At 63.8% G+C, this 56,723-nt stretch carries 49 protein-coding genes and 1 pseudogene (1 of these 50 running past the window's edge); 26 read left to right on the top strand and 24 right to left on the bottom strand.

Features of this window, described 5'->3' with window-relative positions; genetic code table 11:
* From ACIOJF_RS17275 to ACIOJF_RS17265, 3 genes are all read left to right on the top strand, one after another.
* A protein-coding gene (locus ACIOJF_RS17275) for an MFS transporter (protein ID WP_105658858.1) crosses the window boundary here: on the top strand, positions 1-831 show its 3' portion. The gene continues 687 nt to the left of window position 1, outside the view; the window shows 831 of its 1,518 coding nt (coding positions 688-1,518); its start codon lies off the left edge, out of view; the stop codon is at positions 829-831.
* 294 nt (positions 832-1,125) lie between these two features.
* On the top strand, positions 1,126-1,329 hold the full coding sequence (locus tag ACIOJF_RS17270; RefSeq protein ID WP_013349999.1) for a cold-shock protein: 204 nt from the start codon (positions 1,126-1,128) through the stop codon (positions 1,327-1,329).
* Positions 1,330-1,455: 126 nt separating this feature from the next.
* Positions 1,456-2,448, top strand: coding sequence for an LLM class flavin-dependent oxidoreductase (locus tag ACIOJF_RS17265; protein ID WP_105658859.1), 993 nt, complete (start codon positions 1,456-1,458; stop codon positions 2,446-2,448).
* Here ACIOJF_RS17265 and ACIOJF_RS17260 read toward each other — a convergent pair.
* Positions 2,435-2,917 (bottom strand): hypothetical protein, encoded by a 483-nt coding sequence (locus tag ACIOJF_RS17260; RefSeq protein WP_105658860.1) that lies wholly within the window; start codon positions 2,915-2,917, stop codon positions 2,435-2,437. The genes ACIOJF_RS17265 and ACIOJF_RS17260 overlap by 14 nt on opposite strands.
* Before the next feature lie 21 nt (positions 2,918-2,938).
* Complete coding sequence (locus ACIOJF_RS17255; protein ID WP_286134382.1) at positions 2,939-4,183, bottom strand: MFS transporter; 1,245 nt, start codon at positions 4,181-4,183, stop codon at positions 2,939-2,941.
* A gap of 240 nt (positions 4,184-4,423) precedes the next feature.
* Here ACIOJF_RS17255 and ACIOJF_RS17250 point away from each other — a divergent pair, with 240 nt between their 5' ends.
* The 4 genes from ACIOJF_RS17250 (at position 4,424) to ACIOJF_RS17235 (ending at position 7,372) form a co-directional block, all read left to right on the top strand.
* Positions 4,424-4,897 carry an Lrp/AsnC family transcriptional regulator gene (locus ACIOJF_RS17250; protein ID WP_181148946.1) on the top strand — a complete coding sequence of 158 codons (474 nt, stop codon included), beginning with the start codon at positions 4,424-4,426 and terminating at the stop codon, positions 4,895-4,897.
* 135 nt (positions 4,898-5,032) lie between these two features.
* Complete coding sequence (locus ACIOJF_RS17245) at positions 5,033-5,296, top strand: hypothetical protein (protein WP_105658861.1); 264 nt, start codon at positions 5,033-5,035, stop codon at positions 5,294-5,296.
* A 46-nt stretch (positions 5,297-5,342) separates the two neighbouring features.
* The gene (locus ACIOJF_RS17240; RefSeq protein WP_105658862.1) at positions 5,343-6,248 is read left to right on the top strand and encodes a LysR family transcriptional regulator; all 906 of its coding nucleotides are present in this window, start codon (positions 5,343-5,345) and stop codon (positions 6,246-6,248) included.
* 59 nt (positions 6,249-6,307) lie between these two features.
* On the top strand, positions 6,308-7,372 hold the full coding sequence (locus ACIOJF_RS17235) for an enoyl-CoA hydratase/isomerase family protein (RefSeq protein ID WP_105658863.1): 1,065 nt from the start codon (positions 6,308-6,310) through the stop codon (positions 7,370-7,372).
* On the opposite strand, the gene ACIOJF_RS17230 is transcribed toward ACIOJF_RS17235, so the two are convergent.
* Genes ACIOJF_RS17230 through ACIOJF_RS17220 form a run of 3 tightly spaced genes read right to left on the bottom strand, consistent with a single transcriptional unit; the run spans position 7,369 to position 12,695 of the window.
* Positions 7,369-9,135 carry an FMN-binding glutamate synthase family protein gene (locus ACIOJF_RS17230; protein ID WP_105658864.1) on the bottom strand — a complete coding sequence of 589 codons (1,767 nt, stop codon included), beginning with the start codon at positions 9,133-9,135 and terminating at the stop codon, positions 7,369-7,371. The genes ACIOJF_RS17235 and ACIOJF_RS17230 overlap by 4 nt on opposite strands.
* 60 nt (positions 9,136-9,195) lie before the next feature.
* Positions 9,196-10,956 carry an amino acid ABC transporter ATP-binding/permease protein gene (locus ACIOJF_RS17225; protein WP_105658865.1) on the bottom strand — a complete coding sequence of 587 codons (1,761 nt, stop codon included), beginning with the start codon at positions 10,954-10,956 and terminating at the stop codon, positions 9,196-9,198.
* Complete coding sequence (locus ACIOJF_RS17220; RefSeq protein ID WP_402741970.1) at positions 10,956-12,695, bottom strand: ABC transporter ATP-binding protein/permease; 1,740 nt, start codon at positions 12,693-12,695, stop codon at positions 10,956-10,958. The genes ACIOJF_RS17225 and ACIOJF_RS17220 overlap by 1 nt, the downstream gene beginning before the upstream one ends.
* 118 nt (positions 12,696-12,813) lie before the next feature.
* Here ACIOJF_RS17220 and ACIOJF_RS17215 point away from each other — a divergent pair, with 118 nt between their 5' ends.
* The gene (locus ACIOJF_RS17215) at positions 12,814-13,800 is read left to right on the top strand and encodes an acyl-CoA thioesterase (protein WP_359192568.1); all 987 of its coding nucleotides are present in this window, start codon (positions 12,814-12,816) and stop codon (positions 13,798-13,800) included.
* Positions 13,797-14,423 carry a phosphoribosylanthranilate isomerase gene (locus ACIOJF_RS17210; protein WP_105658868.1) on the top strand — a complete coding sequence of 209 codons (627 nt, stop codon included), beginning with the start codon at positions 13,797-13,799 and terminating at the stop codon, positions 14,421-14,423. The genes ACIOJF_RS17215 and ACIOJF_RS17210 overlap by 4 nt, the downstream gene beginning before the upstream one ends.
* 44 nt (positions 14,424-14,467) lie before the next feature.
* Here the strand turns inward: ACIOJF_RS17210 and ACIOJF_RS17205 are convergent, their stop codons facing one another.
* Entirely contained in the window at positions 14,468-15,019 is a 552-nt protein-coding gene (locus tag ACIOJF_RS17205) for a thioesterase family protein (RefSeq protein ID WP_105658869.1), read from the bottom strand.
* Between the two features lie 149 nt (positions 15,020-15,168).
* Here ACIOJF_RS17205 and ACIOJF_RS17200 point away from each other — a divergent pair, with 149 nt between their 5' ends.
* The 5 genes from ACIOJF_RS17200 to ACIOJF_RS17180 all read left to right on the top strand — a co-directional run bounded on the left by ACIOJF_RS17200 (position 15,169) and on the right by ACIOJF_RS17180 (position 19,990).
* Positions 15,169-16,539 carry a sensor histidine kinase gene (locus tag ACIOJF_RS17200; RefSeq protein ID WP_402741969.1) on the top strand — a complete coding sequence of 457 codons (1,371 nt, stop codon included), beginning with the start codon at positions 15,169-15,171 and terminating at the stop codon, positions 16,537-16,539.
* Positions 16,536-17,201, top strand: a complete 666-nt coding sequence (locus ACIOJF_RS17195) for a response regulator transcription factor (RefSeq protein WP_105658871.1) — start codon at positions 16,536-16,538, stop codon at positions 17,199-17,201. Before ACIOJF_RS17200 ends, ACIOJF_RS17195 begins: the two co-directional genes overlap by 4 nt.
* Positions 17,202-17,280: 79 nt before the next feature.
* Positions 17,281-18,162 (top strand): ABC transporter ATP-binding protein, encoded by an 882-nt coding sequence (locus ACIOJF_RS17190; protein ID WP_105658872.1) that lies wholly within the window; start codon positions 17,281-17,283, stop codon positions 18,160-18,162.
* Entirely contained in the window at positions 18,159-19,331 is a 1,173-nt protein-coding gene (locus tag ACIOJF_RS17185) for an ABC transporter permease (RefSeq protein WP_105658873.1), read from the top strand. The genes ACIOJF_RS17190 and ACIOJF_RS17185 overlap by 4 nt, the downstream gene beginning before the upstream one ends.
* Before the next feature lie 59 nt (positions 19,332-19,390).
* Positions 19,391-19,990 carry a hypothetical protein gene (locus ACIOJF_RS17180; RefSeq protein WP_146112339.1) on the top strand — a complete coding sequence of 200 codons (600 nt, stop codon included), beginning with the start codon at positions 19,391-19,393 and terminating at the stop codon, positions 19,988-19,990.
* A 73-nt stretch (positions 19,991-20,063) separates the two neighbouring features.
* Here the strand turns inward: ACIOJF_RS17180 and ACIOJF_RS17175 are convergent, their stop codons facing one another.
* Positions 20,064-23,582, bottom strand: coding sequence for a proline dehydrogenase family protein (locus ACIOJF_RS17175; protein WP_402741968.1), 3,519 nt, complete (start codon positions 23,580-23,582; stop codon positions 20,064-20,066).
* Positions 23,583-23,815: 233 nt separating this feature from the next.
* On the opposite strand from ACIOJF_RS17175, the gene ACIOJF_RS17170 reads away from it, so the two are divergent.
* The 5 genes from ACIOJF_RS17170 to ACIOJF_RS17150 all read left to right on the top strand — a co-directional run bounded on the left by ACIOJF_RS17170 (position 23,816) and on the right by ACIOJF_RS17150 (position 31,081).
* Positions 23,816-24,778, top strand: coding sequence for a LysR family transcriptional regulator (locus ACIOJF_RS17170; RefSeq protein WP_105658876.1), 963 nt, complete (start codon positions 23,816-23,818; stop codon positions 24,776-24,778).
* A 136-nt stretch (positions 24,779-24,914) separates the two neighbouring features.
* Positions 24,915-26,420, top strand: a complete 1,506-nt coding sequence (putP, locus tag ACIOJF_RS17165; RefSeq protein ID WP_402735193.1) for a sodium/proline symporter PutP — start codon at positions 24,915-24,917, stop codon at positions 26,418-26,420.
* Between the two features lie 174 nt (positions 26,421-26,594).
* On the top strand, positions 26,595-27,998 hold the full coding sequence (locus ACIOJF_RS17160; protein WP_402741967.1) for an NAD-dependent epimerase/dehydratase family protein: 1,404 nt from the start codon (positions 26,595-26,597) through the stop codon (positions 27,996-27,998).
* A 226-nt stretch (positions 27,999-28,224) separates the two neighbouring features.
* Positions 28,225-29,850 (top strand): biotin carboxylase, encoded by a 1,626-nt coding sequence (locus tag ACIOJF_RS17155; protein WP_133834894.1) that lies wholly within the window; start codon positions 28,225-28,227, stop codon positions 29,848-29,850.
* Complete coding sequence (locus ACIOJF_RS17150) at positions 29,840-31,081, top strand: serine hydrolase domain-containing protein (protein WP_402735191.1); 1,242 nt, start codon at positions 29,840-29,842, stop codon at positions 31,079-31,081. Before ACIOJF_RS17155 ends, ACIOJF_RS17150 begins: the two co-directional genes overlap by 11 nt.
* A 172-nt stretch (positions 31,082-31,253) precedes the next feature.
* Here the strand turns inward: ACIOJF_RS17150 and ACIOJF_RS17145 are convergent, their stop codons facing one another.
* Both ACIOJF_RS17145 and ACIOJF_RS17140 read right to left on the bottom strand, forming a co-directional pair.
* Positions 31,254-33,989 (bottom strand): aminotransferase class I/II-fold pyridoxal phosphate-dependent enzyme, encoded by a 2,736-nt coding sequence (locus ACIOJF_RS17145; protein ID WP_402741966.1) that lies wholly within the window; start codon positions 33,987-33,989, stop codon positions 31,254-31,256.
* A gap of 245 nt (positions 33,990-34,234) precedes the next feature.
* Entirely contained in the window at positions 34,235-35,188 is a 954-nt protein-coding gene (locus tag ACIOJF_RS17140; protein WP_402741965.1) for an Lrp/AsnC family transcriptional regulator, read from the bottom strand.
* 242 nt (positions 35,189-35,430) lie between these two features.
* On the opposite strand from ACIOJF_RS17140, the gene ACIOJF_RS17135 reads away from it, so the two are divergent.
* Genes ACIOJF_RS17135 through ACIOJF_RS17125 form a run of 3 tightly spaced genes read left to right on the top strand, consistent with a single transcriptional unit; the run spans position 35,431 to position 38,126 of the window.
* Positions 35,431-36,177, top strand: a complete 747-nt coding sequence (locus ACIOJF_RS17135; protein WP_402741964.1) for a DUF5058 family protein — start codon at positions 35,431-35,433, stop codon at positions 36,175-36,177.
* 9 nt (positions 36,178-36,186) lie between these two features.
* A complete protein-coding gene (locus ACIOJF_RS17130; RefSeq protein WP_402741963.1) occupies positions 36,187-36,906 on the top strand; it encodes a hypothetical protein in 720 nt (239 codons plus the stop codon).
* Positions 36,907-36,917: 11 nt separating this feature from the next.
* A complete protein-coding gene (locus ACIOJF_RS17125) occupies positions 36,918-38,126 on the top strand; it encodes an amidohydrolase (RefSeq protein WP_402735186.1) in 1,209 nt (402 codons plus the stop codon).
* A 276-nt stretch (positions 38,127-38,402) separates the two neighbouring features.
* Here the strand turns inward: ACIOJF_RS17125 and ACIOJF_RS17120 are convergent, their stop codons facing one another.
* The 5 genes from ACIOJF_RS17120 to mmsB all read right to left on the bottom strand — a co-directional run bounded on the left by ACIOJF_RS17120 (position 38,403) and on the right by mmsB (position 43,245).
* Positions 38,403-39,218, bottom strand: a complete 816-nt coding sequence (locus ACIOJF_RS17120) for a Cof-type HAD-IIB family hydrolase (protein ID WP_105658886.1) — start codon at positions 39,216-39,218, stop codon at positions 38,403-38,405.
* 6 nt (positions 39,219-39,224) lie between these two features.
* On the bottom strand, positions 39,225-40,034 hold the full coding sequence (gene ppgK / locus ACIOJF_RS17115; protein ID WP_105658887.1) for a polyphosphate--glucose phosphotransferase: 810 nt from the start codon (positions 40,032-40,034) through the stop codon (positions 39,225-39,227).
* 70 nt (positions 40,035-40,104) lie between these two features.
* The gene (locus ACIOJF_RS17110; protein ID WP_402741962.1) at positions 40,105-41,169 is read right to left on the bottom strand and encodes an ROK family transcriptional regulator; all 1,065 of its coding nucleotides are present in this window, start codon (positions 41,167-41,169) and stop codon (positions 40,105-40,107) included.
* Positions 41,170-41,200: 31 nt separating this feature from the next.
* Complete coding sequence (locus ACIOJF_RS17105) at positions 41,201-42,298, bottom strand: alcohol dehydrogenase catalytic domain-containing protein (RefSeq protein ID WP_402741972.1); 1,098 nt, start codon at positions 42,296-42,298, stop codon at positions 41,201-41,203.
* 2 nt (positions 42,299-42,300) lie between these two features.
* Positions 42,301-43,245, bottom strand: a complete 945-nt coding sequence (gene mmsB / locus ACIOJF_RS17100; RefSeq protein WP_402741961.1) for a 3-hydroxyisobutyrate dehydrogenase — start codon at positions 43,243-43,245, stop codon at positions 42,301-42,303.
* Positions 43,246-43,386: 141 nt separating this feature from the next.
* On the opposite strand from mmsB, the gene ACIOJF_RS17095 reads away from it, so the two are divergent.
* Positions 43,387-44,316: a LysR family transcriptional regulator gene (locus ACIOJF_RS17095; protein WP_105662687.1), complete on the top strand. Its 930-nt coding sequence runs from the start codon at positions 43,387-43,389 to the stop codon at positions 44,314-44,316.
* 7 nt (positions 44,317-44,323) lie between these two features.
* Here ACIOJF_RS17095 and ACIOJF_RS17090 read toward each other — a convergent pair whose 3' ends face one another.
* The gene (locus ACIOJF_RS17090) at positions 44,324-44,866 is read right to left on the bottom strand and encodes a hypothetical protein (RefSeq protein ID WP_402741960.1); all 543 of its coding nucleotides are present in this window, start codon (positions 44,864-44,866) and stop codon (positions 44,324-44,326) included.
* Between the two features lie 321 nt (positions 44,867-45,187).
* A complete protein-coding gene (locus tag ACIOJF_RS17085; protein ID WP_105662689.1) occupies positions 45,188-46,567 on the bottom strand; it encodes an MFS transporter in 1,380 nt (459 codons plus the stop codon).
* A gap of 171 nt (positions 46,568-46,738) precedes the next feature.
* Here ACIOJF_RS17085 and ACIOJF_RS17080 point away from each other — a divergent pair, with 171 nt between their 5' ends.
* Positions 46,739-47,092 (top strand): CHY zinc finger protein, encoded by a 354-nt coding sequence (locus ACIOJF_RS17080; RefSeq protein ID WP_402735182.1) that lies wholly within the window; start codon positions 46,739-46,741, stop codon positions 47,090-47,092.
* Here ACIOJF_RS17080 and ACIOJF_RS17075 read toward each other — a convergent pair.
* Both ACIOJF_RS17075 and ACIOJF_RS17070 read right to left on the bottom strand, forming a co-directional pair.
* Positions 47,089-47,538, bottom strand: coding sequence for a universal stress protein (locus ACIOJF_RS17075; RefSeq protein WP_402735181.1), 450 nt, complete (start codon positions 47,536-47,538; stop codon positions 47,089-47,091). The two genes, ACIOJF_RS17080 and ACIOJF_RS17075, sit on opposite strands and share 4 nt — an antisense overlap.
* A 50-nt stretch (positions 47,539-47,588) precedes the next feature.
* Complete coding sequence (locus tag ACIOJF_RS17070; RefSeq protein ID WP_402735180.1) at positions 47,589-48,794, bottom strand: NAD(P)/FAD-dependent oxidoreductase; 1,206 nt, start codon at positions 48,792-48,794, stop codon at positions 47,589-47,591.
* Positions 48,795-48,980: 186 nt separating this feature from the next.
* Here ACIOJF_RS17070 and ACIOJF_RS17065 point away from each other — a divergent pair, with 186 nt between their 5' ends.
* Both ACIOJF_RS17065 and ACIOJF_RS17060 read left to right on the top strand, forming a co-directional pair.
* Positions 48,981-50,171 carry a S8 family serine peptidase gene (locus ACIOJF_RS17065; protein WP_332488045.1) on the top strand — a complete coding sequence of 397 codons (1,191 nt, stop codon included), beginning with the start codon at positions 48,981-48,983 and terminating at the stop codon, positions 50,169-50,171.
* 1 nt (position 50,172) lies between these two features.
* Positions 50,173-50,406 carry a hypothetical protein gene (locus ACIOJF_RS17060; protein WP_332488047.1) on the top strand — a complete coding sequence of 78 codons (234 nt, stop codon included), beginning with the start codon at positions 50,173-50,175 and terminating at the stop codon, positions 50,404-50,406.
* Between the two features lie 16 nt (positions 50,407-50,422).
* On the opposite strand, the gene purU is transcribed toward ACIOJF_RS17060, so the two are convergent.
* The 6 genes and pseudogenes from purU to ACIOJF_RS17030 form a co-directional block, all read right to left on the bottom strand.
* Positions 50,423-51,283, bottom strand: a complete 861-nt coding sequence (gene purU / locus ACIOJF_RS17055; protein WP_402735178.1) for a formyltetrahydrofolate deformylase — start codon at positions 51,281-51,283, stop codon at positions 50,423-50,425.
* Positions 51,284-51,457: 174 nt separating this feature from the next.
* Entirely contained in the window at positions 51,458-52,066 is a 609-nt protein-coding gene (locus tag ACIOJF_RS17050; protein ID WP_402741959.1) for a sarcosine oxidase subunit gamma, read from the bottom strand.
* Entirely contained in the window at positions 52,059-54,956 is a 2,898-nt protein-coding gene (locus ACIOJF_RS17045) for a sarcosine oxidase subunit alpha family protein (protein ID WP_402741958.1), read from the bottom strand. Before ACIOJF_RS17045 ends, ACIOJF_RS17050 begins: the two co-directional genes overlap by 8 nt.
* The gene (locus ACIOJF_RS17040) at positions 54,953-55,252 is read right to left on the bottom strand and encodes a sarcosine oxidase subunit delta (protein WP_073707877.1); all 300 of its coding nucleotides are present in this window, start codon (positions 55,250-55,252) and stop codon (positions 54,953-54,955) included. The genes ACIOJF_RS17045 and ACIOJF_RS17040 overlap by 4 nt, the downstream gene beginning before the upstream one ends.
* Positions 55,253-55,263: 11 nt before the next feature.
* Complete coding sequence (locus ACIOJF_RS17035; RefSeq protein ID WP_105658901.1) at positions 55,264-56,481, bottom strand: sarcosine oxidase subunit beta family protein; 1,218 nt, start codon at positions 56,479-56,481, stop codon at positions 55,264-55,266.
* A 2-nt stretch (positions 56,482-56,483) separates the two neighbouring features.
* A pseudogene (locus ACIOJF_RS17030) lies at positions 56,484-56,723 on the bottom strand (serine hydroxymethyltransferase); the annotation flags it as partial.

Below are 56,723 nucleotides of genomic sequence, written 5' to 3'. Positions count from 1 at the left end.
ACTGCCCCGTGGTACTTCTCGGCCGCGGCCATCGTCCTGGCCATTGTCTGCGGTGCAGCTTTCGTACGCCGGCAGCTCAAGGCCGAACAGCCGATGCTCGATGTCCGCTTGTTCAGCAACGCACTGTTCTCTGGCGCGTTGATGGTCAACCTGATTGGCATCTTCTCGCTGGTGGGCTTCATCTACTTCGTCTCCCAGCATCTGCAGCTCATTGCAGGATTCTCCCCGCTGGTGGCGGGACTGTGGATGACCCCGGGCCTGGTGCTGACCATGGGCTTCGGATTGCTCTCGGTGGCGCTCTCGCGCCGTTTCGGCACGCCGAACATCATGGCCATCGGCCTGATCCTCTCCGCGGTCGCCTACCTGCTGGTGATCTTGGCCGGGGAGGGATCCAATTCCTTCCTGCTCATGACCGCGTTTGCTGTCTTGGGTACGGGAATCGGCATGACCGAGACCTTGTCCAATGACATGGTGCTCTCCGCAGTACCCGCTTCCAAGGCCGGCGCGGCATCGGCGATCTCGGAAACCGCCTACGAAGTGGGCTCGGTACTGGGCATTGCAGTGCTGGGTACCATCCTGAATACGGTCTACACCTCGCGGTTGCTCGCGCCCGGCTCGCTGACCGATGCCCAGCTGCAAACTGCCGGCGAGACTTTGGGCGGAGCGCACCAGGTCGCCGCCGATTTGAGCGCCGCCGATGCGCAAGCTCTGCTGGGCTCCGCAGCCATGGCCTTCGACCACGGAGTCCTGCTGACATCCGGCATCGCCGCGGCGTTGTCCCTGATCGCTGCCGTGGTCGTATTCCGCGTCATCAAACCGGCATTTCGGTGAACTCGGCTCACCGCTTAACCAAATTTCTGATTAATTGGTTCAAAGTTATTCATTTGTCGTCACCAAACACGTAGGCTAGGCAATGTAGTTCCAAAGTAATTCGCGAAGTACCCGTTAGAAGTTTGTGAATGTCGTACCACCTCGGTTGACGCGAGCCCCCTTCTAGACGTGAAGTGAATGACTTGGCTGCTTCGCATTATCCGTTCTCCATCCTGGAATTCGGAGGATGCGCAGATTACAACCAAGCTCGCCAACTAAACCGGCGAGAAACGTCTGAAAGGACCAAATAAGAAAATGGCAACCGGAATCGTCAAGTGGTTCAACGCTGAAAAGGGCTTCGGCTTCATCGCTCCAGACAGCGGCGATCCAGACGTCTTTGCACACTTCTCTGCAATCCAGACCCAGGGTTTCCGCACCCTGGACGAGGGCCAGAAGGTGGAGTTCGAAGTTGTTGAGGGTCCAAAGGGTCTGCAGGCTGCAGACATTCGCGCTCTCTAAAGAAGGTCTTTGGCGCTAACGCCAGACTTAGCCAAGGAACGGCTATCCGCACTGCGGATAGCCGTTCCTTGCGTTTGAGGCCGAAATTACTGGAATACTTCCCGTACGCCACCGGTTGTACCCAGTGTGAAGCTATCTATTCTGGATCTTGCTCCGGTTGAACCCGGAACAACTATTTCCGACTCTTTCAAGTCCTCCGTCCGCTTGGCGCAAACTGCAGAACGCCATGGGTATGAACGCGTCTGGTACGCGGAACACCACAATATGCCCACCATTGCTTCCAGCGCGACCTCGTTGCTGATCAGCCACATAGCCCACCACACCGAGAAGATTCGCCTCGGCTCGGGCGGCATCATGCTTCCGAACCACTCCCCTCTGGTGATCGCCGAGCAGTTCGGCACGTTGGCCGAAATCTACGGCGACCGCATCGATTTGGGCTTGGGCCGTGCACCGGGTACCGACATGACCACCCTGCGTGCCTTGCGCCGCGACCCGTCGGCCGCCGATTCCTTCCCGCACGATGTGCTGGAGCTGCAGGCCTATCTCGCCGGCGAATCCAGGGTTCCTACCGTTCAGGCGACCCCGGGAGCAGGAACCAACGTTCCGCTGTACATCCTGGGCTCATCGCTCTTCGGTGCCAAGCTCGCCGCCCAGCTGGGACTGCCGTATTCCTTCGCCTCGCATTTCGCACCGGCTGCGCTGCATGAAGCGATCCGCATCTACCGCGAGGAGTTCACCCCCTCAGAGCAACTGGCTGAGCCGTATGTCATTGCCGGCGTAGGCGTGCTGGCTGCGGAAACGGCTGAACGAGCGCATGAACTGCTGGACGTTGCCAAGCGCCATCGCGTGGCAAGCTTCATCGGCCGTTCCGCGAAGAAGGAATTCACCGAAGCTGAGATCGATATGCTCATGGATACTCCGCAGGCGCAGCAGATTCTGGACATGATGCGCTACACCGCGGTGGGCACCGGAGAACAGGTTGCCGAATACCTGCGCCACTTCGCTTCGGCAGCGCAGGCAGATGAACTGATCACCATCCATTACCCCACCGAGGAGCACGCTCGACTCGAATCGGTGATGATTACCGCCGAGGCCTGCCAGCTGGCTAGCGCCCGGTAATTCTGATCCAGCGCTTGGCTGCCATCAGCAGCAGCGCAACCAGAGCGAGGGTCAAGCAGAATTCCACGCCAATATAGGCGTAATGCCATAGCGATCCGCCATCGGAGACTCCTGCAAGCACCGCATCGGTACGCGCAGAGAGGCCCGGGCGGATCGCTGCGGTTTTAATCAGCAGCAATAGGCCGACCAGCCCTACGCCCCAGCCCCAGGCCTTGCCGGCAGCGCGCTTGGCCGACCCGGCCACCAGGGCAATGAAGAAGATGATCTCGACCATGTTCATTGCGAAGAAGACGCGGCGTCCAATGCCCAGACCCAAGGGAATGGTGATTCCGGGTGCGGTGAATTTCAGTGGTGCCTCGATGAATGAAATGCCGATGATCAGGCCGAGCCACAGTGCAGGAATGTAGATGCGTGCAGCCACGGCCCACTGAGCGCCGCGGCTAGCAGGCGCTGGAAGGGGACTAGTCATGCCTCCACAGTTCGCCCGGTTCTAGCGTGCTTTGCGCAGTCCTGCCAGTGCCCAGACGGCTAGCACTGCCGCCACCACGGCGCAGCCGATGGAGAAGACCAGGATGCTCTGCTGCTGCCCGAAGACCCCGACGGCCCAGCCCAGCGCGATGACTGGAACAGCACTGCCCAGGTAGGTCACCAGGTATATGGTGGACACGGTTTGGGCGTGCTGCTTGTCGTTGACCGCGTCCACCGCTTGAGCGAAGGCAGTGCGGAAGGCCATGCCCTGGCCCAGCCCCACGAATACCAATGCCGCGATGGCCCATGGCAGCTGGCGATGCTCGGCAGCTACGGCCAGCACTACGGTGGAGGCCGCCATCAATCCCAGACCGATAGGCAGCAAGGCCTTGCCGCCGCGCACGACCAGCTGCGACAGGGCGGATATGCCCAATGGCAGGCCGGCAATCAGGCCAATGACCAGCACCGAATCCAGGCCAAAGGCTTGGGCGAAGTACCCAGGTGCCAAGGACAGCACGAAGCCGAAGATGGCGAAGCTCAAGAAGCCGACGAGGGCAGCGAGCCAGAACGGTGCCCGGGCCGAGCTGGGGACGCCCAAGCGGCGTGGGGCCAGTGCCTTGCTTCGCTGGCCGCGCTCAGCCAGCGCAATGGCCGGACGGGCCTGCAGTGTGCTCAACGGGACCAGGACCAGCAGCAGCAAGAACGCCTGCACCATGAACACGGTAGTGCGCCCGCCAGGCAGATGAGCCAGCAGCCCGCCCAAGACCGGTCCGAAGGCGACACCGCCCGATGAGGCCAAGAGGGTGAAGCGCGAAGCCCACTCAGGCCGCGCAGGAAGAAGTTCACGCAGGGCCGCGGCGCTAGCACCGGTAGCCAGCGCGACACCGGCGCCCTGCAAACCACGGCCAAGGCACAGTTCCAGAAGGTTGCCGGCCGATCCGAAGACCAGGGTTCCAGCGAAGGAAACAACGACCGCGATCACCAGCGCCGCACGGCGTCCGATATGATCCGACCAATGCCCCACGGTGGAAAGGAAGAGCATCAGCGAACAGACGTAGCTGGCAAAGGCCACGGTGGTTCCCATGGCGCCAAGGTGCAATTCGGATTGGAGTGCCGGATACAGCGGGGTGGCCAGGTTGGCTCCGACCAGCAGCAGGAAGCTGACGGACACGGTGATCACCAGTCGAGCGGTCAGCCCGGGGTTCCAGGAGAGTACGCGATGGTTCATTGGCTGCATGCGCAGCTCGCTGATAACCGACAAATTCACTCCCGGGATCAAAGTAGTCCAGACCAGCTGGGCACGAAGAATGCCCAGAAAGAGTTTTTACCGGTGGGGCCACTCGCTGCCCCACCGGTTAGTTGAGCGTTCTGCTTGCGTTTGTCTACTACAACAGAGCGTTCACTCACTAATATCCGCCTGCTGAAAGCAACGAGAGAGATTTCTTGCTAGCATTTGAGCAGATTGTTCAAAATTTTGTCCCCGCAGATAACCCGGAGTGAGCATATAGTGCGATTAGACGATGTAGACCTGAAAGTGCTGCTCGCACTGATCAAGGATCCCCGCATCCAAATCTCTGAACTCGCAGATGAGGTCGGTGTTGCGCGCAACACAGCGCAGTCGCGATTGCGCCGTTTGCAGCGCGCCGAAATCCTCCGCGACGGCGGCCGCGACATCGATCTGAGCAAGCTCGGCTACGACGTCCTGGCCTTCGTGACGTTGGAAGTGAACCACCGCGATCTGGATACCGTGGTCACCGCGCTGCGCCAGATCCCCAGCGTGCTGGAAATCCACGAGACCTCCGGACGTGGAGATCTCTGGGTGCGGCTCATCGCCACCGACACCCACCAGCTGCAATCAGCACTGCGCCAGATCCTGCGCGTCAAGGGCGTCACCCGTTCGGAAACAACCTTCGCGCTCCATACGCACCTGGCCTACCGTGCCGCTCCCCTGCTGGAGCACTATGTCGAACATGACCACTGAGAAGTCATTCACTGTCAGCTGCAGAAAACAAGTCTTTCGTTTCCCGAAGCAGCGTCCTACTCTGGTGATACGAGAAGTCACGAGGTAAATCCCCGGCTTCCGGCGGATCCCTCGTATTCGACGAAGGAGTACGCAATGACGAAGGATTTCGACACCACAGAATTTGCGCCGGAGTTCGGCAACGACATCTACGAACCGGATGACGGACGCGATTCCCAGGCTTATGAGGGCTCAAGCGACATGCCGGAAACCATGCGCAACCTCGACCCGCTGGCACAGCGCAATTACCTCTACGACGATGACCTGGAAACCGAAGACCAGCTCGACAACGAATTCGCCGCAGACGATGACGACGACGAGGAAAGCACAGAGCTTGTTGACCTTGAGGACGAACTCTAGGCCGTGGGCTAAGCAAATCTTTGGCTAAAGGCCATAGACTTTAGAAGTGATTAATCCAGTTCATCTGCGCACATTGCTCGAAGTGGTGGCGCATCGTTCCTTTGCCACGGCCGCAACCCGCTTGGGCTACACGGCCAGCGCTGTCTCCCAGCAGATGACAGCGTTGGAGCGAAGCACCGGTACCACGCTGTTCCTGCGCGGCGCACGCTCCATCACCCCGACGCCAGGCGCCCTGCGCATGGTGCGCCATGCCAAACGGGTGCTCACCGACCTCGACGCCCTCATGGCAGACGTCGCCACCATCTCCACCGAAGCTACCGACCTTGAGGAAATCAAGCTTGGCATCTTCCCCTCGCTGGCGACCTACGCGCTGCCGCAAATCCTCAAGGCACCGGATTGGTCCTCCTTGGGCATCAACCTGCGCCTGTGGATCGGCGAACCCCAGCAAACTGTCGCAGGCCTTGGCACCGGCGGCGACCTCGACCTCGCACTGATCTTCCAGGTGGGACCCGGCGGACTGTCGTGGCCAGCGTCCCTGGAGCGCACCTGGTTGGGCGATGACCAGTTCCGGGTAGTGATCCCGGCGTCCTGGCCCATCGCTGAAGACGCCCAGCTGACCGTGGACCAGTTGGCCGAATGGCCATGGATCTTCCACCACCCGGGCACCTCGGATGCCACCTTAATTTCGCGCTTGTTCTCTTCCTACAACATCCACCCGCAGGTGGCTGCCTACTGCGACGACTTCAATGCGTCGCTGAGCCTGGTTTCCTCGGGACTGGGCGCCGCCCTGGTTCCCGATCTGGCCATGGCCAACGCTCCGGAAGGCATCCGCATAGTTGATGCCCCCGAGATTCGCCTGGCCCGCTCCATCTTCGCGTTGAAACCGGAGAATTCCAAGAAGCCGAAGGCCGCGCTGGTATTGGACCGGCTCGCCCAGGTGCTCTCCCGCTGATTCGTTGCGCCGCGGCGCCACTGGTGCCTGCATCCGTCCCAAGAAAGAGGAATGTCCCGGTGGAGAACCAGACCCCTGCATCTTCCAGCGATGGCGTAGTCATCTCGGCCGTGCATGGACCAATCGGCCACATCGAGCTGAACCGTGCCAGCAAGCTCAATGCGTTGACCCTGGAGATGCTCATTGAGCTGGGCCGGGTGCTGCGTGCGTGGGCCGTGGACCCGTCGATTTCGCTGGTGCTGCTCACCGGCCGCGGCGAACGCGCCTTCTGTGCCGGAGGAGATATCGCCGATTTCCACGCAGCAGTCACCACCGGACGCCATCAGGACTTCGTCGATCTGCTCGCGAGAGAATTCGAACTGGATTACCTGATCTCCACCTATCCCAAGCCCCTGATCAGCTTGGCCCATGGCATCACCATGGGTGGGGGCATCGGCCTGGCCTCGCACGCACCGGTGCGCCTGGTGACCGCGAACGCCACCATGGGAATGCCCGAAGCGAAGATCGGCTACACCCCGGATGTGGGAGGCAGCCACCTGCTGGCCAGCGCGCCGGGCCACTTCGGCGAGTTCTTTGCAATGAGTGCGCAGTCCTTCACCGGTGCCGATGCCGTACTTCTCGGTTTTGCCGATGCCGTTGTCACCGAGGACTTCGCCCAGAACATCCTCGATGAGCTCGATGAGTTCGCGGGGCTGAATGCCGGAGAGATCGCGGCTGCTATCGAGGTCATGCACGGTGCGCCCGAGTCCTTCGCCTTGGAACTGGACCGCGGCTGGATCGATCATGCTTTCAGTGCCGCCACCCCGCAGGAAGTCTTGGCACGCTTGGAGCAGATGGTCCATCCTTCGGCGCAGCGTGCCGCGCAGATGCTGGCAGCGAATTCCCCGACCAGCGTGGCCAGCGCGTTCTACAACGTGCGGGCTGCACGTGAGGAGGAGGACCTGCGTTCGGCCTTGGACCGCGAACTGCGCCTGGCTCGCTACCTGATGCACCGTGCCGATCTTGCCGAGGGCATCCGTGCCCAGGTCATCGACAAAGACCGCAACCCCACGTGGATTCCGGCTTCGCTGGAGGAAGTGGACCACGAGGCGTTGCGGTCTCTGGCTGCTGATTCGGAAGGCTAGCTGTCAGCTCCCGGCTTGCCTTCTGGCCGGGTGACATCTGCATGCACCGGGCGCACCTTGGCTGAATCCCTGGGCTCGATGCGCGGTGCGTTCACTGCATCGGCTGGTTCGCGAACCACCGATGGGGTGATATCCACGCTCTTGGGCGCGGTGTAGGCCAGCGGTGCATGCTCGCCGAAGTGGTCCGCGTCTGCTTCATCCCAGTCTTCCATCCAGGAACCTGGAATATCCTCGAGCAGTTCGCCGGGACGCAACCACTGGAACAGCGAAGCGTAGGAGCGAGTGGACTGCAGGTTCACCCGGCGGCGCAGCATCCGGGTGTTCAGCTGCTCCGGGCTGGTCAGTCCCATCGATGCCATGATCTGCGCGCATTCGGTGACGGTCAAGCGATGGTAGTTGTAGACGCGGTGGCCCTTGTCCTCCACATCCAGGGCACGCATCAGGCGCTTGTTCTGCGTGGCTACGCCTACGGGGCAGTGGTTGGTGTGGCACTGCTGGGCCTGGATGCAGCCGGTGGCCATCATCATGGAACGCGCCGAGAAGGTGAAATCCGCTCCCTGGATCAGCCGCTTGATGATGTCGGAGCCGTTGGCGACCTTGCCTGCCGCGGCGAGGCGGATTTCGTCGCGCAGTCCGGCACCCACCAAGGTGTTGTGCACCAGCATCAAGCCTTCGGTCAGCGGGGCGCCAACATGGTCCTCGTATTCCAGCGGCGCAGCTCCGGTGCCGCCTTCAGCGCCATCAATGGTGATGAAGTCCACCAGGATGCCGGTTTCCAGCATGCCCTTGCACAGGGCCATGACGTCGGTGCGGGAACCAACGCAGAACTTGATGCCCACTGGCTTGCCACCGGAGAGGTCGCGAAGCTTCGCTACGAAGTGCATCAATTCGCGCGGGGTGGAGAATTCTGCGTGGCTGGCCGGTGAAATGCAGTCCACGCCCATCGGGACATCGCGGGCCTCGGAGATTTCCGCGGTGACCTTGGCAGCCGGCAGCACGCCGCCGAGCCCGGGCTTGGCGCCCTGGGAGAGCTTGATGGTGATGCCCTTGACTCTTTCATGGTTCGCCTTGGCAGCGAAGGTTTCGGGGTTGAAGCGGCCCTGCTCGGTACGGCAGCCGAAGTAGCCTGAACCGATTTCCCAGAACAAGTCGGCCCCGTATTCCAGGTGGTACTTGGTCAGCCCGCCCTCACCGGTTTCATGGACGAATTCTCCCATCGCGGCGCCCTTGTTCATCGCCAGCACCGCGTTGGCAGAAAGCGAGCCGAAGCTCATCGAGGAGATATTCATCAGCGAAATCTCATAGGGCTGCGAGCACTGGCTGGACCCCACCCGTACGCGGTGCTGCGATGCCACCGGGGCTACCGGAGCTGCCGAATGCAGCAGGTATTCGTGGCCGACTTCATTGACATTCAGCTCCGTGCCGAAAGCCTTATGGCTATCGGCGCCCTTGGCCCGCGCGTAGATCAGCGAGCGGGTGTCGCGGTTGAAAGGACGGCCATCGGTATTGCGCTCAATGAAATACTGCTGGATCTCGGGGCGGATGAATTCGAAGAGGTAGCGGGCGTGCCCGACAATCGGGAAATTGCGCAGGATCGCATGCTTCTTTTGCAGCAGGTCCCTGATGCCCAGAAGCACCAGCAAACCGGTGAGCACGACGAGGATCCACCACACCCATTCCCCGGAGGTGCCGGCAAGGATTGCGGTCACCACGAAGCCAGTGAATAGGACAGCCAGGAACAGGAGAACCACTATTCGCATCATGATGCGAGCCTAGTACCTCCCCGCTGACTTGTCAGTTCCATCCATTGGGCGGGGCGTGGATCAGCTTGGCAAAATCCGGTCCGCTTCGCGCACGGCCATGCGGGAGAACAAGGATTGCCCATCGGCCAATAGCGCTGGCGCCGCACCGCGTTCCAGCACCACTCCTTCATGGAGCACCAGCACGTTCTGCGCCCGGGCCAGGATCGATAGCCGGTGGCTGATCATCAGCACCGCCATCCCTTCACCGCGGCGGCGTTCCACTGCTTCCAGGACCAGCTGTTCGCTGCGTGCATCCAGGGCGCTAGTGGATTCATCGAGGATCAATACCGCGGGGTTGCGCAGCAGCGTCCGGGCCAGGGCCACGCGTTGGCGCTGGCCACCGGAAAGCCGGGCAAAGCGATCCCCCAACCGGGTCTGCAATCCGGCCTTCTGCTGGCGCAGCCAGGGGCCCATGCCCAGCTCGTCGAGGACCTGCTCCATCTCGGCGTCGCTGATCCCTTCCGCACCCAGCAAGAGATTCTCGCGCAGCGTTCCACGGATCATCACCGCCTCTTGTGAGACCAGGATGATCCGGGTGCGCAGCTGCGCCAAGCTGGCGGCCTCCAGCGGCACATCGCCGAAGCTGGCGGTGCCGGCAGCTTCCACCGAGCGCACCAGGGCTGCCGCGACCGACGATTTGCCGGAGCCGCTTTCGCCCACCAATGCGAGCAGGGAGCCTGGTTCCAGCTCGAAATCCACGCCGCGAACTACCCGATGGCGCTCGAAGGCAACCGACAGATCCGCCACGCGCAAGGTGCCGGAAGCAGGAAGGGGAACCGGGTTGGCGGGTTCGGAAACCGGATGGCTGGTTATCGCGGTGGCGTACAGCCGGCGAGCGCTGGCCAGCGAATCCTGCAGGCCCAGGATGAACCCGTCTACCGCGCGCACCGCTTCATAGGAAGGGACCAGGGCACAGCACAGCACGATCAGCGTGCCGAACTGCCCGGCGGTTCCCAGCAGGACAAAGAGCGCGAGCAGGCTGCCCCAGACCACCAGCTGGGTCAGCGTGGCCCGTACCGCGCCCAGGGTTCCGGCCGATCGCGCCGCTTGCCGGCTTTCGTGCAGGCTTTCGCGCATCCGCGCCATGACGGGTTTGCCGGCATTGAATCCGTGAATCACGTCGATGCCGGCAAGCGTGTCGGCCAGCAACTGGTTCTGGGTGCCGCGAGCACTGGCGGTGGCCCGCGCGCTACGGCGCAGGGCGCCGACGCCAATGGCCGGGATGGCCAGCCCGATCAGCACATAGCCGGCGAGCAGCACGAGGGCCGGTTGCATGCCGAATACCGCCCAGGCTCCCCAGGTTGCCAGGCCGCTGACTGCCACTGCCGCCACGGCCGGGGGCAGGGTGTGGGCGAAGAACACTTCGACCTTGTCGATGTCGCTGGTGGCCTTGGCGAGCATGCCGCCGGAATTCTTGCTGTCCGCGGCGAAGGGCGCTTGGCGTTCAAATGCCTGGTACATGCGGTTGCGCAGCCGCGCCAGGGACAGGAAGGCCACCCGGTGCCCTACATACTGCTCCAGGTAGCGCACCGCGCCCTTGACCAGCCCCAGCAGGATGACCACAGCGATCAGCGGTCCCCAGCCAAGGTCCATAGGCAGCTGCGCACCGCCCAGGTGCAGGGCCTTGGCCAGGCCGAACCCGGCCACGGCGTAGATCCCCAGCGAAGCCAGGCGAGTGGCGCAGGCCAGCACGCAGGCCAGCAGCAGCGGCGGGAGCAGGTCCTTGGTGCTGCCAATCAGCCAGGCGACGGTTTTGATAGTGGAGATTTTCTGCGTGCGCATTAGTTCCCCTCCCCCAGCTGGCTCCGGCCACTGGCATGCAGCGCATCAGCGCGTTGGCGGAAACCGTCCATGGCTTCCTTGAGATAGCCGTCAGCGGCCAGCAGCTCGTCACGGCGTCCGGCCTGGATGAGCTGTCCGTGGTCCATGACCAGAACATAGTCGTAGTCGGCCAGCAACCCCAGCCGGTGGGTGACGGTGATGACCGTGGTGCTGCGGTCCAAGGAGCGCAGGGTCCCCAGCACGTCCGCTTCGGTCTGGACGTCCAAGGCGCTGGTGGGCTCATCGAGCAGCAGCACGGGACGCTGTGCCAGCAGGGCGCGGGCCAGCGACAGGCGCTGGGCCTGGCCGCCAGAAAGCCGTGCCCCTGACTCGCCCAGGCGTTGCGCCAATCCCCCGGGTTGCGCCTCGAACCACGCTCCCATGCCGACCTGGCGCAGCGCCAGGAGCAGTTCGCCGACGGCAGCCCGGGGCGCACCGAGCAGGAGGTTTTCGCGCAGGCTCATGCCGAAGAGCGTGGCGTGCTGTTCCACTACGGCGGTATTGGCCTTCAAGGTTGCCGGGCCCATGGCTTGCCGGGCATCGCGGATGGTGCCGGAGGAAGCTTCGAGCTGGCCCTGGAGCACGCGCAGCAGCGTCGTCTTGCCGCTGCCCGAGGGGCCGATGATGGCAGTACGCGAACCGGCCGGGAAATGCCAGGAAATTTTGTCCAGCGCGTGGTGCCCACTATCGTAGCTGGCGCTGACTTCTTCCAGGATCAGATCGCGGTGGCGCAGGTCCACGTGCAGCGGATTGGCCATGGAACGGTGCATGGGGATGTCGGCGACTTCGGCCAGTTTCTTCTCGGCGGCCTTGCCGGTCATCCCGATGTAGAAGAAGCTGCCGACGTAGTTGACCGGGGCGAGCATCAGGAAGCTCAGGATCACCAGTGACAGGGCAGAACCCGGGGTGATGGCCCCGGAACTGGCGCGCCACCAGGCCAGCAGGGCGGCACTGGCGAGCAGCAGCACGGCGAAGCTGGAATCGATGACCAGCAGGATCAGCTGGTTGCGGGCCAGCAGCTTCATCACTTGCTGGCGTACGCGTTCGGTGGCCTGCTCGATGCGCGATCCCATCCACCGGCTGGCGCCGTTGAGCTTGAGCATGCCCAGCGAGCGCAGTGCGTCCAGGAAGGTCGCCGAGAGGATGCCCTGGGCTCGGCGGTACTCGCCGTTCGAGGAGCCGAAGCGTCGCTGGAAGCCCAGGACGATGACCGGGACCAGCGCGGTGGGAACCAGCAGTACCAGTGCGCTGAGCGGGTCGATGGCAAAGGCGATGAAGCACAGGATCAATACCGGGGTGGCTACCGCGGAGATTGCCGGGCCGATGAAGCTGGAACGGTATTTCACGGACCGCTCCACCGAGTCCATCGCCGCATGCAGCAGCTCCCCATCGCCAGAGGCGCGCACCGCCAGCGGGCCGATGGACAGATAGTGCTTGAGCAGCTTCATGCGGTGGTACTCGGTCAGGTCGAGGCTGTTGCGCGAGATCACGACCGGGATCAAGAAGGTGGCAACCGCCATGATCAGCAGTTCGCCGAAGGCGCTGGCATACCATTGGGTGCCCAGCGGGCGATGGGCCATGAGTTCATCCAGGCCTTGGCCCACGACGATCACCAAGCCGGCGGTTCCGGCCGCGGCACTGAGGCTCAGTGCCACCACGATGGCTGTTGCAGCCGAAAATATTCCAAAGACCCTACGCACCCTCCTATCCTAGGGCAGAGCCCACCGGCAATTCCGCGCCGTGGGGCTTGCCGGCAAGGCTGGGCCGTGAAGCGTCATACATTGCCCGTGATGCGCGATGTGCGCGAAACTGGAGTGCATGAGCACCCCGGAGCTGAAACAACGTCCGCATTCTGTCACCTTGCGATTCCTCGCGGCACCGACCGACGTCGATGTCACCGGGATTGTTCCTGCGGGCACCGTTCTGGAATGGGTCGACAAGGCCGCCTACGCTGCGGCGGTGGGATGGTCCTCCAGCTATTGCGTCACCGCCTATGTAGGCAATATCCACTTCGCCGACCCGATCCACTCCGGAGATCTGGTGGAAGTGACCGCTTCGGTGGTGTACACCGGAACCAGCTCCATGCACATCCATACCGAGGTGTCCTTCAGCGATCCGCGCGAATTGCGGCCGGTGAAGTCCAGCAGCTGCCTGGTGATCTTCGTAGCCGTCGGCGAGAATGGGAAGCCAACCCCGGTTCCGGCGTTCACTCCGGGTACGGCCCGGGAAATCGCAATGCGCGAGAATGCGCTGGCGCGCATTGAGATCCGCGAGCAGATCGTCGCGTCCATGAACGATCAGGTATACACCGATGAGGGAACCGCCGAACGCGTGACGCTGCGCTTCCTGGCGGCGCCCACCGATGTGAACTGGGGCGGCAAGGTCCACGGCGGCATCGTGATGAAGTGGATTGACGATGCCGCTGAGCTGTGCGCGGCCCGCTACTGCCAGCAGGAAACCGTTGCGGTGTTCTCCGGCGGCGTGCGTTTCTACCGCCCGCTGCTGATCGGCCACCTGGTGGAGGTCGAGGCCCGACTGGTCTACACCGGGAACAAGGGGATGCACGTTGCGGTGCATGTGCGCTCTGGCGATCCGAAGACCCGGGAAATGCAGCTGACGACCTACTGCCTGACCGTGATGGTGACCCGCGATGAAACCGGCACCGCTGTTCCGGTCAAGCCCTGGGTGCCCGTCACCGGGGAGGACAAGCGGCTGTGGAATCACGCCCGCGACTTGTTGGCCATCCGCGCCAACGCGCCTGGCGGTTACACCCCAATCCATATGGCCAAGGAGAACGCGAAGTGAGTGCAGCAAAGCCCTTCGTCAAAGTGTGCGGCTTGTCCACGGCCCAGGACGTGCAAACCGCTGCGGCCCATGGTGCTGATGCCATCGGGTTCGTGCTCACGCCCAGTGCCCGGGAAATTTCCGCGCAGCGCGCCGCCGCATTGGTGAAGGCGGTTCCCGCAGGCATTGCCACCGTGGCGGTATTCCGCGGCGAAGAGATCCAGACGGTGCTTCAGCTTGCGGCGCAAGCCGGCGTGAGTTGGGTGCAGCTGCACGGGCAGCGCACGGCAAAGGATGTGAGCACCGCCCATGAGGCCGGGTTCAAGGTCATCCGCGCGGTGCGGCGCGATGACCCGGAGGAGCAGTTTGCCGATTGGGGCGAAGATCTGCTGCTCATTGACGCCTCGGTCCCCGGCAGCGGCGAAAGCTGGGATTATGCGGCAGTGAAGGATCTGGCCGCTGGTCGGCGCTGGCTGGTGGCCGGCGGACTGTCCCCGCAGAATGTCGCTGATGCCTTGGCTGCGTCCAGCGCTTTCGGCGCCGATGTCTCCTCCGGCGTCGAATCATCGCGCGGAGTCAAGGATCCCGAAATGATCGCCATGTTCATTGATGCGGCCAAGGCTTCGCCGAATCCCGCACATTGAGTCCCCCCGGCACGGTCCAGCAGGAATTGCGCGAGTGAATTGATTCAGCGGATCCAATTGTGCGGGGCCGGCTTGCGGGTGCTGGGCAGCGCTCCGTCCTGGCGCCACTGGTGCAGCCACTCGGGCAGCACCATGTCTGCTGGCAGTTCCAAGCCGACTGCTGCCAGGATTTCCTCGTTGGAAACCGCACCCTTTTTCGAGGTCATCCGGGTGGCGACATAGGCGCGAGCGTAGATTTCGCCCTTCACGACGATGCGCTGTTCGAAGAAGATGCACTTGTCGTCCATGCCGATCAGCCGGGTTTCCTGGGAGAACTTGGTTCCCAGGCGCACCGACTTGCGGAAGGTGATGGTCTCGGTCTGCACGACCGGAACCCATTTATTCCTGGACATGATGTCCCAGACACCGGAACGGAACATCAAGTCGAAGCGTCCGAGATCGAAGATCGAGAAGTACATGCCGTTGTTGATGTGGCCGGCAAAGTCGATATCGGTCAGCGTGGCACGCATGCCCACTGAGCTGGTGTCGAACATCGACAGCTTGGAAGCCTTCTTGCTGTTCAGGTAAACCATGAGGATTCGGAAAATCATGTGCATACCATCACATTACTGCCTAGTAACCTTTCTGCCTAGCGCATTTCCTCCCGGGTCAACGCCAGGGGTAAGCCTCCAGGCTCATGCCCGGAAAACCGCAGACCGGTAAAGTCGTTTCCAATGCCTGGCCAACGAGATGATCAAGGAACACCATGTACCGACTCCCCGAGCTAGTACACCGGAGGCTCCCGACGCTGCCTCCGGTGGATTGGGAACGTCCGTCTCCGGATAAGAAGAGCTTGCGCCGCGACATTATCGTCGCTTCGGGCTTCCTCCTGCTGGCGCTGGCCATGCACGAACTGCTGCTCTCCCTGACCGAGCAAGAGAACGCGCCCGATCCTCTTCTCGCCTATCTCGTGCTTGTGTCCCTGATCGTGCCGCTGATGTTCCGCCGGCGCTGGCCCATCACCATGATGCTCATCGGTTCGGCTGCCTTCGTGGGCGCCGGAAGCGAAAATACCTACCAAGTCGGCATGGAGCTCTGCGCGCAGCTGGCCTATTTCATCGGCATCTACACCGCGGTCACGTGGTCGAAGAACCGCCGGGGACTGTGGATAGCGATGAGCGTGGTGCTGCTGTTCATGGCCACCTGGGTGATCGTCACCTTCTTCACCTCCGACTTGCTCACGGCCACCGGAACTTCCATGGTCGAGGATCCAGCAGGCGTGCTGCCGACGTCAACGGCCTTCATCTTCTACAACCTGCTGATGAACCTGCTGTACTTCGGCGGCGCGATCTTCCTGGGCATGGTCAGCTGGACCAATGCCTACGCCAGCCAAATAGTGGAAACCCAGGCCCAGCGCATTGCCGACCAGTCCCAGCAGCTGGCAGACCGTGCGGTCAACGAGGAACGGCTGCGCATCGCCCGCGAGCTGCACGATGTCATTGCCCACCACATCGCCTCGGTGGGAATCCAGGCTTCGGCCGCCCGCATGGTGCATGAGCGCGATCCCCAGCAGTCCATCGAACTGATGCGCGGCATCGAGTCCTCGGCACGCAGTGCAGTCAGCGAAACGCGGGCACTGCTGGGCGTATTGCGCGAACATGGCGGACCGGAGGATTCGCCGAGCTCCGCGGAGGGGGCACGGAACCCCGAACCCTCCATGGCGCAGCTCGATGAGCTGATCGCAGCCAATGAACGCCAGGGACTGAGCATCCAGATCTCCCGCGATGAACACCAGCCCGGCTTCATTTCTGACCTGCCGGCAGGCCTGTCGCTCGCGCTCTACCGCATCAGCGGCGAAGCCTTGGCCAATGTCCGTGCGCATTCCACGGCCCGCACAGCTACCTTGTCGCTGCGTTCGGGAACCGATGCCGATGGCGCATGGATAGAAGTCGAGGTCACCGACAGCGGCCGTCCACGGCCGGACTCCGCCGGTGGCGGCTACGGCCTGCGTGGCATTCGCGAACGCGCCAAGCTGCATCATGGGCTAGTGGAAATCGGCCCGCGCATTCCGCACGGCTGGCGTACCCGGGCCCGGTTGCGCGTGGTTTCCGACGCGGCAACTAGACTGGCAACATGAGCAAAATTACCGTGGTGATCTGCGATGACCAGTCGCTGATCCTCTCGTCGCTGAAACTGATCTTGCAAACCGATCCGCAGATCCAGGTCATCGGCACGGCAGGCAACGGCCAAGCGGGCCTGGAAATGGTTCGCGAGCTGAACCCCACGGTGGCGCTGATGGATATCCAAATGCCGCAGATGGACGGCATCGAAGCCACGAAGCTCATCGCCAGCACCACCCAGACCAAAGTCATTGTGCTGACCACCTTCAACCGCGACGACTACCTCTTCGAGGCCATGGATGCCGGGGCCAGCGGGTTCCTGCTGAAGAATGCAGAGCCTGAAATGCTGGTGGCCGCCGTGCACCAGGTGGCCGCCGGCCACGGGCTGCTCTCCCCCGAAGTCACGCTCAAGCTCATCCAGCGTGGCACCGGCGCGGTCCCTGCCGCGGATTCGGCAGCGGCAACTACCGAGGCCCAGCAGCTGGAAAAACTCACCGAACGCGAACGCCAGGTACTCTGCGAACTGGCCCAGGGCAAGAACAACCAGGAAATCGCCGCAGTGCTCTCCTTGTCGGAAGCCACGGTGAAAACCCACCTGTCGAACCTGTTGGCGAAGCTGCACCTGCGCGACCGGGTGCAGGGCGTGCTATTCGCCCACCGCGCCGGACTCATCCAATAGTTTCATTCTCCAGACGGAGCGCAAATGCTGCTTAGTTTCCTAAGCTGATGAGTAGAAACAATACTTGGCAGAGGAAAACATGCTTGAGCTAAACCATGTGTCACGGTCATTTGCACAGAATTTGGTGCTCGATGACATCAGCTTCACCGTACCTGGCGGCGCGCTCACCGGATTCGTCGGTGCCAACGGTGCCGGCAAGACCACCACCATGCGCATCATCATGGGATTGCTCAGCGCCGATTCCGGTTCTGTTTCGCTCAACGGCCAACCACTCAATGGAGCCACCCGCCCCAACTTCGGCTACATGCCCGAGGAACGCGGCCTGTATCCCAAGCAGCCGGTCATAGACCAGCTGGTCTACCTCGGACAGCTCCATGGCCTGTCCCGCTCCGGAGCACGCAAACGGGCCATGGAACTGCTGGCCCGTTTCGGATTGGCTGACCGCGCCAAGTCGAAACTCGAATCCCTGTCCCTGGGCAACCAGCAACGCGTTCAAGTCACCGCAGCACTGCTGCACGAACCCGACGTGCTCATCCTCGACGAACCTTTCAGCGGACTTGACCCGATCGCGGTGGACGCAATGAGCTCCATCCTGCGCGACTATGCAGCGCGTGGCGTACCGGTGCTCTTCTCTTCGCATCAGCTGGATCTGCTCGATGTGCTGGTGGACCACCTGGTGATCATCCAGGACGGCAGGATCCTGGCCAATTCATCGGCAGCCGGGCTCCGTGCGACGCAGGCATCCCGGCACCGGTTGTCCCTGGGCTCCGACACGGGCTGGCTGCGCAATGAACCGGGGGTCACCGTTATCGATATTTCAGGCCATGACGCATTGGTGAATTTCGACTCCGAATCCGATGCCCAACGCGTGCTCGCCACCGCCATGAGCCGCGGGCCCGTCGCAGAGTTCGCAATCCATCGCCCTTCGCTGGCCGACATCTACCGGGAGATCATCAAGTGAACACCACCACGGCTCCATGGCTCATTGTCGCCTTGCGCGAAGTCGAAACCAAGCTGCGCGACAAAGCTTTCATCATCAGCACCATCGTGACCTTGCTATTCATCATCGGATCGGTCGCCCTTACCGGTTTCCTCGCCAATCGCACGTCGAATTTCGCCGTGGCGGCCACCGACGATGCCAGTTTCCGGGTGCTGGAGCAGGTGATCCAGGATCGCCCCGAAGACGTGGAATTGAGCATTTCCAGGCTCGCTCCTGAACAGGCGGAGCAGCAGCTATCCGCTGAGCGGCTGAACGCGACCTTGTCCGGTTCGGCCGATGCGCAGGAATTCACACTGACCGGTTTCAACGCGGTCGACCAAGAGCTCAGTTCTCTGGTCCGCGAAGCAATGAAAACCGTGAAGACCGATCAGCTGCTGGCCGAGGCCGGACTGGAATCAGCTGGCCTGCCCGATAACGAGGACCTCATTCTCGATCAGCTCCATGGCGATTCCGAACGGGCCGCGATGGCCAGTGCCATGGCGCTGGTCTTCTCATTCCTCTTCTACATGGCCGCATTCCTCTTCGGCATGCCCATCGCCAATTCGGTCATCGAGGAGAAGCAGAACCGCGTGGTCGAGATCCTGGCCAGCACCATCCGGCTGCGCCAGCTGCTGGCAGGAAAAATCATCGGGAATGTCGTTCTCGCAATGATCCAGCTCCTGGCCTTCCTCAGCATTGGCTTGCTGGCTGCCTACATTTCCCCGATCCAGATCCCGTTCCTCGGAGTTGTCACCCAGGTGGCCGGGTGGTTCGTGGTGTTCTTCTTCGGCGGTTTCCTGCTTCTGGCCGGGATCTGGGCAGCGTTGGGCTCCTTGGCTACCCGTACCGAGGATCTGCAGCAATCCAGCGGGCCCGTGGTGGGCCTCCTGATGGCGGTGCTGTTTATCGGGTTGTATGCCAAGGGCAGCTTCCTGGTGGTCGCTTCGTACATTCCCATCGTCTCCTCGGCGGCGATGCCTAGCCGCCTGCTCTCCGGCGAGGTAGCTTTCTGGGAGCCGATTCTTTCGCTTGCAATTCTCCTGGCTGCCTGCTGGCTCGTGCTGCTGTTTGCCGAGAAGATCTACGGCAGGGCAGTGATGCACACCGGTGGCGCGCTGACCTTGCGCAAGGCACTGAAACTCGAGGTCTGAGCCCGCCTGCCAAGAACAGGAAAAGGGATTGCACAGCCAGTTTCATTAGACTTGGCTAAGTGAGCGAAGAAAAACCACTGTTGCATCTGCCGGCCCGCCTGATCATTGTTTGGCTGGTGCTGATCGCCGGCATCACCGGATCCACGCTGCTGTCCACCGCCGACTATGTCACCGGCGGCAGCCTGCTCTCCCTGATCGCGTTATGGGTGATCAGGCTCGTGGCCATCGGCAGCTTCTGGTTGCTCGAAGCGCGCAAGGACACCAAGGTCTTCGCGATGCTGCTGGTCCTGCTGTCGCTGGTCCTGGACATCTTGCTGAAGCTGCCGGTTCTGGACACCGTGGAATATGGCGATTGGTTCCTGGTCTCCGCGCTGGATCTGCAAGGAATGTACACCGGCTACTTCACCGTCTGGGGCCTGCTCCTGCCGGTGCTTTCGCTAGTTGGCTGGTTCGTCCTGCGTCCCCGCAAGCTCGCTGGCTGGATCGTCGGCCTGCTCTCCGCGGTGGGCCTGGGATTTGCGGCCCTGTCCGTGGCTGGTTCGGCCAGCGGATCCGTACTCGCCTTTACCCTGGTGACCTTGGCGCGCTACATTCTTCCGGCGATCCTCTCCGCCACCGCGGATATTCTGGTCGCCAAGTACAAGGTACGCAAGAAGTAAAGAGCATCCGGCATAAAGCAGTGGCCAGCATCCAAATAAATGGATGCTGGCCACTGCTTTATGCGCTTGCCTGCTAGATCAGCGAATCACTGAGGTGATTCGGGGTGCCGAAGCGGTGAGCGGTGATGGATACCGCCTGCTCATGCAGGAACGGAAGCATCTCCACCCGTCCGGCAGCGGTCACCGGCGATGCGTAGATGGCCACATCCGGCTTGCCATTGGCTGCCTCGGCGACAGCCTTCATCGAGCCGCCGATCAGGCGGATGCGGGCAGCGGACTCCGGACCGGTCTTCGCAGCCAGCTTTGCAGCACGGGCGGCGAAAGCAGCAGCGTCTTCGCGCACCACGGTGACCGAGTTCTCGGCCAACAGGTTGCGCACGCCCAACGGCAGCTGCACGTCAGCGGAGAAGATCACGCGGGAACCAGCGGTGACACCGGCGGCAACTACGCGCAGCGCCTCGGCCAGGCCGTGGCCGCTGGTGGCTTCTTCGAAGCGCACGGTCACATCAACGGCGCGGTACCGGAAGATGTTGCGTTCGGCGACCAGACCCGAGCGGTCTTTGGCCTGGTTGAATTCGTTGTTCCACCACAGCTTGTCGCTGGCCAGTGCCGAGCCCAGCCACTGCGCCTGCTCCGAATCCAGTTCTGCGGTGTTCAGCAGGCGCTCGTCGAATGCCGAGAGCGCTGCGCCCTGCTTGGCTGGGGCATCCACCCAGGAGCCCATGCCGATCAGGTAGTTCGGGCCGCCGGCCTTGGTGCCTGCGCCGATGGCCGACTTCTTCCAGCCGCCAAACGGCTGTCGCTGCACGATGGCACCGGTGATGCCGCGGTTGGCGTAGATGTTGCCGGCCTGGATGTTCTCCAGCCAGTAGCCCATCTCCTCGGAATCCAGCGAATGCAGGCCCGAGGTCAGGCCGTAGTCCACCTCGTTGACGATCTCTACCGCTTCTTCCAGGGTCTGCGCGGTCATCACGCCGAGGATCGGGCCGAAGTATTCGGTCTTGTGGTACTCGCTGCCGCGGGCCACATCGTAGCGCACGCCCGGCGAGTAGAGCTTGCCCGAGTCATCGAGCTGCTTCGGCTCGATGGCCCAACGCTCGCCGGCTCCCAGGGTGGTCAGGCCCCGCTTGAGCTTTTCGCCCGGCTCGCCGATCAATGGGCCCATCTGGGATTCGGGGTTCCACGGGTAGCCGACCTTCAGCGACTTCACCGCATCGATCAGCTGGTTGTTGAAGCGGCGGGATTCAGCCACCGAGCCCACCAGCACCACCAGCGAGGCTGCCGAGCATTTCTGGCCGGCGTGGCCGAAGGCCGACTGCACGACGTCGCGCGCAGCCAGATCCAGGTCGGCGTTCGGGGTGACGATGATGGCATTCTTGCCGGAGGTCTCGGCCAGCAGCGGCAGGTCCTTGCGGAATGAGCGGAACAGTTCCGCGGTCTCGTAGCCGCCGGTGAGGATCAGGCGGTCCACGCGCTCATCGGAGACCAGCTGCTGGCCCAGGGAGCGATCGCCCACGAAGACCAGCTGCAGCACGTCCTTGGGCACGCCGGCATCCCACAGGCACTGCACCATGACAGCGCCCACGCGGGCGGCCTGGCTGGCAGGCTTGATGATCACCGAGGAACCGGCGGCCAGCGCCGAGAGGGTGGAACCAGCTGGGATCGCCATCGGGAAGTTCCATGGCGGGGTGACCACGGTCAGCTTCGACGGGACGAACTTCGCGCCATCCACGGCATCCAGTTCGCGGCCCAGTTCCGCGTAGTAGTGCGCGAAGTCGATGGCCTCGGAAATTTCCACATCGCCCTGGTCAATGGTCTTGCCGCATTCGGAGCCCAGGACCTCGAGCAAGGTGGCGCGGCGCTCCTCGAAGAGCAGGCCGGCACGGTGCAGGATCTGCGCGCGCTGGGCCGAGCCCAGCTGCTGCCAGCCGGCGGCGGCATCCACGCCCATGGCGATGGACTCGTCGAGTTCGCCGGCGCTGTTCAGGGTGTTGTTCTTGACCAGTTCCTTGCCCAGCGGCGATTCCTGCATCTTGGCCAGGATCTCGCGTCCCCAGGCACGGTTCTGGTTCAGGTCCGGGTCGGTATCGGGGGTGTTGAAGAATTCGGTGGAGCCGTCGGCGAAACCGGCCACGCGGGTGCTCAGCGACGGATCCTGGACCTGGCGGTTCTGCACGCGATGCGGGGCAGGGACCACATTGGACATGGCTTCCAGGGATGCGAGGAAGCGGTTCTTCTCGCGTTCGAACAAGGCCTCGTTCTTGGCCAGCTCGAAGACTGCGGACATGAAGTTTTCCTGGCTGGCGCCCTCTTCGAGGCGGCGGATCAGGTAGGCGATGGCCACGTCGAATTCCTGCGGGTGCACCACCGGGGTGTAGAGCAGCAGCGAGCCGACGTCCTTGCGCACCGCTTCGGCCTGGCCGGTGGCCATGCCCAGCAGCATTTCGAATTCGATGCCGTCGGTGGCGTTGCGCGACTTGGCCAGCAGCCAAGCCAGCGCGACATCAAAGAGGTTATGCCCGGCGATGCCGATGCGGATGTTCTTCACGTGTTCCGGACGCAGCGCGTATTCCAGCACGGATTTGTAGCTGGTGTCGGAGTCCTGCTTGGTGTGCCAGGTGGCCAGCGGCCAGCCGTGGATGTCAGCTTCCATGGTTTCCATTGGCAAGTTGGCGCCCTTGACCACGCGGACCTTGATCGGTGCGCCGCCTTCGGCCACGCGGGCCGCGGAGAATTCCTGGAGCTGGATCATCGCGCCCAGGGCATCTGGCAGGTAGGCCTGCAGCACGATGCCGGCGGGCAGGTCCTTGAATTCGGGCTTGGACAGGATCTTGGTGAAGACCGCGATGGTCAGCTCCAGGTCCTTGTACTCTTCCATGTCCAGGTTGATGAATTTCTTCTTCGGGCTGTTGGCAGCCAGCTTATACAGCGGCTGCAGCTTATCCACGATGTGCTCCACGGCTTCATCGAACGCCCAGTGGTTATGCGGGGCGACGGTGGAGGAGACCTTGATCGACACGTAGTCCACGTCATCGCGTTCCAGCAGCTTGGTGGTGCCGTCAAGACGGCGGGCCGCTTCGCCTTCGCCGAGGATGGCTTCGCCGAGCAGGTTGACGTTCAGATCCACACCCTCGCGCTTGATCTTGGAGATCGCGCCGCCCAGCTTGGCATCCGAGGCGTCAATGATCAGGTGGCCCACCATCTCGCGCAAGACCTTGCGGGCGATCGGAACTACTACCTGCGGCACGACTGGGGCCATGGCGCCGCCTACTGCGACGGCCTTGCGCATGTACCAGGGCAGGAAGCCTGGCACCATGGGAGCCAGCTGCTTGAGGTTGGCGGCTGCGACCTTCAGGTCTTCGGGGCGGATCACGCCATCGACGAAGCCTACGGTGAAGTCCAGGCCCTTGGGGTCCTTGAGCACACCGGCCAGGCGGGCAGCGGCAGCATCTACAGGGTATTCGGAAGCTTCGGTGAGCCAGCGGCGCACCAGCTTGATGACGTCGTCAGCGAGTTCGGCCGGCGAGGTGAGCGGGTTGCCGTCGGCATCTAGTGCGGCTGGCACTACGTGCTGGGTGGAGGTGAAAGACACTGGTGGTCCCTTCGATGCAATTCGTACTTGTGGTTCGGCACCGAACGCTGATGTCGTTATGGCTAATCCGGTGGTCTGCTGTTGCCAGAGAACCGCCAAGAAAAGCTGTGTGCAAGATCGAGTATGAACCTATATTGTCTTAAGCAAAAGTGAACAAAACCGAAGATGTTCGTTCGGTTTTGCCGAAGTGTCTAGACTCCGAGAGTCCCCACTAGCTGAATGGCCGGAAATCCATGCTTGAACTGAGAAGATTGCGCTTGCTTCGCGAATTGCATATCCGCGGAACCATTGCCGAGGTGGCCGATGCACTGAGCTACTCCCCCTCCTCCGTATCGCAGCAACTGAGCCAGCTGGAATCCGAAACCGGAGTGGAGCTGCTGCGGCGCACCGGGCGCACCCTCAAGCTCACCCCTCAGGCCCAGATCCTGGTGGCCCATACCGAAGAACTGCTCGATTCCATGGAACGCGCCGAAGCGGATTTGTCCGCGGCCATGTCCACGGTGTCCGGAACCGTCCGACTAGCGGTTTTCCAGACGGCCATGCTCCGCCTCATGCCACCGGTACTGCGCGAGCTGCGCACCAAGCACCCCAATCTGCGGGTGGAAATGAGCCAGCAGGAACCAGCCGACGCGCTGAATGAAACCAGCAGCCGAAGTTTCGATTTGGTGGTCGCGGAGCAGTACTCGGGACATTCCGCGCCGCACTACGACAACCTCGATCGGCGTGTTCTGACTCACGATCCGATCCGCCTGGCCCTGCCGGCACGAGGCGCGGCCGGAAATGCAGAATTCGACCGGGTGCACACCTTGGAGCATGCCAACTCCCTGCCCTGGGTGGTGGAACCCGCGGGTGCCGCCAGCCGGCACTGGGCCCTGCAGGCTTGCCGGCTTGCAGGGTTCGAGCCGGACCTGCGCTACGAAACCGCTGATTTGCAGGCTCACGTGCAGTTAGTCGCTTCGGGCAACGCCGTGGCGATGCTCCCAGAGCTGGTCCTGCGCGACCAGCGCAGCAGCCTGCGCACGGTGGATCTTCCCGGCTCTCCGGAGCGCACCATCTTCACCGCCATGCGGCATTCCTCCACCCAGTCCCCGGCCATCCGCGCGGTGCGCAAATCGCTGCACGCGCAGCCCGGAATGAGTGATGCAAGCAACTCCGCGATTTTGGCTACCCCTGCAGACTTCGATACGGTCGACTAGATAACAGAATGATCACAGACCAAATGGCACCCGGCGACAAACCGGAGAATTAGTGCCATAGTGGTGACTCGCACCACAGAAATCCGCGCCTATGGCGGCTGAGAAAAGCCCCAGGCACAAACGGTAATGAGGAAAAATGTCCGACCAGACTTTCCAGATGATTGCGATCGCAATTTACATGGCCGCCATGCTTGGCATCGGCTATATTGCATATCGCCGCACCAACAACATTGACGACTACATGCTGGCCGACCGCGGCCTGAAGCCGTGGGTCGCAGCCCTTTCCGCAGGCGCATCCGACATGTCCGGCTGGCTGCTCATGGGCCTGCCCGGCGCCATCTACCTCGGCGGCCTGCACGAAGCATGGATCGGCATCGGCCTGCTCATCGGCGCGTGGCTGAACTGGAAGTTCGTCGCTCCGCGGCTGCGTTCCTACACCGCGATCTCGCAGAACGCCATCACCATCCCGAGCTTCTTCGAAAAGCGCCTGAAGGACAACAGCCACCTGCTGCGCATCGGCGCATCGGTGATCATCCTGGTGTTCTTCACCTTCTACGTATCCTCCGGAATGGTGGCTGCAGGCAAGTTCTTCGAGGCTTCCTTCGGCTGGCAGTACCTTGCGGGCATGTTCTTCGTGGCAGGAATCACCCTGCTCTACACCCTGTTCGGCGGCTTCCTCGGGGCGTCCCTGACCGACATGGTCCAGGGCTTGCTGATGTTCGCCGCGCTGATTGCAGTGCCGATTGTGGCAGTCATCAGCATGGGAAATATCGAGGCCCTGGGATCGCGCATCACCGCGGTGAACCCGGAAGCCTTCAACCTGTTCTCCTCCTTCAGCGACAACAGCGCGATCCTGGCCGCCGTGGCCATCTTCTCCACCGCCGCGTGGGGACTGGGCTACTTCGGCCAGCCGCACATCATCGTGCGCTTCATGGCGCTGCGCACCCCGGGCGAGGCGAAGACCGCACGCCGTATCGGCATCGGCTGGATGTTCCTGACCACCTTGGGCGCCGTCGCCACCGCTTTGATCGGCGTCGCGTACTTCGCCGATCAGCCACTGGACAAGTCCAGCAGCGAGACCGTCTTCCTGCTGCTGAGCCAGATCTTCTTCCATCCGCTGATTGCCGGCCTGGTGCTGGCCGCGGTGCTGGCGGCCATCATGTCCACCATGTCCTCGCAGCTGATTGTCTGCTCCTCCGCACTGGTGGAAGACCTGTACAACATCACCGGCCGCAAGGCTTCGCCCAAGGCCCTGGTCATGCTGGGCCGCTCGGGCGTGCTGCTGGTGGCCGTTGTCGCCGCCCTGCTGGCGCTGAACCCGAACTCCTCCATCCTTGAGCTGGTTTCCTTCGCGTGGGCGGGCTTCGGCGCCGCCTTCGGCCCGGTTGTCCTGCTGGCCCTGTACTGGCGCAAGCTGACCGCCGTGGGCGGTTTCGCCGGCATGGTCACCGGCGCCGTCGTGGTATTCATCTGGGGCAACGTCAAGCCGCTGTCCGCGGCCATGTACGAGATCGTCCCGGGCTTCATCGCCGCACTGGTTGTCGCATGGCTGGTTTCCCGGGCAACCTACCGCCCGAACCCGACCATCGATGCCGAGTTCACCGAAATGGAACAGGAAGTCGGTTCGAAGGTTACCGCCTAGCCAACGCCCCGATCCGAAGCTCCCTTGGTCCGCATGGACCAAGGGAGCTTTTCCCGTTCCAGGACCCTGGTGTAACAGTTCAGGCAGGCTTCGATGTCTATCCTGCCGAAGTGCACCGGGCACAGTAGCCTAGAGCTATGCCCGAGAAACCGAGCTGGAAGGAACTATTCCAAGATGAGCACCACGAGTAAATTCACGCACTGGCAGCGCACCGAGTCGCAGTTCCTGGCCGCTGACCCGCAGGCCGTCTATTCGATCGTGGGCAACCTGTCGCAGACCGGCCAGTGGATGAAGAGCTTCGACGGCTTCATCGTGCATGACGACCAGCGCGGCGTGGGCACCAAGGTGGATCTGTTGCCGCCGGGCAAGTTCTTCGGCCCGTTGCACCGCAGCACCGCGCCTTCGGGCTCCATCACCCGGCGCAACCAGGACACCCTCATGGTGGAGTTCACCCAGCCGCAGCCGGCCGGTGAAATGGTCTTGCGCTGGCAGGTAGAGCCCCATGAGCACGGATCCGTGCTGCACTTCACCGCTGAGCTCAACGGCCCGGGCACCACCGCTTTCAAATTCACCGTGGCCAACGCCCTGTGCAAGGACTTCGCCATCGCGGCGGCCCGCCTGTACCGGATCATCGCCCCGGGTGCGCACCGCAAGCGCGATGCCCATGTGGTGATCTCCGGCGGTCGCGGATTCCTTGGCCGCAACCTCGTCGCCGATCTGGTCTGTCGCGGCATTTCCGTATCGGTGCTGACCCGCAACCCGGAAAATGATTTCCCTGCCGAGCAGTACAGCTGGGATGGCGTGCACCAGGGGCCCTGGGCCCGTGCGCTGTCCAGCAAGAACCCGGTGCACCTGGTCAATCTGGCCGGCGAGCGCGTCGATAAGCGCAACACCCCGGAGAACATCGCAGCGCTCACCGACTCGCGCGTGGCCTCCACTAAGACCCTGGCCGAAGCCGCAGCCTCGGCGCCCCGGCTGGCCACCTGGATCCAGGCCAGCACCACCGCCATCTTCGGCGACGCCGGCGAGGAAGAGCTGACCGAGTCCAGCCCCGTGCCCAGCGACCAGCGCGCCCTGCCGGAAATGACCGGGGTCGCTTCGGCATGGGAGCAGGCCTTCGCCGAGGCCGCGGTCAACGCCGAGCAGCGCTATCTCTTGCGCACCTCGCTGGTGATGCACCCCGACGCTCCCCTGCTTGGCCCGCTGAACCTGCTGGTGAATACCGGCATGGGCGGTCCGCTGGGGGACGGCAAGCAGTGGTTCAGCTGGATTGGGCTGGAAGACTGGCTGCGCTTGATCCGCTGCCTGCTCGGATTCGAAGAGCCTTCCATCCCTGCCGGCCTGGTGCATGCCGCCAGCCCGAAACCGCTGCGCAATGCCGAGGTAATGGCCGCCTTGCGATCCATCGCGGGGTTGCCTGGCCTGCCCACCGGGTCGGTGCTGCCCAAGATCGGCGCCGCGGTCATGGGATCCAATGCCCGGGTCGCGTTGACCGGCCGCAAGGTCACCAGCGAAGTCCTGCAGCAGGCCGGATTCGAATTCCAGCAGCTGGATTTCGCCTCGACGGTCTCTGGCTAGCAGCCGCCAGTTGCCGCAATAAGGAGTAACCTTTACCTAGCTTTGAGCCCGAACCTGCCGTTGCATGCCAAGTCACAGGCCGCATCGGCGGGGGCGGGCTCAATGTTCACCACGCGTTAAGCAGAACGTGTGCCGGTGCTTACGATGAGCGCTGAGCATGAAACTGTCACGCATTGTGCCGTGCAACCGCCCTTCTTCGGACAGTTTCAAAGGACATCTCCACATCATGGCCAACATTCTTGAAGCCCACGCCCCGGCTTCTCGCCACCGCATGCCCAAACCCAGCGATCTGGACAAGCTGCGCCACAAGGCGCGCGTTGTTACCGATCAGCTCAGCGCCAACGTCGCCGTCGACGCGGCCTACAACGAGTCCGAACCCGCGAATCCCCCGGCCAAGGTCCTGCGCATGGACCGCAAGCTGAAGAACATGAGCGAAGTTCGCCATTTCTTCCGCACCAATACCACTCCGATCTTCTTCCTCGGCGCCACCCCGGTCAATCTGCTGGGCCTTGACCGATGGGTCCGCAAATTCAGCTACATCACCTACTACGACGGCTGGGACGGCCACCACCCGCGGGTCTTCACCCCCGCCGAGAAGCCCTATGTCGATTTCCAGAGCGCCGAAGAGATCAACAACTGGCTGCTGGAGAACTCCGAGGTCCGCGAATACATCGATTCCCAGTGCACCCCGGGCGGTCCCCGGCCGAAGATCGCGATGGTCTTCTTCGACGAGGAAACCGAATCAATCTGCGAGGAACTGGGCTACGACCTGATCCTGCCCTCGGCCGCCTTGCGCACCGAACTGGACTCGAAGATCGTTACCACCAAGCTGGGCAATGCCGCCGGCGCGCCATCGGTGCCCAATGTGCTGGGCACCGCCGATAACTACGACGAGCTCATGGAACTGGCCGGGGAAGCCGGCCTGGGCAAGGACCTGGTGGTCCAGACCCCCTACGGGGATTCGGGCAAGACGACCTTCTTCATCGACTCGAAGGCGCAGTTCAAGGCGCATGCCAAGAACATCATCGGCGAACAGCTCAAGATCATGAAGCGCATCAACAACCAGCCGGTAGCCGTTGAGGCAGTGCTGACCGAATGCGGCACGGTGGTGGGGCCGATCCTGACCGAACTGGCCGGCTACAAGGAACTGACTCCGTACAAGGGCGGCTGGTGCGGCAATGAGATGCACCCGGATGTGGTCACCGACTCGCAGCGTTCGCGCGCCATCGATCTGGTCCGCAAGGTGGGCAACGGTCTGAAGGACACCGGCTACCGCGGCTTCTTCGAGGTGGACGTGCTGGTGGACACCGACACCGACGAGGTGTACCTGGGCGAACTGAATCCGCGCATCTCCGGGGCCAGCGCCATCACCAACGTCACCGCCGGAGCCTATGCCGACGTGCCGCTGTTCCTCTTCCACCTGCTTGAATTCCTTGATGTGGAATTCGAGCTGGACGTTGACGAGATCAATGCCCGCTGGGAAGAGATGAGCGGGGCTGATGTCTGGAGCCACATGATCATCAAGGAAACCGATGACATCCTGCAGTACATCACCCATGCCCCACGCACCGGAAACTATTACCTAGATTCGCGCGGCAAGCTGCAATTTTCCCGTTCCGCATTGGACTGGCACCAGCTGCAGACCCATAAGGAAGCATTCTTCCTGCGCATCTACGGCGTAGAGGATTACCGATGGAAGGGAGCCGATCTTGGGGTCCTGGTCACCAAGGCCAAGCTGCAGTACGAAGGCAAGAAGAAAACCAAGCTCAGCATCGATGCCAAGCACTTCATCTCCTGCATCCGATCCCAATACAAGGGAATTGACGTTCCGCCATCAGAGCATGGCAACTGAAGCGACTGATGCCGCCGGGCACATGGCGGCCAACTTGGCAGGTCCTCCCAGCAAGGCGCTGAACATCGCCACCTGGCAGTACCCGCAGAACATCAAGCGCTCATTCCAGAACATCGCCAGGATCCATCCCACCGTGAAGGTTTCGCGCGGCGATGGCCCGATCGTCAGGCTGCACCTGGCCGAGGAGAAGCTGGGCAAACTGGAAGTGGCCAAGGCGAGCATTACCGACCCGGCGCTGACCGTGCGCGGGGTAATGCACGCGACCAATACCGACGCCGTGCTGGTCATGCACAATGGACGGATCCTCTGGGAGAAGTACTACAACACCATGACGTCGCTGACCGATCATCTGCTGATGTCGGTCAGCAAGACCCTGGTGGGTTCCCTGGCCGGGGCGCTGGTGGACGCCGGAATGCTTGATGCCGAGCAGGCGGTAGCCACCTACGTGCCGGTGTTGGAACGCAGCGGCTATGCCGGCGCCCGGGTGCGCGACCTGCTGGATATGCGCTCCGGGATCAAATTCTCCGAAGAGTATCTGGATCCCAATGCCGAGGTGCGCCAGCTGGAGGAGGCCATCGGCTGGGCCCCGTCGCGTGGCGGCATCGGGCCTATCGGGATGTACGAGTTCTTGCTGACCCTGCAGGCCAAGGGACCGCACGGCGGGGTCTTCGAATACCGTTCCTGCGAGACCGACGCCTTGGGCTGGGTGCTGGAAGCCGCCGGCGGCGCCCCGCTGCAGGAACTGCTTTCGGATTATGTCTGGTCCAAGCTCGGTGCCCAGCAGGATCTGGTGATGGGCGTTGACCAATTCGGCACCGGAATGTTCGACGGCGGATTCAACGCCTGCCTGCGCGATTTGGCGCGTTTCGGCCATCTCTATGTCAATGGCGGGCGTGCGCTGACCGGCAAGCAGGTTCTCTCCGAGGCATGGATCGCCGACACCTTCGCCACCGATCCCGCACTGGTCCAGGCGTTCGCCCAGTCCCCGGGCGACAACATGATGCCCGGCGGGCACTACCGGAACCAGATCTGGTTCCCGAACCCTGCCACCGGGGCCGCGGTGGCCCTGGGCATCCATGGCCAGATGATCTACATGGATCCGGCGACCAAGCTGGTCGCGGTCAAGCTGTCCAGCTGGCCGCTGCCGCAGGATGCTTCCAAGCTGTTCCCGACCATTCGTGCGTTCGAGGCGATCTCGGCGCATCTGGCCGGACGGAAAATACAGCCTTAGGGCTGCTTACGATTCAGGCCCTGATTTGCGCATTCGGTGCGCGAATCAGGGCCTTTCGGGTCGTGACGGCAACTGTTCTTGCGTGCAGCGTTCTTCGCCGCGGAAGCCGGAACCCACCCGGGGATGCCGGGTGGGTCCGCAAGCTGCGTTCAAGGCAATCCGCTCAACCCGCTCAGGGCTGCTGCGCCGCGACCTGTTCCAGGGCTTCGCAGGTGAACACCTGGTAGCCCAGATCCTGGTGGTAGCCGTGGATCTCTCTGGTATCGAGCCGGTCCATGTAATCCAGAATGCACATGGTAATGACCTGGCCGGGGACCAGCACCGGGAATCCCGGCGGGTACGGGGTGACGAATACCGCCGACACCACGCGTTCTCCGTTCACCAGCTGGGTGCGGATCTGCGCGGAGGACAGGAAATGCGTCGCCGGGTCCTGGTAGGTCAGGTAGTAGGCCGAGCGCATGTCCCCGCTGCCGCCGCCTCCTGCGAATTCAGGAGCGAAGGCGCTGAAGTCCGGCAAGGGAATCTGTTCGGCCGCAGGCTTCTTGCCCAGTGCCAGCACTCTTCCATCCAGCCGGCGTTTGCGGTCCAGTTCCTCGGCGATCTTCACCAGCACCTCGATCAGGTGCGCCACGGCCGAACGGGTGGTGCCGATATTGGTCATCAGCAGCACCGAGGTGCGGCTGGTCTTGTTGACCTGGATCGAATGCCCATCCATCAGGTACTCGTGCTTGAACGTGTCCCCGTCCACGCCGGTGCGGCTGATGTCCAAGGTCAGGCGCGAGGGGTCGACCACGAACTCGTCTTCCGCCCAAGCTTCGTCCCAGGCTGCCAGCCCGTCGCGCACCGGGTTCTGCGTGGTGGACTGGCGGTACTTCTGCGGGATCAGGTCCGTCGAGTGCAGGATCTTGAAATACTTGCCCAGCAGCTCGTTGCGCGCCATGGCCCGCGAAATCGACTGCGCCAAATCGACCTGGCGCTGCACCAGCGCATAGCCTTCCAGCTCGGCCTGGCGCCGGCCGATATCCAGCGAGGCGAGGATCTGGTAATTCGGCGAGGTGGAGGTGTGGGTCATGTAGGCCTCGCGGAAGGCGTTGAGGTTGCGCACCGCGAAGTCCTGGTCGTAGATGTGGATCATCGAGCCCTGGCGCAACGAGGTCAGGGTCTTATGCGTGGACTGGGTGGAGTACACCCGCAAGCGGACCTGCTCCGGATCCGGAATCAACCGGGTCTCCAGCCAAGCCTGGTCATTCTCCGGGTGCTCCACGGTGCCCGGTGCTGGAAGGGCCGCACGCTGCGCGGCGTAGCGCTGGTGGTAATCCGCGGTTTCCAGCTGATTTTCCAGCACGGCCGCCACGGTCATGGCGGTGCGCTGGCGGTAGACCGGGTGGAATCCGGCGAAGGCGAACCAGGCCTCGTCCCAGAGGAACACCAAATCCGGCTTGATGGCCAGGCATTCTTCCATCACCCGGCGCGGGTCGTAGATGATCCCGTCGAAGGTGCAGTTGGTCAAGGTCAGCATCTTGACCTTGTGCAGCAGGCCCTCGCGGCGCAGCTGCAGCAGCCGTCCCTTGATCTCCTCCAGCGGCACCGCCCCGTACATCGAATGCTCGTTGAGCGGGTAGGCCTCCAGGTAGCTGACGTTCGCCCCGGCGAGCACCAGCGAGTAGTGGTGGGACTTGTGGCAGTTGCGGTCCACCAGCACGATGTCCCCCGGAGCGAGAATCGACTGGTGCACGATCTTGTTGGCGGTCGACGTGCCATTGGTGACGAAGTAGGTGCGGTGGCTGCCAAAAGCCCGGGCCGCCAGCTCGTGGGCCTTCTTGATGGAACTTTGCGGGTCCAGGAGGGAATCGAGCCCGCCGGAGGTGGCCGAGGTTTCGGCCAGCAGCAGGTTCTTGCCATAGAAGTCCACCAGGTCCCTGGCCCATGGGGAGTTCTGCACCGAACCTGCACGGGAAATCGGCATGGCGTGGAAAACCCCGCCAGGCCGCTTGGCGTACTTCTGCAGCGCGTTGAAGAACGGGGTCTGGTAGCGTTCGAGCACTTCCGAGACAATCGACAGGTGCAGGTCCATCCGGTCATTGCGCGAGAAGATGCGGCGGAAACGCCCGGTGATCTCGTGGGCAATCGATTCCAGGGCGACCCCGGCGATCAGGTACACCGGGACTTCGGGGCGCAGTTGATCGAGGATGTTTTCCAGGTCCAGCAGGCCCTGGATTTGCCTGGTGGATTGGAAGTAGCCTTCCATCCGCCGGGCAATGAAATTCTTGAGCGTCGAGGAAAGCCGGCGACGCGTGCGCACATCAAAGCGGGCGGTGAGCACGACGGACTGGATGCCGGGATTGATCAGGATTGCGGCCAGGGCGTCTTCCACGCTGGGCACCACCACGAAGTTGTAGTGGAACGGATCGGTGCGCTGGCGCTGTTCGGCGATTTCTTCCTTGAAAAGCTCGATCTCCTCCGCCGGGCCATTATCCACCAGCAGGATTTCCACCATCGGGGCCTGCACCCTGGCGTTGCCAGGTGCACCGTTGCCCAGCTGCGATGGATCCTGTTCCGCCTCGTCATGGCCTTCAAGGTCGATGTACTGGGTCAGCGTCCTGAAGGTCTGGTTCGCTTGGTAGACCAGCTTCATCGCATCTTCGTACTGCCCGCCGGACATGAGCCGGGAAACCTCGTTGAAGTATTCGATGCCTGGATTCGCCCAGTACGGTTCTATGGCTGCCAGCAGCCCCAGCAACCGGCCGGCCTCCAGCTCATGCTCCGTGCGGCGGTCTTCCTCCTGGTATTCAGAAGAGATCTCGCTGAGCACATAGCCCAAGTGCTCCCACGCGTCCTTGCGTTTGCGCCACGCGCTTTCAGGCGTAGCCGTTCCCTGGTTCGTCCCGTAGGTCAACCTCTTGCTCACGGTTGCCGGTATTCCTTTCGCCCCTGCAGCGTTAACTGGTTGTTAACAGCGCGAGCGAAGCCATGCCGCCCGGTATCGTGAGACTATGCCACTTCCGAAGCGGTTCCGAACCGTTGAGGCGATATTACGCATTATTATCGCCTTTCGGCGAAGTGTTCACCTTGCGTTTACCGCCGCTGGCCCCCTTCGGCTGCGGGAGCGAAAAACCGGTGAATTGTTGCTGAACACCTTATCCTCCGGCCTGTTCAGGCGCCGGCCAGCTGACCGCCACGTTTGCGGGCACCGAGCACCATCGAGGTGCGCAGCTGGACCATTTCGCCCCATTTCGTCTTGGCAATGAATTCGTAGAGATCCCGCTGGGTTGGCACCGTGACGTCCACGAGCAATTGGGCATCGCCAGCCACCGCGGCAACATACCTCACCTGCGGCAGGCCGGTGAGCAGGGTCCCCAACGCGTCCACATGGGCCGGGGAGACCTGGACCCAGAGCAGCGCTTCGACCTTGAATCCCATCAGCGCGGGATCAACCAGCGCACGAATGGAGATGTGCTCGCCGCGCAGCAGCCAATCCAGCCGGCGGGAAACCGAGGTTTCGCTCAGGCGCACTTGGCGCGAGATAGTTTCGATGCTTGCCCTGCCGTCCTTGCGCAGCACGTCGATGATGAGGTGATCGCTGTCCCCCAGCTCTCCGACGGGGTTCCACGTGGTCAGTTCCCCTCCGGCGCTGGGGGCCAAAGCCGTTTCCTGCGCATTGCTCAGTGCCCCGCCACGCCATGCGCGAATGGTCTTGAAGTATTTCAGGATCGGGTAGATCTGGATATTGCTCAGGCCCGGGGTGGCCGGAAGCTGCAACGTCAGGATGTCCTGCAACCCGCCGTCGTAGTGCAGTTCGCTGACGACGTCGCTTTCACCGGTGACCATATAGGTGAAGCTGGTGTCGGTTCGCGCGGACAGCGCTTGGCTGGCTACCGGGATCGTTCCGGGCGCGCAGCTCACCGAGGCAATCACGGCGCCGGCGCGATGGGCAATAGCCGCGATCTTCACCTTCCCCTGCTCGAGCAGGGCTGAACCGTAGCGGGCAACGGTACGTTCCGGTTCGCCAATCACCCGGGCGATCTTGCGCCAAGTCGCGCGGCCGTCGACCTGCAAGGCGACGATGATTTGCCGTTCCAGGTCGCTGAGGATGCTTAAATCGGACATGATTCCTGCTTTCAGGCCACAACCGACGCATGGCGCCGGTACCACTGCAATTCATATGGAAAAAGTCCAGATTATTTCGTCTAAATTCCCAAGTTCCACTCGTGCAATTGGGGTGTTTTGGAGGATTTGGCCAGATTTATGGCTAATCAATTCATATCTTGCCAGAAACATTCTAATCCCGGATCGTTGGTACTCGATAGAGATCCAGCTCACATCCACTGTTTCCAACCCAAGGAGCACTCATGAATCCGCAACTCGTCATGGCAGCAGGTGATCCCGGATCAACCGACATCTGGGCTCTGGCCAACTCGCCGGTCCTCTGGCTTTGCGCGCTGGGTGTCTTCGCTGTCATCTTCGTGCAGTGCATCTTGTATTCGCGGGCGGCGAAGAAGGCAGCTCCGCATGTGGACATGCCGCTCAACGAAGTCAAGGAATCCTTCCGTGCCGGCATGGTCGCGTCCATCGGCCCGTCCCTGGCGGTGGTCCTGGTAGCTATCGCACTGCTGGCCCTGTTCGGCACACCCGCGGTCCTGGTACGCATCGGCCTGATCGGCTCCGCCGCGGCTGAAACCGGTTCTGCGAGTATCGCGGCCAGCACCATGGGTGCGTCCCTCGGTGGCGGCAGCTACACCCAGCAGGTCTTCGGAGTCGCCTTCTTGGCCATGAGCCTGTCCGGCGCCATGTGGATGATCTGCACGCTGATCATGACCCCGCTGCTGAAAAAGGGCGGCGCGTCCATGTCCAAGCGCAACCCGGCAATGATGGCGCTGATCCCCACCGCGGCTCTGCTCGGCGCGTTCTCCGCACTGACCATTGCCGAACTGCCGAAATCCAGCATCCACGCAATTCTGGTGGGAATCTCCGCAGCCTGCATGGGCTTGTGCCTGTACCTGGCCAAGGTGCTGAACATCAAATGGCTCAAGGAATGGGCCTTGGGCATTTCCATCGTCGTTTCCATCGTCGCCGCCTACTTCCTGCACACCGCCTAAGGACCAATCATGACTACGACACCCCAATTGACCGGCGCCGACGCATCAATGGCGCGATTCGAGAAGCAGACGTCGCGCTACGGCTCGATCACCATGCTCATCGGACTGGTGCTCTCGCTGATCGGCCCGATCTACATCGCCTTCTTCAGCGGTCTGCAGATCACCCCGTCCATGATTTGGGTCGCCTTCCTCGCCGTGGGTGCAACCTTCGGCGTGCTGTGGATCGTCGAACCGCTGACCTACTTCCCCATCCTCGGTTCGGCAGCCATGTACCAGGCGTTCATGATCGGCAACATCTCCAATAAGCTGCTTCCGGCGGCGATCGTGGCCCAGTCCACCATTGGCGCCAAGCCCGGATCCAAGCGCGGCGACCTGGCCGCGGTCATGGCCATCTGCGGTGCAGCAACCGTCCACCTGACCAGCTTGCTGCTGTTCGTCGGCCTGCTGGGCACCTGGCTTGTTTCCATGATCCCCCTCGAAGTCATCGAGGTGGCCCGCCTGTACATCCTGCCTTCGCTGATGGGTGCCGTACTGGTCCAGAGCATCGTGGCAATGAAGTCGCTGCGCCCCACCATCATCGCCTTGGCATTGGCCCTGGCCATGAACTTCGTGGTCGTTCCGGCGGCACCAGCGGTGGGCATGTTCGCCACCGCCATCGTGGTCATCAGCTCCATCGTCTTCTCCTGGGTCCTGCGCGACCGCAAGAAAATCTACACCGCAGAAAGCTAGAGGATCATTCCATGCTGAACACCTTCGGGCTCACCGAAACCGAAACCCAAACCCTGCACGAAGACTACCTGCACCTGCACCGCACCCCGGAGCTGTCCATGCAGGAGCACAACACCGCAGCGTTCATCGAGTCCAGGCTCGAAGACCTGGGCATCGGGCACTTCCGCTGCGGCGGCACCGGTGTGGTGGGCATCCTGCGCAACGGCGAGGGGCCAGTGGTGGCCTTCCGCGCCGACAGCGACGGATTGCCCATCGCCGAGGACACCAAGGTGGACTACGCCTCCACCGCCAGGGGCTTGCTGGCTGATGGCACCGAAGTGCCGGTGATGCACGGCTGCGGCCACGACACCCACGTGGCCAGCGCCCTGGGCGCGGCCCGCGTGCTGGCCCGCAGCACCGGCCAGTGGGCCGGCACCGTGGTGTTCATCTTCCAGCCCGGCGAGGAAACCAGCGCCGGAGCCGCCGCCATGCTCGCCGATGGCCTGTGGGAGCGGGCTCCGCGGCCATCAGCAGTCCTCGGCCAGCATGTCTTCCCCTTCCCCACCGGAATCATCCACATCACCCCGGAATCGGCGATGGCGATGGCCAACTCGCTGGAGGTTACCCTCTACGGCAAGCAGGCCCATGGTTCCCAGCCGCAGGATTCCATCGACCCGATTGTCCTGGGAGCCAATATCATCACCCGGCTGCAGACCATCACCTCGCGCGAAGTGCATCCCCTGGATTCCGCCGTGGTCACCTGCGGCTCGTTCCATGCAGGCCTGAAGGAAAACATCATCCCGGACACTGCGGTGCTCACGCTGAACATCCGCACGCTCACCGAACCGGTCCGCGAGAAGGTGCTGGATGCGGTCACCCGCATCATCAATGCCGAGGCGCAGGCCTCCGGTGCTCCGCAGCCAAAGATCGAGCAGCTCTACACCTTCCCGCGGCTGTACAACGACCCGGAGCAGACCGGCAACGTCGTGGGCGCACTGCGTGGGGAATTCGGGCAGGAGCAGGTCCGCCTGGTGCCGCCGCTCATGGGGTCCGAGGACTTCGGCGCCCTGGGCGATGCCATCGGCGTGCCGAACGTGTTCTGGATGTTCGGCGGTGCCGACCCGCAGGATCCAGCACCGGCTGGCAACCACTCCCCGTTCTTCCTGCCCGAATACCGTGGCGCATTGGATTCGGGGGTACGGGCCGCCCTGGCGGGAATCCGCCACTACCTGGGCAACTAGCCAACGCGAAAAGCCGGGGCCAGGTGAAGGAAAAACCTCCACCCGGACCCCGGCCCGTGCAGTTCCGCCCGAACGCTAGCCCTTGGGCTTGCGATCGAAAACCCCGCAACCGATCAACGCGATAAGCACCAGGACTGCGCCCATGATGGCTGTTGTCGATTCCATGGCTCGTTCCCCTTTTGCCCAATAGCACCACGCAGGTTCACTCGATGCCCCGAGCCTAGCGGGAATCGGCCGCCGCCGGCATCGGCCCCAAGAGGTATCTTGCCCGTGGCTTCAGAGCCGGGTACGCCCATCGAGGTAGGCGCCGAGCACCTGCAGCACACCGTGCTCGAGGTTGGAAGGCGCGGTGAAGTTCGCGGCTTCTGCCACCACCGGATGCGCATTGGCCATGGCGAAGGAGTAGGTGGCGGCCTTGATCATTTCCAGGTCATTGGGGTAGTCGCCGAAAACTGCCGTTTCATCCGCGCTGATTCCCAGCTTGTCCTGCAAGGCTGCCAGGGCCAGTCCCTTGTGCACGCCGTGGTTCATGGCATCCACCCAGTGGCTGCCGGAGATCACCACCTGCAGCGGCACCTGCAGCGCTGCCGCCATTTCCTGCACGGCGCCGGTGCCGACGTTGACGGCCATCTTGATGATCTCGTCCTCGACCTGGGCCAGGTCGTCAACCACCTGCACGGCGCGGTAGTACGGGGCCACGGCGTTGGCAAACCGTTCATCGGCGCGCTCCACATAGGCGGTGCGGCGTCCGCACAGCACCAATCCGGCGTCCAGCGCGGCTTGCCCGCGCACGGCCTGGATCACGGCGGCTACCGATGGCGGGTCGATGATGTTGGAGTAGATCTCGTTCTCGCCGTGCATCACGACGGTTCCGTTCTCGGCAATGATCGCGATCTCCCCCAAGGGGGCGAACTGCTCGCGCAGGGTCGCGAACTGGCGCCCGGAAGCTGGCACGAACTTGATGCCGCGGGCCTGGAGCTTGTCGATCACAGCCCACGATGCCTCGGGGATCTTGCCTTCGCCGTCCAGGAAAGTGCCGTCCATGTCAACGGCGACGAGCTTGATCTGGGCCTTCGGGTCAATCGTATGCATAGGTTCCTAGTTGCCGGGTTTCAGCGCGCGATGCGCAGCGCCCAGTACCCCGGCGGCGTTGTTGAATTGGGCAGGCACGATCCTGGCTCGCAGTTCCAGCTGCGGCAGGAACTTTTCGTGGTCTTCCGAGATCGCTCCGCCGATGATGATCAAATCCGGGCTGCACAGGAATTCCACGTGGGACAGGTAGCGTTGCAGGCGGGCGATGTACTGCTCCCAGCTGAGGTTTTCCTCGTGCATGACTCGCGCGGCGGCCTTGCTCTCGGCATTGAATCCGTCGATTTCGAGGTGGCCGAATTCGACATTCGGGAAGAGCACGCCGTCGCGGAAGAAGGCCGAGCCGATGCCCGTGCCCAGGGTCAGCAGCAAGGTGCTGCCCTTGACCGGCTTGCCATGTTCGGCTCCGGCACCCGCGTAGACCTCGGCCACGCCGGCGGCATCCGCGTCGTTGAGCACAAAGACGTCGCGGCCCAGGATCGCACTGAAGGTGGCGGTGACGTCCAAGCCGATCCAGGCCTTGTCGATATTGGCCGCCGAGTGCACGACGCCGTCGATGACGATGCCAGGCACGGTGACGCCAGCGGGGATTCCTGCCAGCTCGTCGCCGGTGAGCTCCTGCAGGTCGGCAACGATGCCCGCCATCACCTGGGCGACAGCATCCGGATGCGCGCCCTCAGGGGTAGCTGCCTTGCTGAAGGTGCTCTCAACAAGCTTGCCGTCGGTTCCAACCAATCCGTACTTGATCGACGAGCCGCCCAGATCAAGCCCGATGGCAGCGAACTGCGACGTGGATGCCGATGCGTCAGATGGTGCCATCAGTGGTCTCCCCGGTGAAGCAAATAAAATTTTAAGGACTCTTTACAATATATAGCTTGGATCACTTTGGTCAACGTACCCGGTAGTTTTCCCATAAGTTGGCCAAGGCCAGCTCCCGGGCGCCGGCCAAAGCGCCGCGTGCCGCGGCCTCGGTTCCCAAGGTGGAAAGCTGAACATGAACCGGTTTGGGCAGCAAGCTGTTCAGTTCGGTTTCCAGAGCCGCGCACAATTGAGGCGTGAGCCCCGGGCCGATGGCCACCACTCGCTGCGGATCGACGAAGCCGATCAGGTTGGCCAGGACACGGCCGAACGGGGACAGGAAGGCTGGCCAGTTCCGTTCATCGGCCAGTTTTTCCCAGAGCACGCGGGTCTGGAACATCCCGGCCTCGCCGAGCGCATCGCGCAGGTTCGCGGTGCCCACCAGCTGGGTCTCCAGCTCGCCGGCGGTGCCGTGCTTGCCGCGGTGCAGCGCACCGTCGATGACCAGGCCTGCACCCAGGCCGGAACCGATGTAGATCATCATCAACGAACCGGCCAGCTCCCCGGCTTCGGCCAGGGCCATCCAATTCACGTCGTTATCCAGCAGCACCGGAACCCCGCCGGCGAACTGGCCGGCAAGGTTGGCCCCGGAGGAAGGGAAAATCGGGGTGGCCAGGACTCGCAGCCCGCCATCGCGCTGCACCGGGGCTGACTGGCTCACGGCCCCGGCCAGCAATGGGGAGCCGAGCTCAGCGGCCACGCGGGAGATCTCGCGGGCTCCCATTTGCTCTACCTGCGCGGCGGTGGTTTGCGCCGTCAGCGGGTAGAAGCGGTCCACCAGCGTCTTTCCGGCCAGGTCGGTGGCGCGGACCTGCAGGAATTCTGCCTGCAGGCACAGTGCCAGCAGGTGGCCGAAGCCGCTGTCCAGCGCATAGTGCTCGGGAACGCGGCCGCGCTTGGGCTCGTTGTCCCGCTCGATGGCCGAGGCCAGCCCGTTCTCCTGCAGGCGCGAGATCGCCTGCGATGCGGTGGGCTTGGAGATCCCCAGATCCGCAGCGATCTGGGTACGGGTCGCCGGGGCTTGGCAAAGGTAATCGAATACCCGGATGTCAGTCAGCGTCGCCAGGGCACGGGGCCCAGCAGTGGAATCAGTCACCCACCAATCCTACTGGCCTTCTGCCCTGATTTCAGGGCAGCAGAACTTGGCGCACCGACCGTCCCTCGGCTAGTGCATCCAGGGCGTCGTTGACCTGGGCCAGCGGCCTGGTTTCCACGAGTTTCTCCACAGGGAGCTTGCCGGAGCGCCAGAGCTGCTCGTAGTAGGGAATATCCTTCTTCGGCAGGGCAGAACCCATGTAGCTGCCGATGATCGTGCGTGCTCCTGCGGTCAGGCCCAGGGGCTCGATGCTGCTCATCGCGCCCGGAGCCGGAAGCCCCACGGTCACCAGGGTTCCGCCCACGCCGGTGGCCTGCAAGGCGGTTTCGAAGGCACGCGGATGCCCCGCGGCCTCGATCACGATTTCGGCGGTGCGCTGCCCCAGGGCCTGCGGCGTGCAGGCTTCATCGGCGCCCAAGGCCAGCGCGGTGGCCAGCTTGTCCTCATTGGCGTCAACGGCCAGGATACTGCCGGTGCTCCTTTGCCCCGCGGCCACCAGCAAGGCGGCCATGCCTACCCCGCCCAGGCCGACGATGGCAACATCCTGGGCGCCGGTTGCCCCGGCGGCGTTGCGCAGTGCACCGCCGCCGGTGAGCACCGCGCAGCCCAGCACCGCGGCCACTTCAGCAGGAACGTCCGCGCCCACCGGGATGAGGCTGCGCGCATCCATCACCGCATAGTCGGCAAAGGCCGAGACGCCGAGGTGGTGATGGACCGGCTGGCCATCGAGGGCCAACCGGCGAGCGCCGGTCAGCAGGGTCCCTGCTCCGTTGGACGCGGTGCCGGCGCTGCACGGCAGCTTGCCGCTCTTGGCGCACGCTTCGCATTGCTCGCAGCGGGGCAGGAAGACCGAGATCACCTGCTGGCCGATGTCCAGATCCACCCCATCACCCACCTGCTCGACGATGCCTGCTGACTCGTGGCCCAGCACCATCGGCAGCGGACGCGGCCGGTTCCCGTCGATCACCGACAAGTCCGAATGGCACAGTCCGGCCGCGGTGATGCGCACTAGCACTTCGCCGGGCCCGGGTTCTTCGAGCTGCAGCTGGCGCATCGCCAGCGGCCGGTGCTTGGCATAGGGCCGCTGGTTCTCCCGGCGCTCAAGCACCGCGGCATGGATCTGGCGCATGCTCAGCCCGCGGTTGGCTGGTTGGCTTCGGCCGACTCCGGGTTCCACCCGCGCACGGCACCTTCTGGCAGCAGGTTCTTCACGATCAGCGAGCAGTCCTTGTCCCCCAGTCCCTGCTCGATCAGTTCGTCGAAGTGCTCGCGGGCCAAGCTGGCTGCCGGCAGCTGAACCCCGGTGCTTGCGCCCGCGTCCAGGGCCAACCCGATGTCCTTGCGGGCCAAGTCGGTGCGGAAGGTGGCCTCGAAGTTGTTGTTCGCCGCGGCGGTATCGATGATGCCCGGCACCGGGTACCAGGTCTGCTGCGCCCAGGAGCGTCCCGAGGAGACCGAGGCGATCTGCCAGAAGACTTCCGGGTCCAGGCCCAGGGCTTCGGCTAACTGGGAGCCTTCGGCGCTGGCCATCAGGTCGATGAACAGCATCATGTTGTTGCAGATCTTGGCGGCAATGCCCATGGAGGGGCCCCCGGCGACGATGGTCTTCCCGCTCATCGGGGCGATGAATCCGGTGGCCTGCTCCATCAGTTCTGGTGCCCCGCCGAGCATGAAGGCCAGGGTTCCGGCCGCGGCTCCGGAGATGCCGCCGGAGACTGGGGCATCGACGAAGTGCAGGCCGCGCTGCGCGGAGCCCGCGTGGATGTAGCGGGAAGTCTCGATGTCCACCGTGGAGGAATCCAGCAGCAGCATGTCCTTGCTGGCGTTGGCCCAAATGCCGGCGTCACCCTCATAGACCGCGCGCACGTGCGCTCCCTTGGGCAGCATGGTGAACACGGCGTCGGCCTGGTCCATGGCTTCGGCGATCGATCCGGCTATCTGGACTCCGCCGTCGGCCGCGGCGGCGCAGGCCTGCTCGTCCAGGTCGTAGCCGCGCACGGTGTGCCCTGCGGCCACCAGATTCGCGGTCATCGGTCCGCCCATGTTGCCCAGGCCAATCCATGCGTACGTGCTCATCTGCACACCCCTCGTCCTTGAGTATTGTCCTTGTCAGGCCAGCGTAGGGTGCGCGGCGTGCCAGACTCAATGCACTTGGGCACGCCAATTGCGCAGGCCTAGTGTGCGCTAGCGCACACGAGGCATGGCAGACTGTGGACCATGGACCGTCAGATCGATTACCGCCATCTCGAATCCCTCATTGCCCTGCTGACCGTTGCGCGCCTGGGCCGCTACACCGCCGCCGCGAATGTTCTCGGGGTGAACCACTCGACGATTTCCCGTCGCATCGACGCACTGCAAAAAGCCATGGGCGGCCACCTGCTCACGCGCTCTCCCAACGGCTGGGAACTGACGGACCTGGGGCGCCGGGCCATGTCCAGCGCGGAAGCCATCGAGCAGGCCGTGGAAGCCATCGGCTCCCAGAAGGAGACCGGTGCATTGGCCGGCCATGTGCGCGTCGCCGCTCCCGACGCCTTCAGCGCCCACCTGGCGGCTCCGGCCCTGGCAAAGCTCCAGCTAAAGCATCCGCAACTGGTCTTCGAGATCGTTTCGGAAACCACCCGTGCACGGCAGACGCGGACCGGCATGGATTTGGAGATTGTCATTGGCGAACCCAGCGTCCGCAAGGCGGCCTCCACGAAACTCCTGGATTACGAGCTGCGGCTCTACGCCACGGCCGAGTACCTGGAAGCCCACGGCACCCCGGCACAGGTTGCCGATCTGGCCGGGCATAGCCTGAACTACTACATCGACACCGCGCTGACGGTGGACAAGCTCGACGAGGCCACCGCCGCCTTGCCGCCGATGCACCGCGCGATTTCCTCCACCAGCATCGCGGTGCAATATGCGGCCACCATGAACCATGCAGGCATCGGCTTGCTCCCCACCTTCCTCTCGGAGCACTACCCGAATATGGTTCCCGTGCTCCATGACCAGTTCACCTACCAGTCCGAGTACTGGCTGGTGGGACGCGAAGAAGCCTTGCGCAGCCGCGCGGTCCAGGAGACGGTGCGCGCGCTCAACGATGCAACCACCGCCGGAGACTGGTTCATCCCGCCATTCCCGGCGTACAACTTGTCCTCCGGCTAGGCGCCCTTCACCGTGGCCCGTCCGGTTCCCAGTCCACGATGGCCTGCAGCAGCTGCGCCACTGATCGGGCGCTGTCCAGCCGGAGCACCGGACGGGCTTCGTCATCCAGCCAGGCCTCATGGCGGGCGCGGCTGCGTCCGCTGAAGTCCGGGTCATCGTAGCCAGCTGCCCACGCCATGAATTGTTCCAGGGCTCCGAGTTCCAGGGATTGCCCGCTCAGGCGCTGCTTCTCGCGTTCTGCAAGACGGCGCAGGCGCACTTGGGGATCCAGCGCCAGGAAAACGAAGGCATCGCACTGCGACAGGACTTCTTCTCCCCATCCCTGCACTGATCCGGACAGTACCCAGGCTTTGCGCGGAACGAAGACCTGGTTCATGAGCATGGTTCGGGCAGCCGGCGCACGCTGCTCGCGGTATGGCGGATCGGTCGGAACCCAGAAGTAGTCGTCGCTATCGGCATGCGGCACGGACCAGGCATCGGCCACGGCGCGCGCGAGGGTCGTGGTGCCACTGCCGCTGGCACCGAAGATATGCAGCCTGCACCGCTTCATCCAGAGCCCCGGCGGCAACTGTGGCTACTTTTCATCATTCTTCCGGCTGCTCCGGCGCCGCCCGTATGAAGCGCAAGCGGCAATGAAGCCAACACCGAACAGGAACGCCAACAGGTACTCAATTCCCATCTGCCCGTGCACCTCGCAATCGCATCATGCTGGGGGCAGTGATGTCCACCGAAACCCCATCCTTCTTGGCTGCCAGACTCGCAGATCGGCAACGACGGCGCAAGCCGATGGCCCGCCCGCAGGTCGCTGAACACGCCCAAGACCAGCCCCTTCCGTGGAGCTGGTCTTCGGCGTCGTGCTGGATCTTGCGGCTTACTTCTGAATCTTCAGTTCGTCGCGGGCGGCCTTTTCGCCGTTCACTGCCAGCCGGTCCGCCTCGTCGATCTCACCGAGGTCCAGCCCCTTGGTTTCCTTCATGAAGAACACCGCCACCAGGGTGACCAGGGCGGCGAACACGATGTACCCGGCCACCGGAACCCAGGATCCGTAGACCTTGAGCAGGAAGGTGGCGATGATCGGGGCCATGGACCCGGCCACGATCGAGGTGACCTGGTAGCCCAGCGAGACGCCCGAGTAGCGCATGCGGGTCGGGAACATCTCGGCCATGATGGCCGGCTGCCCGGCGTACATCAGCGCGTGCACACCCAAGCCCAGCACGATGGTGGCCAGGATGACCGCATCGTTGGCGGTATTGAACAGCGGGAAGGCCGCCACGCCCCAGACGGCCATGAGCACCACGCCGGTGGCGTAGACCGGGCGGCGGCCGAGGGTGTCGGTGAAACGGCCGACGATCGGCACCAGGATCGCGTGGATCACGTGGGCAATGAGCATCAGGCCAAGGATCGTGGAGGTGTCCATGTCCAGCTGGGTGGCCATGTAGGTGATGGAGAAGGTCACCACCATGTAGTACATGATGTTCTCGCCGAAGCGCAGGCCCATGGCGGTGAACACCCCGCGCGGGTAGCGCTTGAAGACTTCGCCCACGCCGTAGCCGGCAGCCGCGTTCTGCTCCAGCTCAGCCTTGGCCTCCTTGAAGATCGGGGCATCGGAAACGCGGGTGCGGATGTAGTAGCCGACGACCACGATCACCACCGAGAGCCAGAAGCCGATGCGCCAGCCCCACGCCAGGAAGGCCGCTTCGCTCAGCGTTGCCGAGAGCACCAGCAGCACCACGGTGGCCAGCAGGTTGCCCACCGGCACTGCGGCCTGCGGCCAGGAGGACCAGAAGCCGCGTTCCTTGTTCGGCGCGTGCTCGGCCACCAGCAGCACCGCGCCTCCCCATTCCCCGCCCACGGCGAAGCCCTGGGCGAAGCGCAGCACGATCAGCAGGATCGGTGCGGCATAGCCGATAGAGTCGAAGGTGGGCAGGCAGCCCATCAGGAAGGTGGTTGCGCCGACCAGCACGATCGCCACCTGCAGCAGGTGCTTGCGTCCGTACTTGTCGCCGAAGTGGCCGAAGACGATGCCGCCGATGGGGCGGGCAATGAAACCGACCGCGTAGGTCAGGAAGGCCTTGATGATGTTATCCAGATCGTTGCCGGTATCCGGGAAGAAGATCTTGTTGAAGACCAGGGTTGCCGCGGTCGCGTAGAGGAAGAATTCATACCATTCGACGACGGTGCCAGCCATGGAGGCTGCTACGACCCGGCGCAATCCCTTGCGCTCGGCCTTCGATGACGTTTCGCTTGCCACTGTGCGTTCCTTCCGCCCACGCCAGTTCCCCCTTTGGGACCGGCCTCATCAGCGAGTATGGCCTAGATCACATCGCGAAAGATAGGCGAAACGAGGCATAGTGGGAGGCGGATTCTGCACATTCAGCGTGCATTTCTGCACACGCAGCGGCGGCTGCTTGAAAGGTCGAGGATGACGGCTTGGGAAAACCCCGCTCACCAGGTGGCGTTGCGAGGCGTGCGCATGGATGCGCAAACCCGTTGCGCCCACTACCACTCCTTGTTCGATGTGATCGCGCTGAAGCACGACTGCTGCGCCACCTTCTACCCCTGCCACCTCTGCCATGGCGAACTGGCCGATCACGAGGCAACGCCGTGGCCGGCGGACCGGTTCGATGAACCCGCCGTGCTTTGCGGGGTCTGCAGCACGCAGCTGAGCCCGGCGAAGTACCTCGATGCCAGTTCCTGCCCGAACTGCCAGGCCCTGTTCAATCCCGGCTGCAAAGTGCATCTGGACTTGTACTTCGAGATGAAGCCAGCCAGCTAGTCCCAGGGCAGTTCGTTCTCTTGTGCAGGCTGCTGCGGGATCACCAGCACCGGACGATGCTGCTTGTGGGCCAGCGCCACGGCGATCGACCCGTCCATCAGCTGGGCCATCTTGCTGCGGATCCCCGGACGGCGGGTGCCGACGACGATCATCTGCGCATCGAGCTGCTCGGCTACCGCGGCCAGCACCTTGGCAGGGTCGCCGGCCACGGTATAGCTCTCGAGCTCGACACCGGTAATTACCGAGGTGATTTCCCAGGCGAGTTCCTCGGAGACCGGGCTGGCCGAAGCCAGCAGGTCGCCCTCGGACAGCTTGTCGGTAATCAGGCGCCCGGAATCAACGTGGATGCACACCAATCGTGCATTCAGCCCGCGTGCCAGCGAACCGGCCGCTGCCAAGACCGCCGGGGACATGCCCGATTCCACGCCCATGACCATAGTGCTCATCAGCTCTACCCGCTTCCCTTATTGGCAGTTCCGGTCGAAGAAACTGCAGTTCACAAATCCTTGAGCTCCATGGCCTGGTCCGTCAGCCGATCAGCGGCAATTTCCCGACCAACCAGCCCGCGCAGGGTGTCATTGACATCCCAGATATTCACGTTGGCTGCCGCCGTGATCCTCTGGCCGTCCTGCCAGAACAGCAAGAACTCTCCACTCTCGATGCTTCCGCGGACCACCGAGGCGTCATCGGGAGAATTATGCCCGACGTATTCCATCCCCAGATCGAATTGGTCGGTGAAGAAATACGGGAGCCAGTCGTAGGATTCTTCCACGCCCATCAGCGTGGCCGCGGCGAGCTTGGCTTGGCGGATGGCATTGTCCCAGTGCTCAACGCGCAGCTGCCGCTGCAGCCTGGTATTGAAGGCCTGGGCGATATCCCCGACGGCCAGGATCTTGGAATTGCTGCTGCGCAGCGAAGCATCCACGACCACTCCCGAATCCACTTCCAGCCCGGCGGTCTGCGCCAGCTGCAAGTTGGGGCGGGCGCCAATGGCCAGCAGCACCACGTCGGCACGCGACGAGCCGGCGTCGGAGAGCACCTGCAGATGCCCGTCCACCTGCTCGATGCCCTGGGCTCGTGCGGTGCGCACATCCACGCCATGGCGTTGGTGCAGTTCCAGCAGGTAGTGCCCGAAGCGTTCGCCGAAAACCTTGGCCAACGGCATCTCGGACGGGGAATAGACGGTGACGCGCGCACCGCGTTGGCGGGCGGTGGCCGCCACTTCCATGCCAATCCAGCCCGAGCCGATGACCGCCACCTGCGCCCCCTCGGTCAGTTTTGCACGCAGCGACTTCGCATCGGCCACGGTGCGCAGCACGTGCACTCCGGGCAGGTCGTAGCCGGGCATCGGATTCTGCCCGCCCACGCTGGCCCGCGACCCGGTAGCCAGGACCAGCTGGTCGTAGTCCACCGCGCTGCCATCGGCCAGCAGCACCTGCTGGCTGGCAGTTTCGATGCTGATCGCTGCGACCCCCAGGCGCAGGGCGACATCGTGGCGTTCATACCAGGGGCCGTCGTGGACCGTGAAGGAGGCAGGATCGTCCTTGCCTTGCAAGAACCCCTTGGACAGCGGCGGACGCTCATAGGGAAGCTCGGCTTCCTCGCTGATCAGCGTCAGCGCTCCCGCATAGCCGCGCTCTCGCAATTCGCTGGCAACAGTAGCGGCGGCCAGGCCGCCACCGGCAATGACGATCGATTCCATGCTGTCTCCAACTCCTCGAGGGCGGTATACCTCGATCGTGGCACGCGAGCATCGCGCTGGCAAGAGCCGGCGGAAGAACCGGGCATTACTAGGGGGATCCTGATAATTCCGGGCCATTGGGGCGCAACTGCCGCTGGCTGCCGGTAAGGTGCCAAGTACCTCGGAAAACCAGCTTAGGAGCCAGCCATGCACACGTCCCGCCATCAAAGCACCGAAGCCGCTGAAGTCCCGGGCCGCTACGTGCTCGTCTTCGACCAGCCAGCTGCCGGCGCCCCTGGCCTGGCCCAAGTCCAACGCGACACCGAACTGCCCCAGCTGCTGGCCGAGCAGGGCTACTCCACCAGCGAATACTTCCCGATGCTGGGCATCGCGGTGGTCTCCAGCGGCACCGAGCAGCTGGAGGACTTCCGCCAGCGCTGCGCCGGGCATCGGCTGCCGGCCTCCGTGGTGCCGGAACTGGTTTACCGGATCCTGCCCGATGCCGCCAAGGTCCCGGGCCAGTCCTCGTTCGCGGACACCGTGGAATTCACCTGGGGCCTGCAGGCGGTGGGCGCATCGCTGTCCAGCTACACGGGCAAGGGAATCAACGTGGCTGTGCTGGATACCGGCTTCGACAGCGCGCACCCGGATTTCGCCGGCCGCACCGTGGATGCCAAGTCCTTTGTCGATGGCGAGGACGCCAGCGACGGCCATGGGCATGGCACCCACTGCATCGGCACGGCCTGCGGTCCGCGCGACCCGCAGCAGGGACCGGGCTACGGGGTCGCCTCCGAGGCCAATATCTTTGCCGGAAAGGTGCTGGGCAGCAACGGATCGGGTTCCGACTCCACGATCCTGGCCGGAATCAACTGGGCGCTGGAAAACAAGTGCGAGGTCATCTCGATGTCACTGGGCGCCGACGTGAAAACCGTGCACCCGCCCTATGTCACCGCGGGACGGCGCGCCCTGGAGCTGGGCTCGCTGATCGTGGCCGCCGCCGGCAACAACGCGCAGCGCTCCGCCGGGAATCCGGGATTCGTCGGCGCGCCAGCCAACAGCCCCTACATCATGGCGGTGGCTGCAGTGGATTCGGCCCTGGCCATTGCCGATTTCTCGGCGCAGGCGCTGGATGCCCAGGGCGGCGCAGTGGATATCGCCGGCCCCGGCGTGGACATCTATTCTGCCTGGCCGGGAGAAAAACGCTACAACACGATCAGCGGCACCTCCATGGCCACCCCGCATGTGGCTGGCGTGGCAGCGCTGCTGGCCGAATCCACCGGGCTGCGGGCCCAGGAGCTGTGGGACAAGCTGCTGTCCACCTCCCGCGATATCCCGTTGCCGGCCGAGGATGCCGGTGCCGGGCTGGCCCAAGCCCCCGCCAGCACGGAAGGCCAATAGGATGTGCGGCGACACAGTGCATATCTATGTGATCACCGTGGTGGCCACGGTGGCCCCCGAGTCCATCGTTGATGAGCTGCAAGCCCGCGGACTGCAGGTTAAGCAGGTGCTCGCTGCCCTGGGCCAGATTATTGGCGAGGGCAGCGAGCAGGTGGCCGCAGCGCTGCGGGAGCTCGACGCGGTCGAATCGGTGGATGCCGAGCAGCACTACCGGGCAATCGGCGAGGAGCGCTAGCTAGCTAGCTAGCTAGCTAGCGCAGGATCACCGTGCGGTTCCCGTAGAGGAAGACCCGGCCCTCGCAGTGCCAGCGCACCGCATTGGACAGCGCCTTGCACTCGGTGTCGCGGCCGGCGGCCACCAGGTCCTGCGGGCCAAAGGTATGATCCACCTCGACGACCTGCTGGGCGATGATCGGGCCCTCATCCAGCTCGGAGTTCACGTAGTGGGCGGTGGCGCCCACGGTCTTCACGCCGCGCTCCCAGGCCTGGTGGTATGGCTTGGCGCCCTTGAAAGAGGGCAGGAACGAGTGGTGGATGTTGATCGTCTTGCCGGTCAGCTCGCGCGAGAGCTCGTCGGAGAGCACCTGCATGTAGCGGGCCAGGACCACCAGCTCCGCTTCGTGCTTGGCGATCAGCGAGAGCAGCTCCGCCTCGGCCTGCGGCTTGGTCTCCTTGGAGATCGGCACATGGTAGTACGGGATGCCGTGCCACTCGACCAGCGACCGGCTGTCCGGGTGGTTGGAGACCACCGCGACGATCTCGATCGGCAATTCGCCGGTGCGGGCACGGAAGAGCAGGTCGTTGAGGCAGTGGTCGAACTTCGAGACCATGATCAGCACCTTGGTCTTCTGGCCGCGTTCGCGCAGCTGCCAGTCCATTTCGAACTGCTGGGCGACCTCGGCGAATTCTGCACGCATCTGCTCCAGCAGGTCGGCCTGCCCCTCGCCGGCGAAGTCCACGCGCAGGTAGAGCCGGCCGGCGGCCATGTCGTCGAATTGCTTGAGCTCGACGATGGTGCGTTCGTGCTTCAGCAGGAATCCGGTGACCGCGTTGACGATCCCCATTCCCTCGGGGCATTGCAGGGTCAGCACGTGGCGGATTTGCTCGCTCATGATTGCTTCAGGTCCTTTCGGCTAGCGGGTTAAACAGCACTGTGCCAGAGCCGGTGTCCGAACGCCACGAACTGGCCGGATTGTTGCTGTGCATGCTTGTGCTTGCGTGTTTGCTGATACAGGCCAGTCCGGCCCCGCCCCGGCGTCGGGACGGGGCCGGATCAGCCGGTGCGGCTAGGCCACCGGTGGTACGGCGAACTCCGCCATGGCGTCGATCAGCCAGTGCACGGTGTGCTCGGTGAAGGAGGCGCGCGGCATGATCCGCCAGCTGGTTTCGCCGGTGCGCCACAGCAGGACCGGGATGTTCGCCAGCGAGGTGGTGATCGCCTGGTTCACGCCGAAAGCGCGCGGGTGCAGGTCCGTCGGGCAGCTCTTGCGCAGCACCAGCGGCGCATCCGGGCCTTCCAGTTCCAGCACCGAGCGGTTGGCCGAGAGGTCCACCACCTGCCCGGGCTCATCGCCCAGGGCCGCGGCGAGCGCACCTGCCAGCTCGGTGTTCTCCGGGCTGGTGGCCAGGAACTCGTCCGGGCCCAGCCAGAGCACCGCGGTGCCCGACACGTCGCCGGCCACCTCGCCCACCGTGGCGGGCAGGCCCACGCCGGTGGCCGCAGACAGCGCCGTGTGGGCTGCCCCGCCCGGTGCGCTGCGCAGCGAGATCTGGGTGGTGAAGGCGATTTCGCGCAGGGACACGCGGCCGGCGACGCTGGCCGCCTGCATCTGGGCTGCCAGGTGCTGCGCCGGCGAGCTGCGCACGTCGGTGTCAATCAGGGTGTCGTTAGCCATCACGGCGGCTTCCTTCCGGGTCGAAGAGAACGAGTTCGGAGACCTGGACGTCGACCAGCTGGCCGCCGACCGGGGTCTTGAGCACTTCGCCGATGCGGTTGCGCCCATTCTTGATCAGCGCCAGGCCGAAGGTGCGCCCCAGGGCCGGCGAGTTGTACGAGCTGGTGACCCAGCCTTCCATCGGGGTGATGCCATCGGTGGCCAGCGCGTCGGCGGCAACCAGCGCGGCGCCTTCGGGCAGGCGCAGCGAGCTGTCCACCGGCAGCACCGAAACCAGGTGCTTGCGGTCCTCGCGCACGTTGTCGGCGCGGCTGTAGGAGCGCTTGCCGACGAAGTCCTTGAGCTTGGAGACCACCCATTCCATGCCGGCATCCTGCGGGGTCACCGTGCCGTCGGTGTCCTGCCCGACGATGATGAAGCCCTTCTCGGCGCGCAGCACGTGCATGGTTTCGGTGCCGTACGGGGTGATATTGAATTCCTCGCCGGCGGCGTACACGTCTTTCCAGACGCGCAGCCCGTGCCAAGCAGGGATGGCGATCTCGAAGGCCAGTTCGCCGGAGAAGGAGATGCGGCTGATCCGCGCCTCGATCCCGGAGTCCAGCACCACGTCCTTGAAGGCCATGAACTTGAAGCCCTCGTTGGACACGTCCACCGAGCTGGCCAGCTTCGCGATGACCTCGCGGGACTTCGGCCCGACCACCGCGACGGTGGCCAGCTGCTCGGTCACCGAGGTGCAGGTGACGTCCAGTTCAGGCCATTCGGTCTGCAGCCACTCCTCCAGCCAGTCCAGCACGTCGGCGGCGCCGCCGGTGGTGGTGTGCATCAGGAAGCGGTCCTCGGCCAGGCGCAGGGTCACGCCGTCGTCGAAGACCATGCCGTCGGCCTTGCACATCACGCCGTAGCGTCCCATGCCGACCTTCAGCTTGGTGTAGCCGTTGGTGTACATGCGGTTGAGGAACTCGGCCGCGTCCTTGCCGCGGATCTCGATCTTGCCTAGCGTGGTGGCATCGAGCATGCCCACCGAGGCGCGGACCGCGGCGGATTCGCGGTAGACGGCCTCGTCCATGGTTTCGCCCGGCTGCGGGTAGTACCAGGCGCGCTTCCACTGGCCGACGTCCTCGAATTCGGCACCGTGCTCCACATGCCAGGAGTGCATCGGGGTGATGCGTGCCGGATCCAGCAGCTGCCCGCGGGTGCGTCCGGCCAGGGCGGCGAAGGCCACCGGGGTGTACGGTGCGCGGAAGGTGGTGGTGCCGATCTGTGCCGGGTTCTCGATGCCCAGCACCGCGGCGATCACGCCGATCGCCGCGACGCCCGAGGTCTTGCCCTGGTCGTTGGCGGTGGAGATCGAGGTGTACCGCTTGATGTGCTCCACGGACTGCATGCCGGCGCCGGTGGCGCGCAGCACGTCGGCCACGGACTGGTCGCGCTGCAGGTCCACGAAGTGGGTCTTGTAGTTCGCCGCGTCATCGCCGTTCAGCGAGGGCACCAGCCAGACCGGGCGGGTTTCCCCGGCCGGAACGGCTACCGCCTGCGGTACTTCTGCGATGCGCTGGAAGTCGGCTGCGCTGGCTGCCGCGGCGCCGGTGGCGGCCCCGGTGCTCAGCGCGCTGGCGGTGTCGAAGCGGCCGGTGACCGCGCCGGCCAGGTGCTGGTTGGCCACCGCGGCGGCCGGGACGAACGCATGGATTGCGGTGTCCCAGTCCAGCTTGCCCTGGCGCTGGGAGTGCAGGTGCACCACCGGGTTGAAGCCGCCGCCCACGGCCAGCACGTCGGCCTCGAAGCGCTGCGGGGCACCCAGGTTGCGCTGCTCGTCCAGCTCGGCGACGGTCACTGCCGACAGCTCGCCGGAGGCGTCGGCCTCGGTGTCCACCACGACGGAGCCGGTCAGCACGGTGACCCCGGCGGCCACTGCTTCCGCGGCGGCCGCGGAGACGGTGGTGCGTGCGTCGATGACTGCAACCACCCCGCCGGTGGCTGCCAGCTCGGAGACCAGCGGGTAGACCGAGTCGTTGGTGGTCGCCACCACGATCTGCTGCCCGGCGCGCACGCCGTAGCGGTTCAGGTAGCTGCGCACCGCGCCGGCAAGCATGATGCCCGGGCGGTCGTTGTTCTCGAAGACGATCGGGCGCTCGTGGGCGCCTGTGGCCAGCACGACCTGCTGGGCGCGGATGTGCCAGATGCGTTCGCGGGAAACGCCCGGCCCGGCCGGTCCGTCCAGGTGCACGGTGCGGCGCTGCGCGGCGATCAGGTAGTTCGCGTCGTAGGACCCGAAGACGGTGGTGCGCTGCAGGTGGGTGGTTTCCTCGGCCGCGGCCAGTTCGCCGGTGACCTGCTCGATCCACTGGCTGCTGTCCAGGCCGTCGATCTGCTCCCCGGCGGTGTCCAGCAAGGTGCCCCCGGCCTCGGCGCGCTCGTCGAGCAGCATCACCCGGGCCCCGGAGCGCGAGGCTTCGCGGGCCGCGGCCAGGCCGGCCGGACCGGCGCCGACCACCAGCACGTCGGTGTGCACGTGCACGTGGTCGTAGTAGGCCGGGTCGGTGGCCGGGTCCAGCACGCCCAGGCCCGAAAGCAGGGTGGCGTTCAGCGATTCGGTGACCGGGACGGTGGTGGCAGGCAGCATCGATTCGGTGATGTCCTGGCTGTGCCGGGCGCCGACGGTCACCAGCGCGTTGGGCTCTTCGACCCCGGCGGCGAAGATGCCGCGCGGGCGGGCAAGGTACAGCGAGTTGCCGCATGAACGCAGCCCGTTGGCCAGCATTGCGCTGGCCACGGTGTCGCCGCGGTAGGCGGAAAGCTGTTGCCCGTTCACTCTCAGGGCCAGTGCTTCCTCGCGGTTAATGCGGGCGCCGGCGCTCTGCGCGGCGGAAAGGCGCTGGGACTGGCTCATCGGGTGCCTCCTTCGGTGGCCTGGATTTCTGGGCGTGCTTCGCCGGCACGGTAGACGGCTTTGAATTCATAGGTGACGGTGTCGCGCAGGGCGTTGAACCACTTGCGGCAGCCGCCGGCGTGGACCCAGCGTTCGGCGAAGATGCCCTTCTTGTTCTGCCGGTAGAACAGGTAGCGCGACCATTCCTTGTCGCTCAGCGCGTTCGGATCCTCCGGATAGGCCACGTGGGCTTCTCCGCCGTACTTGAATTCGTTCTCATTGCGTGGCCCGCAGTTCGGGCAATCAATCAGCATCATGGCGGTTGCTCCTAGTGTGCGACGGCTGCTGCGCCGTGCTCGTCGATCAGGTGGCCGGTTTCGAAGCGATCCAGGCTGAACGGCTTGTTCAGCTCGTGCGGCTCGTCATTGGCGATGGTGTGCGCCAGGGTGAATCCGGCACCCGGGGTGCCCTTGAATCCGCCGGTGCCCCAGCCGCAGTTCACGTACAGGTTCTGGATCGGGGTCTTGGAGACGATCGGCGAGGCGTCCATGGTGGTGTCCACGATGCCGCCCCAGGTGCGCAGCACGTGCGCCCGGGCGAAGATCGGGAACAGCTCCACCGCCGCGGCCATCTGCTCCTCGATCACGTGGAACGCGCCGCGCTGGCCGTAGCCGTTGTAGCTGTCGATGCCCGCGCCCATGACCAGTTCGCCCTTGTGCGCCTGGGAGACGTAGACGTGGATGTGGTTGGACATGACCACCGTCGGGTGCACCGGTTCGAACAGCTCGGAGACCAGTGCCTGCAGCGGGTGGGACTGGATCGGCAGTTCGAAGCCGGCCATTTCGGCCAGCACCGAGGAGTGCCCTGCCCCGGCCAGTGCGACCTTGCCGGCGTTGATGGTGCCGCGCGTGGTCTTCACGCCGGTGACTTTCTCGCCATCCTTGATGAAGCCGGTGACTTCGCAGTTCTGGATGATGTCGACGCCCATTTCGTTGGCCTTGCGGGCGAAGGCCCAGGCCACATGGTCGTGCTTGGCGATGCCGGCGCGCGGCTGCCAGGTGGCTCCCATGACCGGGTAGCGGATGTTGTCGCTCACGTTGATGATCGGGCAGGCTTCCTTGACCTGCGATGGGTCCAGCCATTCGGCGTCCACGCCGTTGAGCTTGTTGGCTTCCACGCGGCGCACCGATTCGCGCACATCCCCGAGGGTGTGGGCCAGGTTCATCACGCCGCGCTGGGAGAACAGGAAGTCGTATTCCAGGTCCTCGGGCAGCTGTTCCCACAGCTTCAGCGACTTCTCGTAGATGCCTGCCGACTCGTCCCAGAGGTAGTTGGAACGGATGATGGTGGTGTTGCGGGCCATGTTCCCGCCGGCCAGCCAGCCCTTTTCCAGCACGGCCACATTGGTGATGCCGTGGTTCTTGGCCAGGAAGTAGGCGGTGGCCAGGCCGTGCCCGCCGCCGCCGACGATGACTACGTCGTAGGACTTCTTCGGTTCCGGGTTGTTCCAGAGGAATTCCGGGTGCTCAGGCAGCAGATCAGCCATGGCTATTCTCCAATCTTCTTCAGGTTCGGGTACAGCGGGTGGGCCGCGGCAAGCTGCAGAACACGATCCTTCAGCTCCGGCAACACCGCCGCATTACCCTCAGCACCAGCAATCAACGCCTGCGCAATGATCTCCGCAACCTCAGCAAACGCAGCCTCCGAGAAACCACGGGTAGCCAACGCCGGAGTACCAATACGCAACCCCGAAGTCACCATCGGCGGACGAGGATCAAACGGCACCGA

Origin of the sequence: Glutamicibacter sp. NPDC087831, assembly GCF_044742845.1 — a bacterium.
In the GTDB taxonomy this organism is placed as follows: Bacteria; Actinomycetota; Actinomycetes; order Actinomycetales; family Micrococcaceae; genus Glutamicibacter.
Note: the sequence above shows the minus strand (reverse complement) of the source record. Positions and strands in the feature narration are given on the sequence as shown.

What these genes read in the sequence shown, in the direction of transcription:
- ACIOJF_RS17270 (WP_013349999.1), top strand. Translation starts at nt 1,126, where the DNA reads ATGGCAACCGGAATCGTCAAGTGGTTCAACGCTGAAAAGGGCTTCGGC.
- ACIOJF_RS17260 (WP_105658860.1), bottom strand. Translation starts at nt 2,917, where the DNA reads ATGACTAGTCCCCTTCCAGCGCCTGCTAGCCGCGGCGCTCAGTGGGCC.
- ACIOJF_RS17245 (WP_105658861.1), top strand. Translation starts at nt 5,033, where the DNA reads ATGACGAAGGATTTCGACACCACAGAATTTGCGCCGGAGTTCGGCAAC.
- ACIOJF_RS17230 (WP_105658864.1), bottom strand. Translation starts at nt 9,135, where the DNA reads ATGATGCGAATAGTGGTTCTCCTGTTCCTGGCTGTCCTATTCACTGGC.
- ACIOJF_RS17225 (WP_105658865.1), bottom strand. Translation starts at nt 10,956, where the DNA reads ATGCGCACGCAGAAAATCTCCACTATCAAAACCGTCGCCTGGCTGATT.
- ACIOJF_RS17215 (WP_359192568.1), top strand. Translation starts at nt 12,814, where the DNA reads ATGAGCACCCCGGAGCTGAAACAACGTCCGCATTCTGTCACCTTGCGA.
- ACIOJF_RS17205 (WP_105658869.1), bottom strand. Translation starts at nt 15,019, where the DNA reads ATGCACATGATTTTCCGAATCCTCATGGTTTACCTGAACAGCAAGAAG.
- ACIOJF_RS17200 (WP_402741969.1), top strand. Translation starts at nt 15,169, where the DNA reads ATGTACCGACTCCCCGAGCTAGTACACCGGAGGCTCCCGACGCTGCCT.
- ACIOJF_RS17195 (WP_105658871.1), top strand. Translation starts at nt 16,536, where the DNA reads ATGAGCAAAATTACCGTGGTGATCTGCGATGACCAGTCGCTGATCCTC.
- ACIOJF_RS17190 (WP_105658872.1), top strand. Translation starts at nt 17,281, where the DNA reads ATGCTTGAGCTAAACCATGTGTCACGGTCATTTGCACAGAATTTGGTG.
- ACIOJF_RS17170 (WP_105658876.1), top strand. Translation starts at nt 23,816, where the DNA reads ATGCTTGAACTGAGAAGATTGCGCTTGCTTCGCGAATTGCATATCCGC.
- putP (WP_402735193.1), top strand. Translation starts at nt 24,915, where the DNA reads ATGTCCGACCAGACTTTCCAGATGATTGCGATCGCAATTTACATGGCC.
- ACIOJF_RS17160 (WP_402741967.1), top strand. Translation starts at nt 26,595, where the DNA reads ATGAGCACCACGAGTAAATTCACGCACTGGCAGCGCACCGAGTCGCAG.
- ACIOJF_RS17155 (WP_133834894.1), top strand. Translation starts at nt 28,225, where the DNA reads ATGGCCAACATTCTTGAAGCCCACGCCCCGGCTTCTCGCCACCGCATG.
- ACIOJF_RS17150 (WP_402735191.1), top strand. Translation starts at nt 29,840, where the DNA reads ATGGCAACTGAAGCGACTGATGCCGCCGGGCACATGGCGGCCAACTTG.
- ACIOJF_RS17140 (WP_402741965.1), bottom strand. Translation starts at nt 35,188, where the DNA reads ATGTCCGATTTAAGCATCCTCAGCGACCTGGAACGGCAAATCATCGTC.
- ACIOJF_RS17135 (WP_402741964.1), top strand. Translation starts at nt 35,431, where the DNA reads ATGAATCCGCAACTCGTCATGGCAGCAGGTGATCCCGGATCAACCGAC.
- ACIOJF_RS17130 (WP_402741963.1), top strand. Translation starts at nt 36,187, where the DNA reads ATGACTACGACACCCCAATTGACCGGCGCCGACGCATCAATGGCGCGA.
- ACIOJF_RS17125 (WP_402735186.1), top strand. Translation starts at nt 36,918, where the DNA reads ATGCTGAACACCTTCGGGCTCACCGAAACCGAAACCCAAACCCTGCAC.
- ACIOJF_RS17120 (WP_105658886.1), bottom strand. Translation starts at nt 39,218, where the DNA reads ATGCATACGATTGACCCGAAGGCCCAGATCAAGCTCGTCGCCGTTGAC.
- ppgK (WP_105658887.1), bottom strand. Translation starts at nt 40,034, where the DNA reads ATGGCACCATCTGACGCATCGGCATCCACGTCGCAGTTCGCTGCCATC.
- ACIOJF_RS17105 (WP_402741972.1), bottom strand. Translation starts at nt 42,298, where the DNA reads ATGCGCCAGATCCATGCCGCGGTGCTTGAGCGCCGGGAGAACCAGCGG.
- mmsB (WP_402741961.1), bottom strand. Translation starts at nt 43,245, where the DNA reads ATGAGCACGTACGCATGGATTGGCCTGGGCAACATGGGCGGACCGATG.
- ACIOJF_RS17095 (WP_105662687.1), top strand. Translation starts at nt 43,387, where the DNA reads ATGGACCGTCAGATCGATTACCGCCATCTCGAATCCCTCATTGCCCTG.
- ACIOJF_RS17090 (WP_402741960.1), bottom strand. Translation starts at nt 44,866, where the DNA reads ATGAAGCGGTGCAGGCTGCATATCTTCGGTGCCAGCGGCAGTGGCACC.
- ACIOJF_RS17080 (WP_402735182.1), top strand. Translation starts at nt 46,739, where the DNA reads ATGACGGCTTGGGAAAACCCCGCTCACCAGGTGGCGTTGCGAGGCGTG.
- ACIOJF_RS17075 (WP_402735181.1), bottom strand. Translation starts at nt 47,538, where the DNA reads ATGAGCACTATGGTCATGGGCGTGGAATCGGGCATGTCCCCGGCGGTC.
- ACIOJF_RS17070 (WP_402735180.1), bottom strand. Translation starts at nt 48,794, where the DNA reads ATGGAATCGATCGTCATTGCCGGTGGCGGCCTGGCCGCCGCTACTGTT.
- ACIOJF_RS17065 (WP_332488045.1), top strand. Translation starts at nt 48,981, where the DNA reads ATGCACACGTCCCGCCATCAAAGCACCGAAGCCGCTGAAGTCCCGGGC.
- ACIOJF_RS17060 (WP_332488047.1), top strand. Translation starts at nt 50,173, where the DNA reads ATGTGCGGCGACACAGTGCATATCTATGTGATCACCGTGGTGGCCACG.
- purU (WP_402735178.1), bottom strand. Translation starts at nt 51,283, where the DNA reads ATGAGCGAGCAAATCCGCCACGTGCTGACCCTGCAATGCCCCGAGGGA.
- ACIOJF_RS17050 (WP_402741959.1), bottom strand. Translation starts at nt 52,066, where the DNA reads ATGGCTAACGACACCCTGATTGACACCGACGTGCGCAGCTCGCCGGCG.
- ACIOJF_RS17045 (WP_402741958.1), bottom strand. Translation starts at nt 54,956, where the DNA reads ATGAGCCAGTCCCAGCGCCTTTCCGCCGCGCAGAGCGCCGGCGCCCGC.
- ACIOJF_RS17040 (WP_073707877.1), bottom strand. Translation starts at nt 55,252, where the DNA reads ATGATGCTGATTGATTGCCCGAACTGCGGGCCACGCAATGAGAACGAA.
- ACIOJF_RS17035 (WP_105658901.1), bottom strand. Translation starts at nt 56,481, where the DNA reads ATGGCTGATCTGCTGCCTGAGCACCCGGAATTCCTCTGGAACAACCCG.